Annotated in this window: 50 protein-coding genes (1 of these 50 cut by a window edge); 28 read left to right on the top strand and 22 right to left on the bottom strand. The window is 72.7% G+C overall.

The annotated features are described in order from the left end of the window. From infB to ACSMHG_RS09550, 5 genes are all read left to right on the top strand, one after another. A partial coding sequence (gene infB, locus ACSMHG_RS09570) for a translation initiation factor IF-2 (protein ID WP_435744136.1) occupies window positions 1-2,179 on the top strand: 2,179 nt, incomplete at its 5' end. Window positions 2,180-2,279: 100 nt separating this feature from the next. After that, a complete protein-coding gene (gene rbfA / locus ACSMHG_RS09565; protein ID WP_435744134.1) occupies window positions 2,280-2,792 on the top strand; it encodes a 30S ribosome-binding factor RbfA in 513 nt (170 codons plus the stop codon). Then, the gene (gene truB / locus ACSMHG_RS09560) at window positions 2,789-3,664 is read left to right on the top strand and encodes a tRNA pseudouridine(55) synthase TruB (protein ID WP_435744132.1); all 876 of its coding nucleotides are present in this window, start codon (window positions 2,789-2,791) and stop codon (window positions 3,662-3,664) included. Before rbfA ends, truB begins: the two co-directional genes overlap by 4 nt. A 25-nt stretch (window positions 3,665-3,689) precedes the next feature. Next, window positions 3,690-4,628 carry a bifunctional riboflavin kinase/FAD synthetase gene (locus tag ACSMHG_RS09555; protein WP_435744130.1) on the top strand — a complete coding sequence of 313 codons (939 nt, stop codon included), beginning with the start codon at window positions 3,690-3,692 and terminating at the stop codon, window positions 4,626-4,628. Continuing rightward, window positions 4,625-5,635, top strand: coding sequence for a hypothetical protein (locus ACSMHG_RS09550; protein WP_435744128.1), 1,011 nt, complete (start codon window positions 4,625-4,627; stop codon window positions 5,633-5,635). The genes ACSMHG_RS09555 and ACSMHG_RS09550 overlap by 4 nt, the downstream gene beginning before the upstream one ends. Before the next feature lie 3 nt (window positions 5,636-5,638). Here the strand turns inward: ACSMHG_RS09550 and ACSMHG_RS09545 are convergent, their stop codons facing one another. The 4 genes from ACSMHG_RS09545 to ACSMHG_RS09530 all read right to left on the bottom strand — a co-directional run bounded on the left by ACSMHG_RS09545 (window position 5,639) and on the right by ACSMHG_RS09530 (window position 9,761). Further along, entirely contained in the window at window positions 5,639-5,896 is a 258-nt protein-coding gene (locus ACSMHG_RS09545) for an HPr family phosphocarrier protein (protein WP_435744126.1), read from the bottom strand. 66 nt (window positions 5,897-5,962) lie between these two features. Beyond that, window positions 5,963-8,041 (bottom strand): PTS fructose transporter subunit IIABC, encoded by a 2,079-nt coding sequence (locus ACSMHG_RS09540; RefSeq protein WP_435744124.1) that lies wholly within the window; start codon window positions 8,039-8,041, stop codon window positions 5,963-5,965. Next, window positions 8,038-9,000: a 1-phosphofructokinase family hexose kinase gene (locus ACSMHG_RS09535; protein ID WP_435744122.1), complete on the bottom strand. Its 963-nt coding sequence runs from the start codon at window positions 8,998-9,000 to the stop codon at window positions 8,038-8,040. The genes ACSMHG_RS09540 and ACSMHG_RS09535 overlap by 4 nt, the downstream gene beginning before the upstream one ends. Further along, on the bottom strand, window positions 8,997-9,761 hold the full coding sequence (locus tag ACSMHG_RS09530; RefSeq protein ID WP_435744119.1) for a DeoR/GlpR family DNA-binding transcription regulator: 765 nt from the start codon (window positions 9,759-9,761) through the stop codon (window positions 8,997-8,999). The genes ACSMHG_RS09535 and ACSMHG_RS09530 overlap by 4 nt, the downstream gene beginning before the upstream one ends. Before the next feature lie 88 nt (window positions 9,762-9,849). Here ACSMHG_RS09530 and ptsP point away from each other — a divergent pair, with 88 nt between their 5' ends. From ptsP to ACSMHG_RS09505, 5 genes are all read left to right on the top strand, one after another. Continuing rightward, on the top strand, window positions 9,850-11,520 hold the full coding sequence (gene ptsP / locus ACSMHG_RS09525) for a phosphoenolpyruvate--protein phosphotransferase (RefSeq protein ID WP_435744116.1): 1,671 nt from the start codon (window positions 9,850-9,852) through the stop codon (window positions 11,518-11,520). A 127-nt stretch (window positions 11,521-11,647) separates the two neighbouring features. After that, the gene (locus ACSMHG_RS09520; RefSeq protein WP_435744113.1) at window positions 11,648-11,866 is read left to right on the top strand and encodes a DUF6458 family protein; all 219 of its coding nucleotides are present in this window, start codon (window positions 11,648-11,650) and stop codon (window positions 11,864-11,866) included. A 208-nt stretch (window positions 11,867-12,074) separates the two neighbouring features. Beyond that, the gene (gene rpsO / locus ACSMHG_RS09515; protein ID WP_435744111.1) at window positions 12,075-12,350 is read left to right on the top strand and encodes a 30S ribosomal protein S15; all 276 of its coding nucleotides are present in this window, start codon (window positions 12,075-12,077) and stop codon (window positions 12,348-12,350) included. A gap of 267 nt (window positions 12,351-12,617) precedes the next feature. Further along, entirely contained in the window at window positions 12,618-14,855 is a 2,238-nt protein-coding gene (locus ACSMHG_RS09510; RefSeq protein WP_435744109.1) for a polyribonucleotide nucleotidyltransferase, read from the top strand. A gap of 8 nt (window positions 14,856-14,863) precedes the next feature. Further along, on the top strand, window positions 14,864-16,240 hold the full coding sequence (locus ACSMHG_RS09505; protein WP_435744107.1) for a M16 family metallopeptidase: 1,377 nt from the start codon (window positions 14,864-14,866) through the stop codon (window positions 16,238-16,240). Between the two features lie 40 nt (window positions 16,241-16,280). On the opposite strand, the gene ACSMHG_RS09500 is transcribed toward ACSMHG_RS09505, so the two are convergent. The 3 genes from ACSMHG_RS09500 to ACSMHG_RS09490 all read right to left on the bottom strand — a co-directional run bounded on the left by ACSMHG_RS09500 (window position 16,281) and on the right by ACSMHG_RS09490 (window position 18,057). Further along, entirely contained in the window at window positions 16,281-16,841 is a 561-nt protein-coding gene (locus ACSMHG_RS09500) for a hypothetical protein (protein WP_435744104.1), read from the bottom strand. Continuing rightward, the gene (locus tag ACSMHG_RS09495; RefSeq protein ID WP_435744102.1) at window positions 16,838-17,455 is read right to left on the bottom strand and encodes a transposase; all 618 of its coding nucleotides are present in this window, start codon (window positions 17,453-17,455) and stop codon (window positions 16,838-16,840) included. The genes ACSMHG_RS09500 and ACSMHG_RS09495 overlap by 4 nt, the downstream gene beginning before the upstream one ends. 86 nt (window positions 17,456-17,541) lie before the next feature. After that, complete coding sequence (locus ACSMHG_RS09490) at window positions 17,542-18,057, bottom strand: class I SAM-dependent methyltransferase (protein WP_435744100.1); 516 nt, start codon at window positions 18,055-18,057, stop codon at window positions 17,542-17,544. 92 nt (window positions 18,058-18,149) lie between these two features. On the opposite strand from ACSMHG_RS09490, the gene dapB reads away from it, so the two are divergent. After that, window positions 18,150-18,893 carry a 4-hydroxy-tetrahydrodipicolinate reductase gene (gene dapB / locus ACSMHG_RS09485; protein ID WP_435744144.1) on the top strand — a complete coding sequence of 248 codons (744 nt, stop codon included), beginning with the start codon at window positions 18,150-18,152 and terminating at the stop codon, window positions 18,891-18,893. Between the two features lie 45 nt (window positions 18,894-18,938). Here the strand turns inward: dapB and ACSMHG_RS09480 are convergent, their stop codons facing one another. The 3 genes from ACSMHG_RS09480 to ACSMHG_RS09470 are packed head-to-tail and all read right to left on the bottom strand — an operon-like array spanning window position 18,939 to window position 20,505. Continuing rightward, window positions 18,939-19,241 (bottom strand): AzlD domain-containing protein, encoded by a 303-nt coding sequence (locus ACSMHG_RS09480; protein WP_435744098.1) that lies wholly within the window; start codon window positions 19,239-19,241, stop codon window positions 18,939-18,941. Beyond that, entirely contained in the window at window positions 19,238-19,933 is a 696-nt protein-coding gene (locus ACSMHG_RS09475; RefSeq protein WP_435744095.1) for an AzlC family ABC transporter permease, read from the bottom strand. The genes ACSMHG_RS09480 and ACSMHG_RS09475 overlap by 4 nt, the downstream gene beginning before the upstream one ends. An 8-nt stretch (window positions 19,934-19,941) precedes the next feature. Beyond that, complete coding sequence (locus tag ACSMHG_RS09470) at window positions 19,942-20,505, bottom strand: GNAT family N-acetyltransferase (protein WP_435744093.1); 564 nt, start codon at window positions 20,503-20,505, stop codon at window positions 19,942-19,944. A gap of 87 nt (window positions 20,506-20,592) precedes the next feature. Here ACSMHG_RS09470 and paaA point away from each other — a divergent pair, with 87 nt between their 5' ends. The 6 genes from paaA to ACSMHG_RS09440 are packed head-to-tail and all read left to right on the top strand — an operon-like array spanning window position 20,593 to window position 25,141. Next, on the top strand, window positions 20,593-21,555 hold the full coding sequence (gene paaA / locus ACSMHG_RS09465; protein ID WP_435744090.1) for a 1,2-phenylacetyl-CoA epoxidase subunit PaaA: 963 nt from the start codon (window positions 20,593-20,595) through the stop codon (window positions 21,553-21,555). Next, on the top strand, window positions 21,552-21,845 hold the full coding sequence (paaB, locus tag ACSMHG_RS09460) for a 1,2-phenylacetyl-CoA epoxidase subunit PaaB (RefSeq protein WP_435744087.1): 294 nt from the start codon (window positions 21,552-21,554) through the stop codon (window positions 21,843-21,845). Before paaA ends, paaB begins: the two co-directional genes overlap by 4 nt. Further along, window positions 21,842-22,576 (top strand): 1,2-phenylacetyl-CoA epoxidase subunit PaaC, encoded by a 735-nt coding sequence (gene paaC / locus ACSMHG_RS09455; protein ID WP_435744084.1) that lies wholly within the window; start codon window positions 21,842-21,844, stop codon window positions 22,574-22,576. The genes paaB and paaC overlap by 4 nt, the downstream gene beginning before the upstream one ends. Next, window positions 22,573-23,082 carry a 1,2-phenylacetyl-CoA epoxidase subunit PaaD gene (gene paaD, locus ACSMHG_RS09450; RefSeq protein ID WP_435744082.1) on the top strand — a complete coding sequence of 170 codons (510 nt, stop codon included), beginning with the start codon at window positions 22,573-22,575 and terminating at the stop codon, window positions 23,080-23,082. Before paaC ends, paaD begins: the two co-directional genes overlap by 4 nt. 2 nt (window positions 23,083-23,084) lie before the next feature. Beyond that, a complete protein-coding gene (locus ACSMHG_RS09445; RefSeq protein WP_435744079.1) occupies window positions 23,085-24,113 on the top strand; it encodes a 2Fe-2S iron-sulfur cluster-binding protein in 1,029 nt (342 codons plus the stop codon). Between the two features lie 14 nt (window positions 24,114-24,127). Then, window positions 24,128-25,141 (top strand): aldo/keto reductase family protein, encoded by a 1,014-nt coding sequence (locus tag ACSMHG_RS09440; RefSeq protein WP_435744076.1) that lies wholly within the window; start codon window positions 24,128-24,130, stop codon window positions 25,139-25,141. A gap of 15 nt (window positions 25,142-25,156) precedes the next feature. Here the strand turns inward: ACSMHG_RS09440 and ACSMHG_RS09435 are convergent, their stop codons facing one another. Beyond that, window positions 25,157-25,762 (bottom strand): DUF3043 domain-containing protein, encoded by a 606-nt coding sequence (locus tag ACSMHG_RS09435; protein WP_435744074.1) that lies wholly within the window; start codon window positions 25,760-25,762, stop codon window positions 25,157-25,159. A 115-nt stretch (window positions 25,763-25,877) separates the two neighbouring features. Between ACSMHG_RS09435 and ACSMHG_RS09430 the strand changes: the two genes are divergently transcribed. Genes ACSMHG_RS09430 through pspAB form a run of 3 tightly spaced genes read left to right on the top strand, consistent with a single transcriptional unit; the run spans window position 25,878 to window position 28,185 of the window. Beyond that, window positions 25,878-26,675, top strand: coding sequence for a PspA/IM30 family protein (locus tag ACSMHG_RS09430; RefSeq protein ID WP_435744072.1), 798 nt, complete (start codon window positions 25,878-25,880; stop codon window positions 26,673-26,675). A gap of 5 nt (window positions 26,676-26,680) precedes the next feature. Beyond that, the gene (gene htpX, locus ACSMHG_RS09425) at window positions 26,681-27,607 is read left to right on the top strand and encodes a zinc metalloprotease HtpX (protein WP_435744070.1); all 927 of its coding nucleotides are present in this window, start codon (window positions 26,681-26,683) and stop codon (window positions 27,605-27,607) included. Next, a complete protein-coding gene (gene pspAB, locus ACSMHG_RS09420; RefSeq protein WP_435744068.1) occupies window positions 27,607-28,185 on the top strand; it encodes a PspA-associated protein PspAB in 579 nt (192 codons plus the stop codon). Before htpX ends, pspAB begins: the two co-directional genes overlap by 1 nt. A 13-nt stretch (window positions 28,186-28,198) precedes the next feature. Here pspAB and nadA read toward each other — a convergent pair whose 3' ends face one another. Together nadA and ACSMHG_RS09410 are read right to left on the bottom strand one after the other, a co-directional pair. Further along, window positions 28,199-29,371, bottom strand: coding sequence for a quinolinate synthase NadA (gene nadA, locus ACSMHG_RS09415; RefSeq protein ID WP_435744065.1), 1,173 nt, complete (start codon window positions 29,369-29,371; stop codon window positions 28,199-28,201). Between the two features lie 34 nt (window positions 29,372-29,405). Beyond that, complete coding sequence (locus ACSMHG_RS09410) at window positions 29,406-30,293, bottom strand: GNAT family N-acetyltransferase (RefSeq protein ID WP_435744063.1); 888 nt, start codon at window positions 30,291-30,293, stop codon at window positions 29,406-29,408. A 23-nt stretch (window positions 30,294-30,316) separates the two neighbouring features. Here ACSMHG_RS09410 and ACSMHG_RS09405 point away from each other — a divergent pair, with 23 nt between their 5' ends. Beyond that, window positions 30,317-31,390: a glycerate kinase family protein gene (locus tag ACSMHG_RS09405; RefSeq protein ID WP_435744060.1), complete on the top strand. Its 1,074-nt coding sequence runs from the start codon at window positions 30,317-30,319 to the stop codon at window positions 31,388-31,390. Between the two features lie 59 nt (window positions 31,391-31,449). Continuing rightward, complete coding sequence (erpA, locus tag ACSMHG_RS09400; RefSeq protein WP_435744058.1) at window positions 31,450-31,812, top strand: iron-sulfur cluster insertion protein ErpA; 363 nt, start codon at window positions 31,450-31,452, stop codon at window positions 31,810-31,812. A 172-nt stretch (window positions 31,813-31,984) separates the two neighbouring features. On the opposite strand, the gene ACSMHG_RS09395 is transcribed toward erpA, so the two are convergent. Then, a complete protein-coding gene (locus tag ACSMHG_RS09395) occupies window positions 31,985-32,236 on the bottom strand; it encodes a hypothetical protein (protein ID WP_435744056.1) in 252 nt (83 codons plus the stop codon). Window positions 32,237-32,300: 64 nt separating this feature from the next. Here ACSMHG_RS09395 and ACSMHG_RS09390 point away from each other — a divergent pair, with 64 nt between their 5' ends. Further along, window positions 32,301-33,287 carry a carbohydrate kinase family protein gene (locus tag ACSMHG_RS09390; RefSeq protein ID WP_435744054.1) on the top strand — a complete coding sequence of 329 codons (987 nt, stop codon included), beginning with the start codon at window positions 32,301-32,303 and terminating at the stop codon, window positions 33,285-33,287. 22 nt (window positions 33,288-33,309) lie between these two features. On the opposite strand, the gene ACSMHG_RS09385 is transcribed toward ACSMHG_RS09390, so the two are convergent. Both ACSMHG_RS09385 and ACSMHG_RS09380 read right to left on the bottom strand, forming a co-directional pair. Beyond that, window positions 33,310-33,552 (bottom strand): sulfurtransferase TusA family protein, encoded by a 243-nt coding sequence (locus tag ACSMHG_RS09385; RefSeq protein WP_435744052.1) that lies wholly within the window; start codon window positions 33,550-33,552, stop codon window positions 33,310-33,312. Beyond that, entirely contained in the window at window positions 33,549-34,703 is a 1,155-nt protein-coding gene (locus ACSMHG_RS09380) for a cysteine desulfurase family protein (RefSeq protein ID WP_435744050.1), read from the bottom strand. The genes ACSMHG_RS09385 and ACSMHG_RS09380 overlap by 4 nt, the downstream gene beginning before the upstream one ends. Before the next feature lie 93 nt (window positions 34,704-34,796). Between ACSMHG_RS09380 and ctaC the strand changes: the two genes are divergently transcribed. The 4 genes from ctaC to ACSMHG_RS09360 all read left to right on the top strand — a co-directional run bounded on the left by ctaC (window position 34,797) and on the right by ACSMHG_RS09360 (window position 39,333). After that, entirely contained in the window at window positions 34,797-35,738 is a 942-nt protein-coding gene (gene ctaC / locus ACSMHG_RS09375; RefSeq protein WP_435744048.1) for an aa3-type cytochrome oxidase subunit II, read from the top strand. Further along, complete coding sequence (ctaD, locus tag ACSMHG_RS09370; protein WP_435744046.1) at window positions 35,735-37,507, top strand: aa3-type cytochrome oxidase subunit I; 1,773 nt, start codon at window positions 35,735-35,737, stop codon at window positions 37,505-37,507. Before ctaC ends, ctaD begins: the two co-directional genes overlap by 4 nt. Then, window positions 37,504-37,920, top strand: a complete 417-nt coding sequence (locus ACSMHG_RS09365; protein ID WP_435744044.1) for a cytochrome c oxidase subunit 4 — start codon at window positions 37,504-37,506, stop codon at window positions 37,918-37,920. Before ctaD ends, ACSMHG_RS09365 begins: the two co-directional genes overlap by 4 nt. A gap of 156 nt (window positions 37,921-38,076) precedes the next feature. Further along, complete coding sequence (locus ACSMHG_RS09360) at window positions 38,077-39,333, top strand: L,D-transpeptidase (RefSeq protein WP_435744041.1); 1,257 nt, start codon at window positions 38,077-38,079, stop codon at window positions 39,331-39,333. Between the two features lie 19 nt (window positions 39,334-39,352). On the opposite strand, the gene ACSMHG_RS09355 is transcribed toward ACSMHG_RS09360, so the two are convergent. The 5 genes from ACSMHG_RS09355 to ctaE form a co-directional block, all read right to left on the bottom strand. After that, complete coding sequence (locus ACSMHG_RS09355; protein ID WP_435744038.1) at window positions 39,353-40,393, bottom strand: LLM class flavin-dependent oxidoreductase; 1,041 nt, start codon at window positions 40,391-40,393, stop codon at window positions 39,353-39,355. 105 nt (window positions 40,394-40,498) lie between these two features. Then, on the bottom strand, window positions 40,499-42,232 hold the full coding sequence (gene qcrB, locus ACSMHG_RS09350; RefSeq protein WP_435744035.1) for a cytochrome bc1 complex cytochrome b subunit: 1,734 nt from the start codon (window positions 42,230-42,232) through the stop codon (window positions 40,499-40,501). Then, complete coding sequence (gene qcrA, locus ACSMHG_RS09345; protein ID WP_435744033.1) at window positions 42,229-43,374, bottom strand: cytochrome bc1 complex Rieske iron-sulfur subunit; 1,146 nt, start codon at window positions 43,372-43,374, stop codon at window positions 42,229-42,231. Before qcrA ends, qcrB begins: the two co-directional genes overlap by 4 nt. Continuing rightward, on the bottom strand, window positions 43,371-44,246 hold the full coding sequence (gene qcrC / locus ACSMHG_RS09340) for a cytochrome bc1 complex diheme cytochrome c subunit (protein ID WP_435744031.1): 876 nt from the start codon (window positions 44,244-44,246) through the stop codon (window positions 43,371-43,373). Before qcrC ends, qcrA begins: the two co-directional genes overlap by 4 nt. A gap of 53 nt (window positions 44,247-44,299) precedes the next feature. Next, window positions 44,300-44,938, bottom strand: coding sequence for an aa3-type cytochrome oxidase subunit III (gene ctaE / locus ACSMHG_RS09335; protein ID WP_435744028.1), 639 nt, complete (start codon window positions 44,936-44,938; stop codon window positions 44,300-44,302). A 74-nt stretch (window positions 44,939-45,012) separates the two neighbouring features. Here ctaE and ACSMHG_RS09330 point away from each other — a divergent pair, with 74 nt between their 5' ends. Further along, the gene (locus ACSMHG_RS09330; protein ID WP_435744026.1) at window positions 45,013-45,969 is read left to right on the top strand and encodes a cytochrome c oxidase assembly protein; all 957 of its coding nucleotides are present in this window, start codon (window positions 45,013-45,015) and stop codon (window positions 45,967-45,969) included. On the opposite strand, the gene ACSMHG_RS09325 is transcribed toward ACSMHG_RS09330, so the two are convergent. Further along, window positions 45,947-46,506 carry the final stretch of a hemolysin family protein gene (locus tag ACSMHG_RS09325; protein ID WP_435744023.1) on the bottom strand. The gene runs 763 nt beyond the window's last position, so 560 of the gene's 1,323 nt are visible here — the last part of the coding sequence; the start codon falls outside the window, past its right edge — the gene reads right to left on this strand; the stop codon is at window positions 45,947-45,949. The two genes, ACSMHG_RS09330 and ACSMHG_RS09325, sit on opposite strands and share 23 nt — an antisense overlap.

The following is a 46,506-nucleotide window of genomic DNA, read 5'->3' as shown; positions in this document are numbered from 1 at the left end:
TGGAGCAGTCCGGATTCCAGCAGCCCAGCCCGTACGCCCTGCCGGCGACGACCCATGCCAACCTCGCCCGGTCCGCGGAGTCGCTGAGCGAGGCGATGGCCGCCAGCGACGTCCCCGAGCGGTACGCCCACGCCCACGTGGCGGCGCTCCGGGCCGTGGTGGTCCCGGCGGCGCCCCCGGCGGTGCCCCCGGGCGCCCCGGCGGCTTCGGCGGCGGCCGTCCCGGTGGTGGCCGCCCCGGTCAGCGCGGTCAGACCCAGGGTGCCTTCGGTCGCCCGGGCGGTCCCTCGCGCCGCGGCCGCAAGTCCAAGCGGGCGCGTCGCCAGGAGTTCGAGGCCATGGAGGCCCCGACGATCGGCGGCGTGCGCGTCCGGAAGGGCAACGGCGAGACCGTCCGCCTGGCGCGTGGCGCGTCCCTGACCGACTTCGCCGAGAAGATCGGCGTGGACGCCGCACAGCTGGTGCAGATGCTCTTCAGCCTCGGCGAGATGGTGACCGCGACCGAGTCGGTCAACGACGCCACGCTCGAGCTGCTCGGCGAGGAGCTCAACTACGTCGTCCAGGTCGTCTCGCCCGAGGACGAGGACCGCGAGCTGCTCGAGTCCTTCGACCTGGAGTTCGGCGAGGACGAGGGCGACGAGGCCGACCTGGTCGTGCGTCCGCCGGTCGTCACGGTCATGGGCCACGTCGACCACGGAAAGACCAAGCTCCTCGACGCGCTGCGCAGCGCCAACGTGGTCGACAAGGAGGCCGGTGGCATCACCCAGCACATCGGTGCCTACCAGGTCGCCGCGGACGTCGACGGGGACGAGCGCCGGATCACCTTCATCGACACCCCGGGTCACGAGGCGTTCACCGCGATGCGTGCCCGTGGTGCGCAGGCGACGGACATCGCGATCCTCGTGGTCGCGGCGGACGACGGCGTGATGCCGCAGACGGTGGAGGCGCTCAACCACGCCAAGGCCGCCGGCGTGCCGATCGTCGTGGCGGTCAACAAGATCGACAAGCCCGACTCCGACCCGACGAAGGTCCGCGGCCAGCTGACCGAGTACGGCCTGGTGCCGGAGGAGTACGGCGGCGACTCGATGTTCGTCGACGTCTCGGCGAAGTCCGAGCTCAACCTGGACAAGCTGCTCGAGGCGGTCGTGCTCACCGCCGACGCGTCGCTGGACCTGCGGGCCAACCCGACGCAGGACGCCCAGGGCCTCGTGGTCGAGGCGCACCTGGACCGCGGTCGCGGTCCGGTCGCCACGGTCCTGGTCCAGCGCGGCACGCTGCGCGTCGGGGACTCGATCGTCGCCGGTCCGGCCCACGGCCGGGTCCGGGCGATGCTCGACGAGCACGGCAACGAGCTGACCGAGGCCACGCCGGCGCGTCCGGCGATGGTGCTGGGCCTCTCGGCCGTGCCCGGGGCGGGTCAGAACTTCCTCGTCGTCGAGGACGACCGGATGGCCCGCCAGATCGCCGAGAAGCGCGAGGCCCGCGAGCGGGCGGCCATGCAGGCCAAGCGCCGCGTCCGCCGCACGCTCGAGGACTTCATGGCCTCGATGGAGAAGGGCGAGAGCCAGGAGCTCAACCTGATCCTGAAGGGCGACGTGTCCGGTTCGGTCGAGGCGCTCGAGGACTCGCTGTCGCAGATCGACGTCGGCGACGAGGTCACCCTGCGCGTCATCGACCGCGGTGTCGGTGCGATCACCGAGACCAACGTCGACCTGGCCGCCGCCTCCGACGCCATCATCATCGGCTTCAACGTCCGCCCGCAGGGCAAGGCGACCGAGATGGCGGACAAGGAAGGCGTCGAGATCCGCTACTACTCGGTCATCTACCAGGCGATCGAGGAGATCGAGGCGGCCCTCAAGGGCATGCTCAAGCCGGAGTACGAGGAGTCGACCCTGGGCCAGGCGGAGATCCGTGCGATCTTCCGCTCCTCCCGGATCGGCAACATCGCCGGCTGCATGGTCACCTCGGGCGTCATCCGACGCAACGCCAAGGTGCGCGTCATCCGTGACGGCGCCGTGGTGGCCGACAACCTCGACCTCGCGTCGCTCAAGCGGGAGAAGGACGACGCGTCCGAGGTCCGCGAGGGCTTCGAGTGCGGTCTGGTCCTGCGCAACTTCCAGGACATCAAGGAAGGCGACGTCGTCGAGGCGTTCGAGATGCGCGAGATCCCGCGCGGCTGAGCCAGCACCCGGTCGGCGGGTCCTCCACGGAAGTGGGGGACCCGCCGTTCCGTTCTCCGCCGTGCCAGCCATGTTGTGACGTTCTGAGAGAGTGAGGACCATGAGCAGCCCCCGGGTGCGCAAGATCGCCGACCGGATCCAGGTCATCGTCGCCGAGATGCTCGAGCGCCGGGTCAAGGACCCGCGGCTCGGCTTCGTGACGGTCACCGACGTGCGGGTCTCCGGCGACACCCAGCAGGCGACCGTCTTCTACACGGTGCTGGCCGGCGCCGGGGGAGCGGCCGAGGACGACGAGGCCGCCCTCGCCGGCACGGCCGCCGCGCTGGAGTCGGCCAAGGGCCTGATCCGGTCCGAGGTCGGCAAGCAGCTCGGCATGCGGCACGTGCCGACGCTGACCTTCGTCGCCGACGCGCTGCCCGAGTCGGCCCGGCACCTCGACGAGGTGCTGGCGCGGGCCAAGGCGCTGGACGCCGAGGTGGCAGCCCGCCGACAGGAGACGTACGCCGGCGAGCCCGACCCGTACAAGAAGCCCCGCTCCGCCGAGGACGAGGCCGAGGACCAGGCGGGCGACGAGCCCGACGAGACGGGCGACGTGCCGGACGACCGGGAGTGACCGAGCCGGGTCTCGTCGTCGTCGACAAGCCCGGGGGGATGACCTCCCACGACGTGGTCGCCCGGGTCCGCAGGCTGGCCGGCACGCGGAAGGTCGGCCACGCCGGCACCCTCGACCCGATGGCGACCGGCGTGCTGGTGCTCGGCGTCGACCGGGCGACCCGGCTGCTGGGCCACCTGATGCTCACCGACAAGGCGTACGCCGCGACGATCCGGCTCGGAGCGTCGACCACCACCGACGACGCCGAGGGGGAGGAGCTCACGCGCATCTCGGCGGAAGGTGTGGGCGAGGCCGACCTCCGCGCGGCGCTCGCCGAGCAGGTGGGTGAGCTCCAGCAGGTGCCGACGGCCGTGTCGGCGATCAAGGTCGACGGCAAGCGGGCCTACCAGCGGGTGCGTGCGGGCGAGGAGGTCGACCTTCCCGCCCGGTCGGTCACCGTCCACGAGCTGGTCGTCGGCGGCGTGCGCCGGGGCGAGGAGGTGCTCGACGTCGACGTCCGCCTGCGGTGCAGCAGCGGCACCTACGTCCGCGCGATCGCACGGGACGTCGGCGCCCGGCTCGGGGTCGGCGGCCACCTCACCGCACTGCGGCGCACGGCGGTCGGGCCCTACGGCCTCGACGTCGCGCGGACGCTGGAACAGCTGACGGACGACTTCGCCGCCGGCAGCGGGCTGGTCCCCATCGCGGAGGCCGCCCGCGCGGCGTTCCCGGCGTACGACCTCGACGACGCCGCCGCGGCGGACGTCCGGGTGGGTCGGCCGCTGGACCTGGCGCTGTCCGGGCTGACCGCGGTCTTCGCGCCGTCGGGTGAGTTCCTCGCGCTCTACGAGCCCCGCGGCGGCGCCGCCCGGCCGGTTGCCGTCTTCGTCTGAGCGGCTGCTCGGTAGGGTGCCGCTCGTGCAGGTCTGGCGCTCGCTCGAGGACGTTCCCGACGACCTCGGTCGCACCGTGGTCGTCGTCGGCAACTTCGACGGCGTCCACCTCGGTCACCGGCGGGTGCTCGCCCGGGCCCGGGAGCTCGCCCGCGAGCGCGGGGGCCTGGCCGTCGTCGCGGTCACCTTCGACCCGCACCCGATGGCGGTGCTGCGCCCGGAGCACGCGCCCACGGCGCTGACGACCGTCGACGCCCGCGCGGACCTGCTCGCCGAGGCCGGCGCGGACGGCGTGCTCGCCGTGCCGTTCGACCGCTCCGTCGCGGCCTGGACCCCCGAGGAGTTCGTCACCCGGGTCCTCGTCGACGCGTTGCGGGCCGCAGCGGTGGTGGTCGGGGCGAACTTCCGGTTCGGCAGCCGGGCGGCCGGCGACGTCGCGACGCTCACCGAGCTGGGCGCCGTGCACGACTTCACGGCCGAGGGCATCCCGCTCGACGGCGGCCCGATGGTCTGGTCCTCGACCTACGTGCGCACCTGCCTGGCGGCCGGGGACGTGACCGGGGCCGCCGAGGCCCTCGGCCGGCCCTACGCCGTGCGCGGCGAGGTGGTCCGCGGGGACCAGCGGGGCCGCGAGCTGGGCTACCCGACCGCGAACGTGCCGACCGGCGGGCTGATGGCGGTCCCCGCCGACGGCGTCTACGCCGGCTGGCTGCGGCGCCTCGACACCGGCGAGCGCCACCCCGCCGCCATCTCCGTCGGCACGAACCCCACCTTCCACGGTGCCCGCGAGCGTCGGGTGGAGAGCTACGTCCTGGACCGCACCGACCTCGAGCTGTACGGCGTGGAGGTCGAGGTCTCCTTCGTCGAGCGGCTGCGCGGCATGACCACCTTCGCCTCCGTCGAGGAGCTGGTCGACCAGATGGCCGACGACGTCCGGCGTGCCCGCGAGCTGCTCGACCCGTGACCAGCGGGCCGGACCCGTCGGCGCGGGCGACGCTGGCGGCGACCGAGCGGTGGTTCCTCGACCATGGCCTCTCCTACTTCGTGCCCGAGGAGCGGCACGCCGCGCGGGAGGCGCTCCGGCCGCGGCGGTTCCTGCCGGCCGCGACGCTGACCGTCGCCCTCGCGGTGGGTGGGGGCGTGGTGATCGCGTGGCTGTCGGAGGAGCTGACCGCGGCGCCGGCGTTCCTGCTCACCGCGGGACTGCTCGGCGCGGTGGCGTACGCGCTGACGTCGTTGCGGGCCCGGCCGATCATCCGCTGGGCGCTGCACCGGGCGCTGGGCAGCCTGCGGACGTTGCTCCCGATGATGAGCCGGGCGCTGCCCCTGCTGCTGCTCTTCGTGACCTTCCTCTTCATCAACGCGGAGGCGTGGGAGCTCTCGGCCAGCCTCGACCCCGGGACCCTGTGGCTGGTGGTGCTCCTCTTCGGGCTGCTCGCGGTCGGCTTCCTGCTGGTGCGGCTGCCCGAGGAGGTGGACCGGACCGACGACGACGTGGACGACGCCTTCCTGCTGCGGGCGTGCGCAGGGACGCCCCTGGACGAGGAGTGCCGGACCTTGGTCGCCGACCCGTCGGCCGACCCGGCGTCGTACGCCACCGTGACCGGCTTCGAGCGCTGGAACCTCGTGCTCGTGCTGGTGGTCATGCAGGCGGTCCAGGTGCTCCTGCTGGCCGGGACGGTGCTGCTGTTCTTCCTGCTCTTCGGGGCGCTGGTCATGGAGCCGGAGACGCAGGCCGGCTGGACGGGGATGAAGGTGTCGGAGATCCGTAACCTGCCGTACCTCGACCACGTCAGCGTCGCGCTCTTCCAGGTCTCGCTGTTCCTGGCGGCGTTCTCGAACCTCTACCTCACCGTCTCGACCGTGACCGACGAGGCCTACCGCGAGCAGTTCTTCAGCACCGTGCTGCGTGAGCTCGAGCGGGCGGTCGGCGTCCGCGCCGTCTACCTGGCCTTGCGCGACCGAGCCTGAGACCTAGGCGTCGAGGTCGCGCTCGACCAGTGCGGCGACCGCGGCGACGTCGGCCTCGACGTCGCCGCTGACTTCGATCTCGTCGCCGTTGCCGGCGCCCAGGGTCATGATGAGCAGGGCGGAGGAGGCGTCGACCGGCTCCTCGCCGGGCAGGCCGATGAGCACCTCGGAGCCGAGCTCGGCGGCTGCCTCGGAGATGATCGCGGCGGGGCGGGCGTGGAGGCCGACGGCCGAGCCGACGACGACGGTCCTGGTGGGCATGGTGCGCTCCTTCGGTGCTGGGGATGGTGCTGGTGGGTGGAACCTGCGGGTTGGTGACGGCAGCCGTCAGGCGGTGACCGTGGCGTCCGGGCCGCGTCGGCCGAGGGACTTCAGTGTGACGACTGCCGCAGCCGCGACGAGGACGCCGGCGACGAGGGCGATCACGAACCCGAGGACGCCGTCGACGGCGAAGAGCACGAACACACCGCCGTGGGGGGCGCGGACCGAGACGTCGAAAGCCTGCGCGAGGCCGCCGGTGACCGCGCTGCCCAGCATGATCGACGGGATGACGCGCAGCGGGTCGGCCGCCGCGAAGGGGATGGCTCCCTCGGTGATGAAGGAGGCGCCGAGCAGCCAGGCCGCCTTCCCGTTCTCCCGTTCGGGGACGGTGAAGGAGGTGGGCCGCACGACGGTCGCCAGGGCCAGCGCCAGCGGCGGCACCATGCCGGCCAGCATCACCGCCGCCATGATGCGCAGCTCCGGCGCGTCGGCGGCCAGCGAGGCGCCGCCGACACCGGCCGCGGCGAAGCTGTAGGCGACCTTGTTCAGCGGGCCGCCCATGTCGAAGGCCATCATCAACCCGAGCACCGCGCCGAGCACGATGGCGCTGCTGCCGCTCATCGACGACAGCCCGTCCTCGAGCTGCCCCATGAGCCAGCTGATCGGCCGGCCGAGCACGACGAGCATGAGTGCACCGACCAGGATGCTGGTCAGGAGCGGGATGACCAGGACCGGCATGAGGCCGCGCGCCCAGCTCGGCGTCCGCCAGCCGGCGATCCAGTGGGCGACCAGGCCCGCGAGCACGCCACCGACGATGGCGCCGAGGAAGCCGGTCGCCGGGTAGGCGCCCTCGCCGGCTGTGCCGATGGTGTTGGCCGCGAGGCCGCCCATGACGAATCCCGGGGCGATGCCGGGACGGTCCGCGATGGCGTAGGCGATGTACCCCGCGAGCGCCGGGATGAAGAAGGCGAACGCGGTCTGGCCGATGACGAGGAGCAGTGCGCCCAGGTAGGCCATCAGCCCGGAGCCGAACAGCGCGTGGTCCAGCCCGAGCGCGGCGGGGTCCGGCAGGTCGGTCAGGGAGTTGTCGACCACGATGCTGCGGCCGGGGCCGACGATCTCGTAGCCACCGAGGAGGAAGCCGAGGGCGATGAGCAGTCCACCGGCGGCGACGAAGGGAATCATGTACGACACGCCGGTCATGAGCACCCGACGGACCCGGCCGCCCCAGCTCTCCGCCGCCCGAGCGTGCGGGTCCCCGCCGCTGCCGGCGTCCCCGCCCCCGCCCTCGACGCGGAGGGCGTCAGGGGCCTCGGCCTGCCGGAGGGCCTCCGCGATCATCGCGTCGGCCTCGTCGATGGGGCGCTTGACGCCGGAGGACACCAGTGGCTTCCCGGCGAACCGACCGCGGTCGCGGACCCCGACGTCGACCGCGAAGATGACCGCCTCGGCCGCCGCGACCGTGGCCGGGTCGAGGGGGGTGGACCCGGCCGACCCCTGGGTCTCGACGGCGAGGTCGACCCCCGCCCGCTCGGCGGCGGCCTCCAGCGCCTCGGCCGCCATGTAGGTGTGGGCGATACCCGTGGGGCAGGCGGTGACCGCGACGAGCCGGCGGCGCTCCGCGGAGGGCGCGGGGTCGACCCGCGCGGGCGCGGTCGGCTCGACGGCCCGACCGGCCGCCGTACCGGCGTCGGAGGCTCCGACCTCGCTGCTGATGAGGGCGACCACCTCCTCCGCGCTGTCGGCTCCGCGCAGCGCCTGGGTGAAGTCCGGCTTGACCAGTGCGCGGGCGAGCTTGGTGAGCAGCTGGAGGTGCACGGTGCCGCCGCCTTCGGGAGCAGCGATGAGGAACACCAGGTCGGCCGGGCCGTCCTTGGCGCCGAAGTCGACCGCCGGGTCCAGCCGCGCGAAGGCGAGCGTCGGCTCGGACACCGCGCTCGTGCGGCAGTGGGGGATCGCGATGCCGCCGGGAAGGCCGGTGCTGGACGTGGCCTCCCGGGCCAGCGCGTCCTCGGCCAGCTGGTCGACGTCGTCGGTGCGCCCAGCCCCGGCGACGACGCCCGCCAGCGCTCGGATCGTTGCCTGCTTGTCGTTGCCGAGCCCGGCGCCGAGCCGCACCAGGTCGGGGGTGATGAGGTCGCTCATGCGGTTGCTCCAGGTGTGAGGTCGAGCCGGTGGGCGGTGACGAGGTCCGGGCGGACCTGGTCGGGACGCGGGATGGTGGTGCCGGGAAGGGCGGCCGCGGCGCTGCCGTAGGCGACCGCGAGGGCGAGCCGGTCCGCGGGCGGGAGCCCACGCAGGTCGCCGAGGAGGTAGCCGAAGAGACTCGAGTCGCCGGCGCCGACGGTGCTCACCACGGTGGTCGGCGGTGGGCCGGCGTGCCAGGCGCCTCCGGCGGTGACGAGGACGGCGCCGCGGCCGCCGAGGGTCGCCAGCACGGCGCCGACACCACGGTCGAGCAGCGTCGCCGCCGCGCGAGCGGCGGCGCGGGGATGCGACTCGAGCTCCTCGGGGTCGGTGCCGGTGAACGAGGCGAGCTCCTCGGCGTTGGGCTTCATCAGCGCGGGGGCGGACCCGGGCAGCCCGTCGACCAGGGCCTGCAGCGGGGCGTCGCTGGTGTCGACCGCGACCCGCGCGGAGCCGCGGAGGTCGGCGACGCGCTCGGCGTACCAGTCCACGGGCGCTCCGGGGGGGAGCGAGCCCGCGAGGACGACCCACTCGGCCGTGCCGGCCCGGCTGCGCAGGGCGGCGGACAGGCCGTCGAGCACCTGCGGTGTCACCGTCGGCCCGGGGGAGTTGACCTTGGTCGTGGTGCCGTCGGGCTCGGTGAGGGTGATGTTGACCCGCGGCGCACCGGCGGAGGGAACGGGACGGCAGTCGATCCCGGCAGCGAGCAGCTCGAGGACGAAGGGGTCCTCCGGGGGTGCCGGCACGACGGCGACCGACGCGACGCCGGCGACCACCGAGGCGCGCGAGATGTTGACGCCCTTGCCGCCTGCCTGGGAGACCACCTCGACCGCACGGTGCACCGCGCCCCGGGTCACCGGCCCGTCCAGCGTCACGGTGCGGTCCAGGCTCGGGTTCGGCGTGACGGTGAGGATCACGCGACCACCACCTCGAGGCCCGCGTCCTCCAGCTCGCGTCGCTCCAGCTCGTCGACGCCGTCGTCGGTGACGAGCACGTCGACCTCCGACAGGTCGGCGAACCGGACCGGGGACTCGGCGCCCACCTTGCTGGCGTCGGCCAGCACCACGACCTGTCGTGCGCTGCGCACCATGGCCTGCTTCGTCGCCGCCTCGTCGCCGTCCGGGGTCGAGAGCCCGTGACCGGTCGAGACGCCGTTGGCGCCGAGGAAGGCGACGTCGACCCGGAGGCGTCCGAGGGCCGCCACGGTGGTGGCGCCGACCGCGGCCTGGGTCGTGGCGCGGACCCGGCCGGGGAGCAGGTGCACGTCGACCCGGGGGTGGCTCGCCAGGCGGCTCGCCACCGGCAGGGCGTGGGTGTGCACGGTGAGGCGGTGGTCGCGCAGGAGGGTGGCCAACCGCGAGGTCGTCGTGCCGGCGTCGAGGAGCACCGTCGCGCCGGCGGGAGGCAGCAGCCTCAGCGCGGCCCGGGCGATGCGGTCCTTCTGGGTGGTGTTGGCCTGGTCGCGCTCGAGCAGGCCTGCCTCGATGCTGGGCAGGCGCCCGGCCGGGACCGCTCCGCCGTGGACCCGACGCACCAGGCCCAACCGCTCGAGGGCGGACAGGTCGCGCCGCACGGTCTCGGTCGTGACGTCGTACCGCTCGGCGAGGTCGACCACCGAGACCCGCCCGCGCTCGGCGACGAGCTCGGCCATGGCCTGTTGCCGTTCCTCCGCGTACATGAGCCACCTGTCGTCAGGAATCTGTGTATGTGTTGTTTTATGCCCGTATCGGTTGACTGTCAAGGGGTAGGGGCGTTTACTCGGGCACATGGCCATCTCCTCGCTCTCCGGCACCCCCGTTGTCCCGGGCGTCGCTCACGGTCCGGTCCTGCTCGTCCGGGCCGAGGTCCCTGCCGAGGCGATCGCCCGCTTCGCCGCCCGGCCCAGCGCGGGGGAGGCGGAAGCACTCGCGGCCTACGACGCGGCCGTCGCTGCCGTGACGGACTCCTTCAAGAGGCGGGCCGTGGTGGCCGCCGGTGCGGCCGCCGAGGTGCTCACGGCCAGCGCCGGCCTCGCCGGCGACACGGGACTGCGCTCGGCGGTGCGCAAGCACCTGCGCGCGGGGGAGGACCTCCTGACCGCAGTCGGGGCTGCGGTCGAGCAGTTCGCCGGGATCTTCACCACGATGGGCGGGCTGATGGCGGAGCGGGTCACCGACCTGCGCGACATCGAGCGACGTGTCGTCGCCCACCTGGTCGGGGAGCCCGAACCCGGCGTCCCGGCGCCGGACGTCCCGTCGGTGCTGGTCGCCGAGGACCTGGCGCCCTCGGACACGGCCGGGCTCGACCCCCGGTCGGTCCTCGCCCTCGTGACCGAGCGTGGTGGGCCGACGAGCCACACCGCGATCATCGCCCGCCAGCTGGGGATCCCCTGCGTCGTGGGCGCCGCCGGCGCGACCCGGCTGACGACCGGCACGCGAGTGCTGGTCGACGGTGCCGTCGGCGCCCTCGAGCTCGACCCCGACCCCGCCTCGGCCGAGCGCAGGGTCGCCGCCGACCGCGAGGCCCGGCAGGCCGTGGCCACCTGGGGTGGGCCCGGCCGGACGGCCGACGGCGTGGCGGTGAAGGTCCTCGCGAACGTGGCGGACGGGACCTCGTCGGCATCGGCGGCGGCCGGCCCGGTCGAGGGCGTGGGACTCTTCCGGACCGAGCTGTGCTTCCTCGACCGGGTCGAGGAACCCTCGGTGGAGGAGCAGACCGCCATCTACGCCTCGGTGATGCGCCCGTTCGCGGGTCGGTACGTCGTGGTCCGGACGTTGGACGCCGGGTCGGACAAGCCGGTCGCCTTCGCGACCCACAGCGGCGAGGACAACCCGGCGCTGGGTGTCCGCGGCTTCCGGCTCTCCTTCGACAACCCCGGCCTGCTCGAGCGGCAGCTCGACGCGGTGGCGGCCGCCGCCGCGCAGACCGGCGTGGAGGCCTGGGTGATGGCTCCCATGGTCGCGACCGTCGCCGAGGCAGCGGACTTCGCCAGCGCCGTGCGCGCCCGGGGGCTGAAGGCGGGCGTGATGGTGGAGGTGCCGGCCGCAGCGCTGCTGGCCGATCGCCTGCTCGGGGTCGTCGACTTCCTCTCGCTGGGCACCAACGACCTCACCCAGTACACGATGGCCGCCGACCGGATGGCCTCGGACCTCGCCCACCTGACCGACCCGTGGCAGCCCGCGGTGCTGCAGCTGGTCGCGATCACCGCCGAGGCCGGTCGCCGCGCCGGGAAGCCGGTGGGGGTGTGTGGCGAGGCCGCCGCCGACCCGCTGCTGGCCTGTGTCCTGGTCGGGCTCGGCGTCACCTCCGTGTCAATGGCCGAGACGGCGGTGCGGTCGGTCGGCGCACGGTTGGGAACGGTCACCTTCGAGCGGTGCGAGGAGGCTGCGGAGGCCGCGCTCGGCGCCGACGACCCGGCCGCCGCGCGTGCGGCCGCGGCCGAGGTGCTGGCCGGCTGACCGACCCGACCGGCAGCCGGTCAGGTCCAGACGTTCCGGGGCCGGCGGTTTCCGGAGCGGCGCGCCCGGGCACCGGTGCGTCGCGCGCGCCCACCTCGGTGCGATGACCCCTGGGAAAGGACAATTCATGGGCTACGGACTCGGAGTCTTCCTCCTCGTCGTCGGTCTGATCCTCGCGCTCGCCGTGAGCGACGCCATCGAGGGGGTCGACCTCACGATGGTGGGCTGGATCATGGCGGCCGGAGGGGTGCTCGTGCTCGTGCTGACCGCCGTCACGATGAACAGCCGACGGAGCAAGGAAGGGACGGTCACCACGACCCGGCGCGAGGACCCGCCGGCGTACTGATCGGCGTACTGGTCGGCGTACTGGTCGGCGTGCTGGTCGGCGTGCTGGTCGGCGTTTTGGGCTGCTGCCCGCGCCCGCGCTAGTCTGCTGCGGTTGCCCGGAGGACCCGGGCGACCGCCGTAGAACGGCCGCGGAACCAGAGTGCCCGGGTGAACAGGCCCCGGCGCGCCGCGCAGCGACCAGGCCCCAGCGGCCGGAAGGAGCCCGCATGTCGATCGGAACCGACCGGGAGACCAAGAAGCGGATCATGGCGGAGTACGCCACGACCGAGGGCGACACCGGTTCGCCCGAGGTGCAGATCGCGCTGCTCAGCCACCGCATCTCCCACCTCACCGAGCACCTCAAGCAGCACAAGCACGACCACCACAGCCGTCGTGGCCTGCTCCTGCTGGTCGGTCAGCGCCGTCGGCTGCTGAACTACCTGCAGAAGACGGAGATCGACCGCTACCGCTCGATCGTCGAGCGTCTCGGCCTGCGCCGCTGATGCTCCGTGAAGGGCCCACCGCTGGTGGGCCCTTCACGCTTTTCGGGGCCTGACCGGCCCCGTGGCGCGGCGGCGCTCGCGCCGTCCTGCGCTAGATTCAGAACCGGACAACTTCACCACACCAGGAGCGACCCGCCGTTTCGGCCCGGTCCTCGGTAGTGGCCCTCAGGAGAGGCGCCCACGGCGCGCCTGCGGGCCTCGATCGAAGACCGGCCTCACGCCATGCGGGACGCCGCGGATCGCTCCGCGACAGACAAGGGATCCCCTTTGACCGACCCCGTCATCTCCGCCGTCGAGACCGTTCTGGACAACGGCAAGTTCGGCACCCGCACCGTCAAGTTCGAGACCGGGCTCCTCGCCCGGCAGGCCGCCGGCTCCGTCACGGCCTACCTCGACGACGACACGATGCTGCTCTCGGCGACGACCGCCGGCAAGCAGCCCAAGGACCACTTCGACTTCTTCCCCCTGACGATCGACGTCGAGGAGCGGATGTACGCCGCGGGCAAGATCCCCGGCTCGTTCTTCCGGTCCGAGGGCCGCCCGGGCGAGGACGCCATCCTCACCTGCCGCCTCATCGACCGCCCGCTGCGCCCGACGTTCAAGAAGGGCCTGCGCAACGAGGTCCAGGTCGTCATCACCGTCCTGGCGCTCGACCCCGACACGCCGTACGACGTGCTCGCCATCAACGCCGCCTCGATCTCGACGCAGCTCTCCGGCCTGCCGTTCTCCGGCCCGGTCGGCGGCGTCCGCGTCGCCCTCATCGAGGGCCAGTGGGTGGCGTTCCCGACCCACAGCCAGCTCGAGGACGCCGTCTTCGACATGGTCGTCGCCGGTCGGGTGACCGACACCGGTGACGTCGCGATCATGATGGTCGAGGCCGAGGCCACCGAGCAGGCCTGGACCCTCGTCCAGGGCGGTGTCCAGGCGCCGACCGAGGAGGTCGTCGCCAGCGGCCTCGATGCTGCCAAGCCGTTCATCAAGCAGCTGTGCGAGGCGCAGGCCGAGCTCGCCGGCGCGGCCGCCAAGCCGGTCCAGGACTTCCCGGTCTTCCTCGACTACGAGGACGACGTCTACGAGGCCGTCGAGTCCGCCGTCCGGGCCGACCTGGCCGCGGCGATGAAGATCGCCGACAAGGCCGAGCGCGAGGAGCGCACCAGCGAGCTGAAGGCGGGGCTGCTCGACCAGCTCGCCGGCACGTTCGAGGGCCGCGAGAAGGAGATCGGCGCCGCGTTCCGTGGGCTGAACAAGCAGCTGGTCCGCGAGAGCATCCTGCGCGACAAGGTCCGCATCGACGGTCGTGGCCTCGCCGACATCCGTCCCCTGCATGCCGAGGTCGGCGTGATCCCGCGGGTGCACGGCTCGGCGCTGTTCGAGCGCGGCGAGACCCAGATCCTGGGTGTCACCACGCTGGACATGCTCAAGATGGAGCAGCAGCTCGACACGCTCTCCCCGGAGAAGCACCGCCGGTACATGCACAAGTACGTCTTCCCGCCGTTCTCCACCGGCGAGACCGGCCGCGTGGGCTCGCCCAAGCGTCGCGAGGTCGGCCACGGTGCGCTCGCGCGTCGCGCGCTGCTCCCGGTCCTCCCCACCCGCGAGGAGTTCCCGTACGCCATCCGCCAGCTCTCCGAGGCGATGGGGTCCAACGGCTCCACCTCGATGGGCTCGGTCTGCGCCTCCACGCTCTCGCTGCTGCAGGCCGGCGTGCCGCTGAAGGCCTCGGTCGCCGGCATCGCGATGGGCCTGGTCTCCGGTGAGATCGACGGGGAGACCAAGTACGTCGCCCTGACCGACATCCTCGGCGCCGAGGACGCCTTCGGCGACATGGACTTCAAGGTCGCCGGCACCCGGGAGTTCGTCACCGCCCTGCAGCTCGACACCAAGCTGGACGGCATCCCGGCCGACGTGCTCGCCGCGGCGCTCACCCAGGCCCGCGACGCCCGCCACGCCATCCTCGACGTCATGGCCGAGGCCATCGACGCCCCCGAGGAGATGTCCCCGACCGCGCCGCGGATCATCACCATCAAGATCCCCGTCGACAAGATCGGCGAGGTCATCGGCCCGAAGGGCAAGGTGATCAACCAGATCCAGGACGACACCGGCGCCTCGATCTCCATCGAGGACGACGGCACGATCTACGTCGGTGCGACCAACGGCGAGGCCGCCGACGCCGCCCGCTCGGCGATCAACGCCATCGCGAACCCGACGATGCCCGAGGTCGGCGAGCGCTACCTCGGCACGGTCGTGAAGACGACGAACTTCGGTGCGTTCGTCTCGCTTCTCCCGGGCAAGGACGGCCTGCTGCACATCAGCAAGCTGCGTCCGCTCGCCGGGGGCAAGCGCGTCGACGCCGTCGAGGACGTGCTCTCGGTCGGCCAGAAGATCCAGGTCGAGATCGGCGAGATCGACGACCGCGGCAAGCTGTCGCTGGTCCCGGTCGTCGAGGAGGCCGACGGCGGCGACGCCGAGGCGGCCCCCGAGGCCGAGGCCACCGAGGAGGCCTGACCTCCATCGTGGCTCCACGGACCACGACGACCGGCCGGCAGCCCGCTGCCGGCCGGTCGTCCCGTTCCCACCGCTCCGAGCCGGTCCGGCCGACCGAGGTCCTCCAGACCGTCCGGGACGCCGCCGGCCAGGTGACCTCGACCGTGCGGCGCACCGTCCTGCCCGGCGGGCTGCGGGTGATCTCGGAGGAGATGGCCGGCGTCCGGTCCGCCGCGATCGGCGTCTGGGTCGGAGTCGGCTCCCGCGACGAGTCCGCCACCCTCCACGGCTGCTCGCACTTCCTCGAGCACCTGCTGTTCAAGGGCACCGCGGAGCGCTCGGCGCTCGACATCTCGATCGCGCTGGACGCGGTCGGCGGGGAGTTCAACGCCTTCACCGCCAAGGAGTACACCTGCTTCCACGCGCGGGTCCTCGACGAGGACCTCGCGCTGGCGGTCGACGTCCTGGGCGACATGGTCACCGGTTCGCTGCTGGCCGAGGAGGACGTCGAGGCCGAGCGCGACGTGATCCTCGACGAGATCGCCATGCACGACGACGATCCCGACGACGTGGTGCACAACCTCTTCGCCGCGCAGGCGTGGGGCACCGACTCCGCGCTCGGCCGGGACATCGCCGGGACGGTCGACTCGATCACCGCGCTGACCCGCGCGCAGGTCCACGACTTCTACCGCGAGCACTACCGTCCGGGAAGCATGGTCGTCTCGGTCGCCGGTGCGCTGGACCACGAGGCGTTGGTCGAGCAGGTCGCCGCGGCGTTCTCGCGCAACGGCTTCCTGGAGGGCGGCGGCGACGCCCCCGCGCCGGCGCGGGGCAGCGAGCCCTGGCTGCCGGTGCAGCCGGGCGAGCGGTCGACGACGCGGCCGTTCGAGCAGGTGAACCTGGTGCTCGGCATGGAGGGGCTCGGCCGCAACGACGACCGGCGCTTCGCGCTGGGTGTCCTCAACACCGCCCTGGGGGGCGGCACCTCCAGCCGGCTGTTCCAGGAGGTCCGGGAGCGTCGCGGCCTGGCGTACTCGGTCTACTCCTTCTCGGGCAGCCACGCCGACTCCGGCGTCGTCGGCGTCTCCGTCGGGTGCCTGCCGGCCAAGCGCGCCGAGGTCCTCGCCACGGTCCGCGCGGAGCTGGCCAAGGTCGCGGCGGAGGGCATCACGGCCGAGGAGCTGGCTCGGGGGAAGGGTCAGCTGCGCGGTGGCCTGGTGCTCGGGCTGGAGGACTCCGGGTCACGGATGTCGCGGCTGGGCAAGGCGGAGCTGGTCTACGACGAGCTGCTCTCGATCGACGACGTGATGGCCCGGATCGACGCGGTCACCCTCGAGGAGGTCCGTGCGGTCGCCGCCGAGGTGTTCGCCGGGCCGGAGGTGCTCGCCGAGGTCGGGCCCGAGTGAGCCCCGAGTGAGCCCCGAGTGAGCCCCGGGTGGTCCGGCCCTACCGGGCCAGGACCACGACCGCCGCGCAGCCGGCGGCCCACAGCACGCTCGTGAAGGTCCCGATGATGAACCGCTCCGTGGCGCCGTGCCGGGCGTTGCCCTCGGCGTCTCGGAGCTCGGGGTAGCGGCCGAGGCCCTTGAGCGCGAGGACCACGGCCAGGCCCTCGGGCCACCCCGCGACCAGGGTGGCGTAGATCGCCGTGCGCTCCAGCGCGCCGATCCACGCGCCGCCGCGCAGCAGCTCGCCGGCGCGGTCGATCGACGCGGCCCGGTCGGCGGAGACGTCCTCCCGGTCCACCAGGGCGAAGATGCGGGCGGTGACAGGTCCGCCACCGCCGATCGCCACGACCCCACCGAGCAGCACCAACAGGGCGGTCAGCGGTCGTCCGTCGACCTCGACGGCCGGCGACAGCCCGGCGACGCCGCCGGCGGCCAGCAGCAGGGCGGCCGTCGCGGGCACGAAGACCCGCTCGCCGGCCCGGGTCCACGCCGCCGCGCAGGCCGCGGCGGCGAAGCCGAGGAGGACGAGCAGGAGCTGCCCGACGTTCTCCGGGCTCACGGCGCCTGCCCCAGCAGCCTGGCGGCGAGGGTGGTGGCGAGCTCCGCGGCGCGGCGGGCCTCGACGATGCCGGCCGCCTGGGCCCGTTGGCTGACCGCCGACTGGCTGATGCCGAGCCGGCGTCCGGCCTCCTCGTAGGACAGGCCCTCGGTGACGAGCTCGGCCACCTCCCACCCGCGTGCGGTGCGCCGGGCCAGGACGGCGGCCCACAGCCACAGGGTCGTCTCGAGCGAGCGGGCGTCCGGGTCGTCACCGACCACGCGGAGCTGCCAGGGGCTGTTCTTGGCCGCCGTGACGGCGGTGCGGGCGTGCAGGTACGCCGCGCCGCGGCCGGCGCGGGCGCTGTCGGGCAGTGGCTCCTCGACCTCCCCGATGCCGATGCCGACGTACCACGCCTGGGTGCGCAGCAGGGCGCCGACCACCGCGACGAGGGTGCCGGGGTCGTCGACGACCCCCTGGAGCTCGTCGCCGGCCGTGCGCTCGAAGGGCCGCAGCAGCGGGCGGTCGGCAAGGTCGGGCAGGGCCGCGAGGGCCGCCAGCGCCTCGGGGACCCGGTCCTCGCCGCTCCGGCTGGCCCGTTGGTCGACGGTCACGACGGCGAGGGTGCGCGACATCCATGACCTCCTCGATCGACTGAGACCTGATGGCGACCCTACATTAGGGAATTGCCTAATGTCGAGGTGCTATCAGGTTCTCGCCGTCAGCGGCGGCCGATGATGCCGATGACCGGCGGCTGCTTCTGCTCGACCACCGAGACCCGGAAGCCGCCCTCGGCCAGGGAGGCCGACGCCTTCGAGATGATCTCGGGGACCTGGTGGGGGAAGCGCACCTCGTAGAAGAGGAAGACGGCCCCGCCGGGCAGGACCCGCTCGTGCAGCAGTGCGACCTCGTCGGCGCAGGAGCGCACCCAGAAGAGGTTGACGTTGAAGGCGAAGACCTTGTGCAGCCGCTTGACCGGGACCCGCAGCGTCGCGAGGTCGATCTGTCGCACGGTGAGCCGGCCGACGTCCACGTGCTTCTGGTTGCGGCGCTTGGTGCGGTCGACGCCCGACTCCGAGCGGTCGATCGCGAAGAGCTTGCCGGTGTCGAGCTTGGCGCAGATCGCCTCCGCGCCGGCCCCCGGACCGCAGCCGATCTCGAGCACGTGGTCGGAGGGCTGGACGTCCATGAAGTCCACGGCCCAGCGGATGCGCGCCGGGATCGCCTGCACAGCCATGAGGTCAACCTTGCCAGAACGCCCCGACCACTGGTTGCCGAGGCCGGTCCCACTAGCGTGGGAGGGTGACCAACGAGGCAGCAGCGCAGAGCATCCGGGTGGGCGTCCTCGGGGCGCGCGGCAAGGTCGGCGCCGAGGTGTGCCGCGCCGTCGCCGAGGCGGACGGCACCGAGCTCGTGGCCGAGGTGGACGCCGGCGACGACGTCGAGGCCCTGGTCGCGGCCCGGGCCGACGTGGTCGTGGACTTCACCCACCCGGACGTGGTCATGGACAACCTGCGGTTCTGCATCGAGCGTGGCATCCATGCCGTCGTGGGCACGACGGGCTTCGACGACGAGCGTCTCGCGACCCTGCAAGGGTGGCTGGCCGACGCGCCCGGCACCGGCGTGCTCATCGCCCCCAACTTCTCCATCGGCGCGATCCTGATGATGCGCTTCGCAGCTGCGGCCGCGCCGTTCTACGAGTCCGTCGAGATCGTCGAGCTCCACCACCCCGACAAGGCGGACGCGCCCTCCGGCACCGCACGGCGTACGGCGCAGCTCGTGGCGGCGGCCCGCCGGGAGGCCGGCCTCGGTCCGGTCCCCGATGCCACCAGCACCGGGCTGGAGGGTGCTCGGGGAGCCGACGTCGACGGGGTCCGCGTCCACGGCCTGCGGATCCGCGGGCTGGTCGCGCACCAGGAGGTCGTGCTCGGGGGAGTGGGGGAGACCCTCACCATCCGGCACGACTCCCTCGACCGTGCCTCCTTCACGCCCGGGGTGCTCGCCGGCGTCCGGGGCGTCGCCGACCGTCCGGGCCTCACCGTCGGCCTCGAGCACTACCTCGACCTCGACTGAGGGCCGACCCGGCGGCGCTGCGGCCGGGAGCTGCCGGCCCGCCGCTCAGACCAGGCGGACGAGGGCGGCGACGAGCGCCGACCCGAAGACCACGACGAGGAACGGCGCGCGGAGCGCGAGCAGCAGCACCGCTGCACCGAGCCCGGCGAGCCGGGCGTCGGCGACCAGGGCCTGCCCCTCCGCGAGCACCTGGACCGCCACCAGCGCCGAGAGCAGGGCGACGGGGATCAGGTCGGCCACCCGGGCGACGAGCGGCCGGTCCAGGACCCGCGCGGGCACGGACATCCCGCCGAGCTTCAGCAGGTAGCAGCCCACGCCGGCGATGACCACCGCTGCCCACGTCGTCATCGCGCGGCCTCCCCGGTGCCTCGGCTCTCCCGGGTGAGGACCCCGGCGAGCAGCGCCACGCCGGCGGCCACGAGCACCGGCACGCCCGCCGCGGTCACGGGCACCGCGCCCAGCGCCACCGCGGCGGCGGCGACCGCCACCAGTCGGTGGCGCAGGGTGTCGAGCCGGGGCCAGAGCAGGGCCAGGAACGCCGCGCCGACCGCCGCGTCGAGCCCGTAGGTCCGCGGGTCACCGATGACGGTGCCGGCCAGGGCGCCCGCGAGCGTGGCGAGGTTCCACAGCACGAACACCGACCCGCCGGTGACCACGAAGCCCAGCCGGGCCGCGTCCCCGGTGGGACGGGTCACCGACATCGCCGTCGACTCGTCGATCAGCAGGTGCGCGGCTGCGGCGCGCCGCCAGCCACGCCAGCCGAGCAGGGGTGCGACCCGCAGGCCGTAGAGGGTGTTGCGGGTGCCGAGCAGGAGGGCCGCCAGCGCGCCGGAGAGCGGCGCGCCGCCGGCGGCGACGACCCCGACCAGGGCGAACTGCGAGGCGCCGGTGAACATCAGCAGCGACAGCACGCAGGTCTGCCAGACGTCGAGGCCCGCGGCCACCGACACGGCTCCGAAGGAGACGCCGTACGCCCCGGTGGCGACACCGACCCCGAGGCCGTCCCGGATGATGGCGCTCCGCTCGCGCGTCTCGAGCACGGCCGCGGTCAGCCCGGTTCCTGCAGGCTCGTGTGGAGCCGGACCTGCTTGAGGGTGGTGGTCCCCTCGCCGTCGAGGTCGAGCTCCCGGTGCGCACCGTCCGGCGCCCAGCCCGCCTCGGTGAGGAAGCGGCGCAGGGCGTCGTCGCCGACCGCCGCCCACAGCACCGCGCGGGTGAACCGGTCGGCCCGCATGGTGTCGACGGCGGCCTGGAGCAGGCGGGACCCGTGCCCCTTCCCCCGCTCGGCCGGGTCGACCGTGAGCTCGGCCAGCTCCGCGTCGACGACCGGGTCGCAGTCGGGGTCCGCCGACGGGCCGACCATGGTGAAGCCGACGACGCGGTTGTGCTCGAGCGCGACCAGGGCCCGGTGGCGCGCGTCGCCAGGGCGGGACAGCGACGCGTGCCAGGCCGCCGCGGCCTGCTCGTGCGCCTCGGGGCCGGAGGGGAAGGCGTCGGCGGGGAGTGCTGCGCCGTACGTCTCGGGCCAGGTGCGCAGCTGCAGGGCCGCGATCGCCGGCGCGTCGTCGGCCCACGCGATGCGGACGCTCACGTCGGCGGTCGGACTGCTCATGTCGGCATCCTCCCAGCCGCCAGGGGTTGTGACAGAATCGCCCCCCAGGTGCTGGCGTGTGTCACACGACGGTGCTAGCGTGCCGCCATGGAGGAGCCGCTGGGGGACGAGCCGGCCGACTTCCGCGCCCTCCTCGCCGCGGGGGAGCGGGTCGAGCCCGACGACCCGTCGCCGGAGGGCTACCGCCGCACCCTGGTGCGTCAGATCGCCCAGCACGCCCACTCGGAGATCATCGGCATGCAGCCCGAGGCCGCCTGGATCGCCCGGGCGCCGAGCCTGCGGCGCAAGGCGATCCTGATGGCGAAGGTCCAGGACGAGGCGGGCCACGGGCTCTACCTGTACGCCGCGGCCGAGACGCTGGCCACCGACGGGGAGCCTGTCCAGCGGGCGCAGCTGCTGGACGCCCTGCACGCCGGCCGGCAGAAGTACTCCTCGATCTTCAACTACCCGACCCTCACCTGGGCCGACGTCGGGGCGATCGGCTGGCTGGTCGACGGTGCCGCCATCGTCAACCAGGTGCCGCTGTGCCGCTGCTCCTACGGCCCCTACGCCCGCGCGATGGTGCGGATCTGCAAGGAGGAGTCCTTCCACCAGCGGCAGGGCTTCGAGATCCTCCACACGCTCAGCCACGGGACCGCGGGCCAGAAGGCGATGGCGCAGGACGCGGTCGACCGGTTCTGGTGGCCCTCGCTGATGATGTTCGGCCCGCCCGACGCCGAGTCCGCGCACACGGCGCGCTCGATGGCCTGGGGGATCAAGCGGTTCACCAACGACGAGCTGCGCCAGCGGTTCGTCGACATCGCCGTCCCCCAGGCCGAGGCGCTCGGACTCACGCTGCCGGACCCCGACCTGCGATGGAACGAGGAGCGGGGCCACTGGGACTTCGGGCCGGTCGACTTCGCGGAGCTCGACGAGGTCGTGGCAGGCCGTGGCCCGTGCAACGCCGAGCGGATCGCCCACCGGGTCCGCGCCCACGAGGAGGGCGCGTGGGTGCGTGAAGCGGCTGCGGCGTACGCCGCGAAGCAGGCGACGAGAGAGCCGGCGGCATGAGCGCGACGGCGGCCTCGTGGCCGCTGTGGGAGGTGTTCGTGCGGGCCCGCCGCGGCATGGCGCACGTCCACGCGGGCTCCCTCCACGCCCCGGACGCCGACCTCGCGCTGCGCAACGCCCGGGACGTCTACACCCGACGGCAGGAGGGCGTCTCGATCTGGGTGGTCCCCTCCGCGGCCCTGGTGGTCTCCGACCCGGCCCGCCGCGGGGCACTCTTCGACCCCGCCGCGGACAAGGACTACCGGCACCCGACGCACTACACCGTGCCCGACGGCGTGGAGCACCTGTGACCACGTCCGCGACTTCCGTCGACGCCGTGCTCGGCCTCGGCGACGACGCGCTCGTCACGGCCCAGCGCCTGGGCTGGTGGATCAGCCGCGCGCCGGAGCTGGAGGAGGACGTGGCGCTCGCCAACATCGGGCTCGACCAGCTCGGCCAGGCCCGGGCGCTCCTCGCGCACGCCGGGTCGCTCGAGGGTGCCGGCCGCTCGGCGGACGACCTCGCCTACCTCCGCGGCCCCGAGGACTTCCGCAACGTCCTCCTCGTCGAGCGGCCGCAGCAGGACTTCGGCGTCGCGATGGTGCGGATGCTCCTGCTCGCCGCGTGGCAGCTCGAGGTGTACGCCGCGCTCGCGGCCGGCGCGGACCCCGTGCTGGCCGGCGTCGCCGCCAAGGCGGTCAAGGAGGTCGACTACCACCTCGACCACGCCTCGACCTGGGTCCTGCGCCTGGGCGACGGCACGGAGGAGTCGCACCGGCGGGCGCAGGCGGCGCTGGATGCCGAGTGGCCCTACCTCGCGGAGCTCCTCCGGCCCGACAGCGGTGCCTGCGTCGACCCCGCCACGCTGGCACCGGCCGTGCTGGCGCGGGCGACCGCCGTCCTCGACGCCGCGACGCTCACGGTTCCCGACGTGCCGCCGGCCGGTGGCGGGGGCCGTCGGGGCGACCACACCGAGCACCTGGCCGACCTGCTCGCCGAGATGCAGCAGGTCGCCCGGGCCCACCCAGGAGCGAGCTGGTGACCCGCGACCTCTTCCCCGCCGCACCCGTCGCCCACGGCGCGGCCTGGCGCATCGCATCCGCGGTGCCCGATCCCGAGATGCCGGTCGTCTCCATCGGCGACCTGGGCATCCTCCGGGACGTCACGGAGAACGACACCGGGTGCGTGCACGTCCAGATCACCCCCACCTACTCCGGCTGCCCGGCCGTCGAGACCATCGGTGAGGACCTCGTCGAGGCCCTCACCTGCGCCGGCTACCGGCGCGTCGCCGTGGAGGTGGTGCTGTCGCCGCCCTGGACGACGGACTGGATCACCCCGCGCGGGCGGGCCCTGCTCGCGGCGCACGGCATCGCGCCGCCCGGCCCGGCCACCCCTGCCGGACCGGTCGACGTGGCGCTGGCGGTCCGGTGCCCGCGGTGCGGCAGCCTCCGGACGCGGGAGTCGAGCCGGTTCGGCTCCACGCCGTGCAAGGCGCTGTGGACCTGCCGCAGCTGCCGCGAGCCCTTCGAGCGGGTCAAGCCGATCTGACCATGCCCTTCCACACGCTCGAGGTCGCCGCGGTCGAGGAGACGGCCGACGACGCCGTGGCGATCACCTTCGCCGTGCCGCCGGAGCTGGCCGGGGCCTACGCCTTCACCGCCGGTCAGCACGTCTGCGTGCGTGGCGACGACGACGTCCGCCGGTCCTACTCCCTGTGCGCCCCGCCGTCCTCGGGCACCGTGCGCATCGGCGTGCGCCGCCTCCCGGGCGGCGTCTTCAGCGACGCCGTCGTGCCCCGGCTGCGCCCCGGCGACCGGCTCGAGGTGATGACACCGGCCGGGCGGTTCACCGCGGTGCCGGACCCCGCCCGCCGGCGGTGGTACGGCGCGGTCGCGGCCGGCTCCGGCATCACGCCGGTGCTGTCGATCGTCGCGGCGGTGCTCGAGGGCGAGCCCGGCTCGCGGGTCAGCCTGGTCGTCGCCGACCGGACCCAGCGCTCGGCGATGTTCCTCGAGGAGGTCCACGACCTGAAGGACCGCTTCCCCGAGCGGCTCCAGGTGGCGCGCGTGCTCTCCCGCGAGACCCAGGAGGCCGAGCTGTTCTCCGGTCGGCTCGACGCCGACCGGATGCGCCGCATCGTCGCGGCGCTCGGGCTCGAGGGGGTCGAGGAGTGGTACGTCTGCGGGCCGCAGCCGCTGCTGGCCGAGCTGCGCAGCGTGCTGCCCGGGATCGTGCACACCGAGCTCTTCCACGCCGACCCGCCACCGCGCGCCGCCGCGCCGGTGGCCGCGCTCGACGGCGCCGCGCGCGTCGTCGTACGCCACGAGGGCCGGACGGCCGAGGTGGACCTCGCGCCCGAGGGGGCGCCGGTGCTCGAGGCCGCCCTCGCCGTCCGCGGCGACCTGCCCTTCGCCTGCCGCGGTGGGGTCTGCGGGACCTGCCGGGCGCGGGTGGTCGAGGGGTCGGTGGCGATGGACACCAGCTGGGCGCTGGAGCCGGACGAGGTCGCCGCCGGGTACGTCCTCGCCTGCCAGGCCCACCCGACCTCGCCGCGGGTGGTGCTGGACTTCGACGCCTGAGTACGGTCGGGCCCATGGAGATCCGCAACCTCGGAGCGAGCGGCCTGAAGATCTCGGCCATCTCGTACGGCAACTGGCTCACCCACGGCTCGCAGGTCGAGGAGGACGCCGCCCTCGCCTGCGTCCGGCAGGCGCTGGAGGAGGGGATCACCACCTTCGACACCGCCGACGTCTACGCCAACACCGCCGCCGAGACCGTCCTCGGCAAGGCCCTCGCGGGCCAGCGGCGCGAGGGCCTGGAGATCTTCACCAAGGTCTACTGGCCGACCGGGCCCGGCGCGCACAACGACCACGGCCTCTCGCGCAAGCACATCATGGAGTCGATCGACGGCTCGCTCACCCGACTCGGGACCGACTACGTCGACCTCTACCAGGCGCACCGCTACGACCACGAGACGCCGCTGGAGGAGACGATGGAGGCCTTCGCCGACGTCGTCCGGCAGGGCAAGGCGCTCTACATCGGGGTCTCGGAGTGGCGGGCCGAGGAGATCCGGGCCGCGCACGGACTCGCCCGTGAGCTGCGGATCCCCCTCGTCTCCAACCAGCCGCAGTACTCCATGCTCTGGCGGGTCATCGAGGACGAGGTCGTCCCGACCTGCGAGGAGCTCGGCATGGGCCAGGTCGTCTGGTCCCCGATCGCCCAGGGGGTGCTCACCGGGAAGTACCAGCCCGGCCAGGCGCCCCCGCCCGGCTCGCGCGCCACCGACGAGAAGGGCGGCGCGGACATGATCAAGCGCTGGATGCAGGACGACGTGCTCGAGCGGGTGCAGGGCCTCCGCCCGATCGCCGACGACGCGGGCCTGTCGATGTCGCAGCTGGCCATCGCGTGGGTGCTGCAGAACCGCAACGTCTCCTCGGCCATCATCGGCGCCAGCCGGCCCGAGCAGGTGACCGAGAACGTCAAGGCGGCCGGCGTGACCCTCGACGAGTCGGTGCTGGCGGCGATCGACGACGTCGTCGGACCCGTCGTGGAGCGGGACCCGGCCAAGACCCAGTCGCCGCCGCGTCGGGACTTCCCCGGCCGTTGAGCCGCGGCCCGGGCGCTAGCGGTAGTGCTCGGGCAGGTCCTGGCCGATCTTGACCTGGGCCTTCGGCAGGCGCATGAACTTCATCTGCATCGCGCGGGTGACGGCGTAGTAGGTCGTGCCCTTGGTCTCCGCGTCGGGGAACCGGCGGGCCAGCTGGCGCCGCAGGCGGAAGCGGAGGAACACCATGTCCATGACCACCAGCAGCAGCGTGCCGATGAGCAGGGTGTTGCCGAAGCTCGCCAGGTCCTGGTTGCCCGAGTAGCCGAGGACCATCGTGACGATGAGCAGCGGGATCATCAGCTCGATGATCGAGAACCGCGTGTCGACGAAGTCGCGCACGAAGCGGCGGACCGGACCACGGTCCCGCGGCAGGTAGTACCGCTCGTCACCGGCCTTCATGGCCGCGCGCACCTGCTGGCTGGACTCCGCCCGCGCGGCCCGCTGGGCCTTCGCCTGCTCCTTGCGGGTGCGCGGCGCCTTCGCCCGCGCGCGGGCGGCCGCCTCGGCCTCCTTGCGGGTGGGCGTGGGGCGCCCCTTGCCGCCCGGCTTCGCGGTGGCGGTGCCAGTGCTGGCAGTGGTGGTGGGGGAGACGTCGGTCTCGGACTTGTTGCGACGGAACACCGGGGACCTTCTGGGAGGGCGGACGGGACGCCCAGCCTACCGGCGGTCTCGCCGTGGTTGCCGCCGAGCCGTAGGGTTGACCCACACCGCTGGACGTCTGGAAGGGCACCACCCGATGAGTCTCATGAAGCGCCTCAGCCTGATCTTCCGGTCGAAGGCGAGCACGGCCCTCGACCGGGCCGAGGACCCTCGACAGACGCTGGACTACAGCTACCAGCGCCAGCTCGAGCTGCTCTCCAAGGTACGGCGCGGCGTGGCCGACGTGGCGACGAGCCGCAAGCGGGTCGAGCTGCAGGTCAACCAGCTCGAGCAGCAGGCCCAGAAGCTGCAGGACCAGGCCCAGAAGGCGATCGACATGGGCCGCGAGGACCTCGCCCGGGAGGCGCTGACCCGCAAGTCAGGGCTCACCGGTCAGATCAACGACCTCAAGGCCCAGCACGCGCAACTGCAGGGCGAGGAGGAGAAGCTCACCCTGGCGCAGCAGCGGCTGCAGGCGAAGGTCGAGTCCTTCCGCACGCGCAAGGAGACGATCAAGGCTAACTACACCGCCGCCGAGGCCCAGACCCGGATCGGCGAGGCCATGTCCGGGATCGGCGACGAGATGGGTGACGTCGGGGCGGCCGTCCAGCGCGCCGAGGACAAGACCGCGCAGATGCAGGCCCGCGCCGGTGCCATCGACGAGCTGATCGCGACGGGCGCGCTCGACGACGCCAGCTCGCTCAACAGCGGTGACGACATCGCCCGCGAGCTCGAGGCGCTGAGCTCCCAGTCCGAGGTCGAGGCGGAGCTGGCCCGGATGAAGGGGCTCAACGCCCCGTCGACCCCCGACGCGATCGGGCCGGGCGCCGGCCAGGGTGGCGACGTCATCGTGCCGGAGCAGGACAAGGTGGAGCGCCCCCGCGAGGAGGGCTGACCCCGGTGGCGAAGACGCGGTTCGTCGGCGACGCCGGGCTGACCGCCCGGATGACGCTGGTCATGTTCCTGCTCGGTGCGCTCTTCGTGGCGCTGATCGTCGGCCTGATGGTCGTGGCCGGCCAGTCCGGCTACGGGGGACTCGCGCCGGTGATCGGGGTCGTGGGGCTCGGCGTCGCCTGGTACCAGTGGTACTCCTCCGACAAGGTCGCGATGCGCGCGATGCGGGCCCGCGAGGTCAGCCCGCAGGAGGCGCCGGAGCTGCACGGGATGATCGACCGGCTGTGCACCATGGCGGACATGCCGAAGCCGCGGGTGGGCATCGCCGACATGGCGATCCCCAACGCGTTCGCGACCGGCCGCTCGCCCGAGCGCTCCGTGGTCTGCGTGACCACCGGCATCCTGCGGACCCTCGACGCCGAGGAGCTCGAGGGCGTGCTGGCCCACGAGCTCTCGCACGTGGCACACCGCGACGTCCTGGTGATGACCATCGCCTCGTCCGCGGGCATCGTCGCGGGCATGCTGGCGCAGGGGTCCCGGTACGGCGCCTTCCTCGGTGGCAACCGGCGCAGCAACAACTCCGCCCTGCCGATGTGGCTGGTGGTCCTCCTCATCAGCCTCGTCACCTACGCCATCAGCTTCGTGCTGCTCAAGGTGCTCTCCCGCTACCGCGAGCTCTCCGCGGACCGCGCCGGCGCCTACCTCACCCTCAAGCCGCACGCGCTCGCGTCGGCGCTGCAGAAGATCACCGGCGAGATGAACGCCATCCCGCAGCGCGACCTGCGCGCGTCGCAGTCGATGAACGCCTTCTTCATCGCGCCGGCCATCCGCGGCGTCTCCCTGCGGACCCTCACCTCGACGCACCCCTCGCTCGAGCAGCGGCTCCAGCAGCTGGCCGAGATCCAGACCGAGCTCGGCAGGCCCGGGCGCTGATGGGCTTCCTGGACTCGATCCTCGGTCGCACCCGGCCGAAGCAGGCCAACCTCGACGCGCTCTTCCTGGTCCCGAGCGCGGCCGTGACCCTCCAGACCTCGCTCGGCCTGGCCCCGACCGGCGACGGCTCGGTCTGCTACCGCGCGGCCGCCGGGGCCGGGTTCGGGCAGACGCAGGACGACATCCTCGAGCTGCTCCGCCAGGCTGCCGACGCACCGGAGGTGGAGGTGAGCGCCGACGGGTTCGGGTTCACCTGGCTCCAGGTGCACCGCGACCCCTCGGAGACGAGCGGTCTCTGCACCGACCTGCACGCGGTGAACACCGGCCTCGAGGCCGAGGGCTTCGGCCCGGCGCTGCTGTGCTCCCTGATCCCGTTCGCGGACGCGACCGGACGCCGGGTCGGACTGGTCTACCTCTACAAGCAGGGCACGTTCTACGCCTTCGCGCCCGCGCCCGGTGGGGGTCAGCGGCGCGACAACCTGCTGGAGATCCAGGTCCGCGACGCGCTGGCCGCGGAGCTCCCCGTCGAGCCGGAGCTCTCCCGCTGGCTGGCGATCTGGGGCGCGCCGGGCCTCTGAGGCAGCCGGCGGCTCAGACCTTCGGCGTCCGGCCGGGGAGGGCCAGCATCCGCTCGAGGGCGACGAGCGCCCACTTCTCGGTCTCGGGGTCCACGGTGATCTGGTTGACCACCGTGCCGGCGACGAGCGACTCGAGCGCCCACACGAAGTGCGGCAGGTCGATGCGGTTCATCGTCGAGCAGTAGCAGACCGTCTTGTCGAGGAAGACGATGTTCTTGTCCGGGTGGGCGTCCGCGAGCCGCTTGACCAGGTTGAGCTCGGTGCCGATCGCCCAGCTGGAGCCGGCGGGGGCGGCCTCGATCGTCTTGATGATGAACTCGGTGGAGCCCACCAGGTCGGCCTTGAGGACCACCTCGTGCTGGCACTCGGGGTGGACCAGGATGTTGATCCCCGGCACGGTCGCCCGCAGCTCGTCGACGACGTCGGGGGAGAACCGGCCGTGGACCGAGCAGTGGCCCTTCCACAGGATCATCCGGGCGTCACGGAGCTGCTCGGGGGTGAGCCCGCCGTTCGGGCGCAGCGGGTTCCACACGACGCAGTCCTCGAGCGCGAGCCCCATCTTCAGCACGGCGGTGTTGCGGCCGAGGTGCTGGTCGGGCAGGAAGAGGACCTTGGCGTCCGGCTTCTGCTCGAAGGCCCACTCCAGCGCCACCTCGGCGTTGCTCGACGTGCAGACCACCCCGCCGTTGCGGCCGCAGAAGGCCTTGATGTCGGCGCTGGAGTTCATGTACGTCACCGGGACGACCGAGTCGAGCACCCCGGCGTCCGCCAGGGCGTCCCAGGCGTCCTCGACCTGCGCGAGCCGGGCCATGTCCGCCATCGAGCAGCCGGCGGCGAGGTCGGGCAGGACCACCTTCTGGTCCGGGCCGGTGAGGATGTCCGCCGACTCCGCCATGAAGTGGACGCCGCAGAAGACGATGTACTCGGCCTCCGGGCGCGCGGCGGCGTCCCGGGCCAGCTTGAAGGAGTCCCCGGTGACGTCGGCGAAGGCGATGACCTCGTCGCGCTGGTAGTGGTGGCCGAGCACGAAGACCCGCTCGCCGAGCGCGGCCTTGGCTGCGGTGGCGCGGGCCACCAGGTCCGGGTCCGAGGGCGACGGCAGGTCGCCGGGGCAGTCGACGCCCCGCTCGGAGGAGCGGTCGATCCCGCGGCCGAGCGGGAGGAGCGGCAGGTCGACGGTCGTCATGGGCGCCCATCCTAGGCTCGCGCGGCGGCTGCGTTCAGAGAAGTGCCCCGGAGTGGACGTACGGCGTCGGCGGCTTCATCCCGCGCAGGCCGAGGTAGCCCTCCTGCTCGAGCTGGAGCCGCGCCGCGAACCCGACGTCGAGCACCCACTGGTTGGCACCCGTCACGTGGCCGACGGTGACCTGGTCGTGGGCCTCCGCGAGGGCCGACCAGAGCAGCCGGGCGCCGGTGCGCCGGTCGGAGGCGGCGAGCAGCGCGGGCCGCCCGCGCTCGTCGACGTAGACGTAGCCCGACCCGGTCGTGGTGTCGGTGACGAGCAGGTGCCACTGGCGCAGCATCAGCTCGTGGTCCACGCCGTGCCCGGCGCCGCGGGCCAGGCGGTCCAGGGAGTCCATCAGGTCGACGTCGCCCGCGCTCCCGTCGCGCACCTTGGCCAGGGCGTCGACCGGGATGGCCGACCGGTCCACCCGGCCGGTCAGCCGCATCTGCGGGTGCAGCTCGAAGCCGGCGCGGTGGTAGGCGCGGACGGCCCGCTGGTCCCCGGTCGCCGACAGCATCCCGCGCACGCAGCCGCGGCCGTGGTGCAGCGCCGCGGCGAGCAGCGGGGCGCCGATGCCCCGGCCCTGGTGGCCGGGCAGGACGGCGTACGTCGCCAGGCACCACAGCGTCTCGCGGCGGAAGGACACGGCGGTGCCGACGACGCCCGAGGTGTCCTCGGCGACCCAGCACCCGCCGGGGTCGGTGCGCACCAGGTGGTGCGTCCGCTCGAGCCAGGCCGCACGGTGCGCGGTCGAGCGGCGCTCCGGCGCCGGTCCCGCCGTGCGGCGCATCCGGGTGTCGAGCTCGAAGAAGCCCTCGTCGCTGACCCGCTCGGCGTCCTCGACGTCGCCCGCGGTCATCGGCCGGATGATCAGGTCCTCCACGGGCCGACCCTAGGGTGTGCGGCATGCGCATCCTCGTGGCCCCGGACAAGTTCGCGGGGACGCTCACCGCGGTGGAGGCGGCGGACGCGATCGCCGAGGGGTGGCGCCGACAGGCACCCGGCGACGAGCTCGACCTCTGCCCGATGGCCGACGGCGGCCCCGGCTTCGTCGACGTGCTGCACGCCGCCCGTGGGGGCGAGCTGCTGGCCGTGACGGTCCGCGGTCCGTTCGGCGACCCGGTGCCCGCCACGCTGCTGCTGGCCGGCGCCACGGCGTACGTCGAGAGTGCCCAGGCCTGCGGCGTCCACCTGACCGCTGGGGACCGGGTCGAGGAGGCCTCGACGTACGGCGTCGGCGAGCTCGTCGCCGCTGCGGTCGACGCCGGCGCCGAGGAGGTCGTGGTCGGGCTCGGGGGCAGCGGCACCAACGACGGGGGCGCGGGGCTCCTCGCCGCGCTCGGCGCCACCGCCGACCGGCCGCTGGACGCCGGTGTCGCGGCGCTCGCGGGCATCACGACCGTGACGCTGCCGTCGGTTCCCGTCCGGCTGGTGGCCGCCAGCGACGTGGACAACCCGCTGACGGGCCTGTTCGGTGCCACCAAGACCTTCGGTCCGCAGAAGGGCGTGCCCGAGGAGCGGCTGCCCGCGCTCGACGGGGTGCTCGAGGAGCTCGCGTCGGCCGTGGACCGCCGCACGTCGTTGGAGAAGGGCGCCGGTGCGGCCGGCGGCCTCGGCTTCGCGCTGCTGGCGCTGGGTGCGTCCCGGGCGCCCGGCGTGGACCTGGTCGCCGAGGCGGTCGGGCTCGCGGGCCGCGCGCGCCGGGCAGACCTGGTCGTGACCGGGGAGGGCGCCTTCGACTTCTCCAGCAGGTCCGGCAAGGTGCCGTACGGCGTGGCCGCCACCGCAGCCGAGGCGCTGCGTCCCTGCGTGGCCGTCGCCGGCCAGGTGCTCGTCGGGGCCCGCGAGATGCGCGCGCTCGGCGTGGAGTCGGCGTACGCGCTGGTGGACCTGGTGGGGGAGGAGCGGGCCTTCGCCGACCCGGCCGGGTCGCTGGCGGACCTGGCCGCCCGGGTCGCCCGCACGTGGTCCAGGGAATAACCCCCCGTGTGCGACCATTGATCCCGGAGACCACCCCCGCACTCACCTGGAGCAACGACATGACTGAGCAGGTGGAGACCACCACCGAGCGCCGCACCGACCAGATCAACCTGAGCGCGGTGGCGGCAGCCAAGGTGAAGAGCCTTCTCGAGCAGGAGGGCCGCGACGACCTCGCCCTGCGGATCTCGGTGCAGCCCGGTGGCTGCTCGGGCCTGCGCTACCAGCTCTTCTTCGACGAGCGCACCCTCGACGGTGACGTCACGACCGACTTCGACGGTGTCACGGTCGTCGTCGACCGGATGAGCGTCCCCTACCTCAACGGCGCGATGATCGACTTCGTCGACAGCATCGAGAAGCAGGGCTTCACGATCGACAACCCCAACGCGACCGGTTCGTGCGCGTGCGGGGACTCGTTCCACTGATCGAGGACGCGTCAGCGGACTCGATACCGGTGGTCGAGCAAGCCGCGCGGCTGAGGAACGAAGTCGCGACCGGCGTGTCGAGACCCGGTGAGTCGGCCGCCTGGCGTGACCACGCATGAGCACGACACGAAGAAGCCCCCGCCGTCAGGCGGGGGCTTCTTCGCTGTTCGGCTCAGTCCAGGTGCAGGTGGAGGGCGTTCGCCAGCCGCTGCGCGGCCTCGTCGACGCGGATGTCCCGCTTGGCGACCTCTCGGGGGAAGTCGGAGTAGAGGATGCTCGGCACGGGTCCGGTGGCGGCTCGCGCAGCCCGGTCCAGGCGGCGGTCGCCGACCGGCAGGCGGAGGTTGCGGCCGGCGGCCAGGCAGTCGGCGTGCATCTCGTGGACGGGGGCGGCGTCGTCGTACGCGCGGCGGTCGGTGCTCATGCCATCGACGCTAGGCGCTACCGCGGGGTATCCCCAGCGGTACCGATCGGTAGTGTTCCGTGCCATGTCTGCCCCGCGGCCGCTGCTCATCGCCGGCTCGATCGCCACCGACCACCTGATGACCTTCCAGGGCAAGTTCGAGGACTCGCTGGTCGTCGAGCAGCTGCACAAGCTCTCGGTCTCCTTCCTCGTCGACGACCTCGAGATCCGCCGGGGCGGTGTGGCGCCCAACATGTGCTTCGGCCTCGGCAGGCTGGGCCTGCGGCCGGTGCTGGTCGGCGCGGCCGGCGAGGACTTCTCCGACTACCGCTCCTGGCTCGAGCGGCACGGCGTCGACTGCTCCCACGTGCGGATCTCCGACTCCAAGCACACCGCCCGGTTCGTGTGCACGACCGACACCACGATGGCCCAGTTCGCCTCGTTCTACCCCGGCGCGATGGCCGAGGCCCGGCTGATCGAGCTCGGGCCGATCGTCGAGGCGGTGGGGGAGCCGGAGTACGTCCTGATCGGCGCCGACGACCCCGAGGGGATGCTCCGGCACACCGACGAGTGCCGCCAGCGTGGCTACGCCTTCATCGCCGACCCCAGCCAGCAGCTGGCCTTCGGCGAGGGAGACCTGATCCGCCGGCTCGTCGACGGCGCGGCGCTGCTCTTCTCCAACGAGTACGAGTCACACCTGATCGAGCAGAAGACCGGGTGGTCGGCCGAGGAGGTCCTCGACCGGGTGGGCACCCAGGTGACCACGCTGGGCGCCGAGGGCGTGCGGGTGCGTCGCCGCGGCGAGCCGGACATCGAGCTGCCGGCCGCCAAGGACGTGCACGCCGTCGAGCCGACCGGCGTGGGCGACGCCTTCCGGGCCGGGTTCCTCGCCGCGCTGGCGTGGGGAGTGGGGCTGGAGCGCGCCGCACAGGTGGGCTGCGTGCTCGCGGCGTACGTCGTGGAGACCGTCGGCACGCAGGAGTACTCCTTCACGTCCGAGCAGTTCCTCGGGCGGGTGGAGCACTCCTACGGCGCCGACGCGGCGGCGGACGTCCGGCCGCACCTCGCCTGACCCGGCCTCGCCTGACCCGGCCTCAGCTGAGGCGCCCGACCAGGTAGCGCGGGACGCCGTCGGGCGCGGTGTCCTCGCCGAGGTACTCCTGCCCGCGCATCCGGCACCAGGCGGGTACGTCGGTGCGCGCGGCCACGTCGGTCGCCACCACGGCCACCACCTCTCCCACGCCCACGTCGCCGATGCGGCGACCGAGCTGGATGACCGGCAGCGGGCAGAGCATGCCGCGGCAGTCCAGCTCGAGGGCCACCTCCGGGACGGTCACAGCCCCACCTCGGCCCGGATCCCGGCGACCACGCCGGGCAGGTCGGCCAGGAACGCCTCGACCTCGGCCTCGGTCGCCCCGCGGGTGAGCGAGACCCGGACGTTGCCGTGGGTGAGCGCGCCCATCGCCGCCAGCACGTGGCTCGGCTCGAGCGTCGTGGCCGTGCAGGCCGACCCGCTGGCGACCGCGTGCCCCCGCCGGTCGAGCGCGTGCACCAGCGCCTCGCCGTCGACGTAGAGGCAGGAGAACGTGACCAGGTGCGGCAGCCGGTCCACCGGGTCGCCGACCACCTCGGTGTCCGGGACGGCCGCGGCGCCGGCGCGGATGCGGTCGACGAGGGCGGCCTGGCGACCTGCGACCTCCTCCCGCTCCGCCACGACGGCCTGGAGCGCCGCGGCGGCAGCCAGGGCCGCGGGGACGTTCTCGAAGCCGGAGGCTCGCTCGTCGACGCGGTCGTCGCCGGGGAAGGGGTTGCGCCACCGCGCGCCCTTGCGCACGAGAAGCACGCCGACGCCCGCGGGGCCGCCCCACTTGTGCGCCGACGCGGCCGCGGCGTCCCAGCCCGGGGTGAGGGGCAGGCGGCCGGCGGAGGCGCAGGCGTCGACGAAGAGCGGCACGCCGCTGCCGGCCAGCGCCTCGGCCACGCCCGCGACCGGCTGCACCGTGCCGACCTCGTGGTTGGCCGCCTGGACCGCAGCCACGGCGACGCCCGGGCCGGCCGCGGCGTCGGCGACCGCCGCGGGGGAGACCCGGCCCAGCGCGTCGACGGGCACCGCCCGGTGCTCGCCGGGCACCCAGGCGGCGGCGTGGAGGACGGCGGAGTGCTCGACCGCGGTGTGGACCACCGCGTCCCCGTGCCGGGCCCGGCCGGCACGCAGGCCGAGCAGCCCCAGGTGGACCGCGGACGTGCCCGAGGAGGTGAAGGTGACCTCGTCGGGGCGGGTGCCCAGGCACTCGGCCACGACCTCGCGCGCGTTGTCGAGCAGCAGCCGCGCCGTCCGGGCCGGACGGTGCAGGCGCCGGGGATCGGCGTACCCCTGGTCGAGCGCGGCCAGCAGCGTCTGGCGGGCCGCCGGGTGCAGCGGTTCCGCGGACGCGGCGTCGAGGTACCCGCCGACGGTCGGGCCGGCGGCCCCGGAGGCTTGGGTCACACCGCGAAACATAGACGACCCCCAGGCGTCGACCGGGGCCCGATGCGAGTAGTGTTCGACCTACTCGTGACCACCCAAGAGGAAGGCTCGTTCGTGGGTCTGCAACTCCCCCAGCGGGCGGCCGGGAAGGTCCGGCGTGGGCGCCGGCCTTCTCTGCTCGCCGCCGTCGTCGGTCTCGCCGTCGTCCTGCTCGCCGGTTGCTCGGAGGAGAGCCAGGGGGAGTGGACGAGGCTGGCGATGCCCGAGCCGGCGACCGCCCAGGGTGAGCACACGCTCGCGCTCTGGCAGGGCGCCTGGATCGCGGCCTGGATCACCGGCCTGATCGTCTGGATGCTCATCTTCTGGGTGGTGGTGCGCTACCGCCGCCGCAGCGCGGACGAGATCCCGATCCAGACGCGCTACAACCTCCCCCTCGAGATCTTCTACACGGTCGCGCCGATCGTGATGGTCATCGTGTTCTTCTCCCAGACCGTCCGCGTGCAGAACATCGTGCTCGACGACGAGGTCGCCAGCGAGAACACCATCGAGGTCGTCGGCCAGCAGTGGTCCTGGACCTTCAACTACGGGCTCGGCGACCTCGACCCCGAGGGTGACGAGGACAGCTCCGACGACGAGTACCCGTACGACCGTTACGTCTACAGCAGCGGCACCGCCTCGGACATCCCGACGCTGTACCTGCCGGTGGGCGTGACCACGCAGTTCAACCTCCACTCGCCCGACGTCATCCACGACTTCGGCGTGCCGTCGTTCCTCATGAAGATGGACGTCATCCCGGGCCGGGTGAACCACTACCAGGTGACCCCGACCGAGATCGGCACCTTCCCCGGCAAGTGCTACGAGCTGTGCGGGGTCTACCACTCGCGCATGCTCTTCGACGTCGAGGTGGTGAGCCAGGAGGACTACGCCGCCCACCTGGAGGAGCTCGAGGAGATCGGCAACACCGCAGACGCGCCGCTGATCGGCGGCGAGAACCCGAACACCCAGGTCGGTCTGGCCGAAGAGGCCGACGATCTCACCGAGGGAGCAACAGAGTGACCGCAACCGCCGCCCGCTCGGTGGACGTGCCCGTGCGCAAGCCGCTGGGGCAGCAGCTGGTCCGCATGATGACGACGACCGATCACAAGCTGATCGGCAAGATGTACCTGGCGACGTCGTTCGCGTGGTTCATCATCGGCGGCCTGATGGCCATGGTGATCCGGTCCGAGCTCGCCTTCCCCGGACAGCAGGTCGTCAACGACGAGCTGTACAACCAGATGTTCACGATGCACGGCACGATCATGCTGCTGCTGTTCGCGACGCCGCTGTTCTTCGGCTTCGCGAACATCATCATGCCGCTGCAGATCGGCGCGCCCGACGTGGCGTTCCCACGGCTGAACATGTTCAGCTACTGGCTGTTCCTCTTCGGCGGCCTCATCGCGGCCTCCGGCTTCCTCACCCCGCAGGGTGCGGCCGACTTCGGCTGGTACGCCTACACGCCGCTCAGCGACGCGGTGCGCTCGCCGAGCGTCGGCGGTGACCTGTGGATCATGGGCCTCTACCTCGCCGGTCTGGGCACGATCCTCGGTGCGGTCAACTTCATCACCACGATCATCTCGATGCGCGCGCCCGGCATGACCATGTTCCGGATGCCGATCTTCACGTGGAACACGCTGGTCACCAGCCTGCTGGTGCTCATCGCGTTCCCGGTGCTCGCCGGCGCGCTGCTGATGCTGGAGGCCGACCGCCAGCTCGGGACGCACGTCTTCGACCCGTCCCACGGCGGTCCGATCCTCTGGCAGCACCTGTTCTGGTTCTTCGGCCACCCCGAGGTCTACATCATCGCGCTGCCGTTCTTCGGCATCATCACGGAGATCCTCCCGGTCTTCAGCCGCAAGCCGGTCTTCGGCTACGTCGGCCTGGTGGGCGCGACGCTGGCGATCGCGGTGCTCTCCGTGGCGGTGTGGGCGCACCACATGTTCGTCACCGGTGCGATCGACCTGCCGTTCTTCTCGGGGATGACCTTCCTGATCGCCGTGCCGACAGGCGTGAAGTTCTTCAACTGGATCGGCACCATGTGGGGCGGTTCGGTCGCGATGGACACCCCGATGCTGTGGGCCGTCGGCTTCCTCATCACGTTCCTCTTCGGTGGGCTGACCGGCGTCATCCTGGCGAGCCCGCCGCTGGACTTCCACGTCACCGACTCCTACTTCGTCGTGGCGCACTTCCACTACGTCGTCTTCGGCACCGTGGTCTTCGCGATGTTCGCGGGGTTCTACTTCTGGTGGCCCAAGATGACCGGTCGGATGCTCGACGAGCGGCTCGGCAAGGCGCACTTCTGGCTGCTGTTCTTCGGCTTCCACGGCACCTTCCTCATCCAGCACTGGCTGGGCGTGGAAGGCATGCCGCGGCGCTACGCCGACTACCTCGCCTCCGACGGCTTCACCGGGATGCACCAGATCTCGTCGGTGTTCTCCTTCCTGCTGGCCGCCTCGACGCTCCCCTTCCTCTACAACGTCTACGTCTCCGCCCGCGGCCCGCGGGTCGAGGTGGACGACCCGTGGGGCTGGGGCCGCTCGCTGGAGTGGGCCACCAGCTGCCCGCCGCCGCGGCACAACTTCGTGGCGATCCCGCGGATCCGCTCCGAGTCGCCGGCCTTCGACCTGCACCACCCGGAGGTCTCCGCGCTCGAGATGGAGCAGAACGAGGCAGCGCGCGACGGCGGGTTCGCCGACGCGCCCGACATGGAGGGCCGCGAGACGCTCGTCGACGAGAACCGCGCCGCCGGCACCGCCACCGACCCTGACGAGAAGGGGACCGACCGATGAGGGCCGAGGCCTGGATCTTCGCGATCTGCACCGTCTTCCTGGTGCTGGTGACGCCGGCGTACTGGCTGATCAGCTCGGCCGGCGAGAGCGGCAGCGACTGGACCGGCACGTCCGCGCTGACGATGACGACCCTGCTGACCGCGATGGTGACCCTGTACCTCGGGTTCCACGCCCGGAAGATGGCCCCCCGGCCGGAGGACCTCAAGGACGCCGACATCGCCGACGGCGCCGGGGAGCTGGGCTTCTTCCCGCCGTACTCCTGGTGGCCGCTGTGGTGCGCGCTGACCCTCGCGGTCGGCGTGTACGGCATCGCGATGGGTGCCTGGTGGATGCTCATCATCGGCACGGTCCTCGGCGCGATCGCCCTGAGCGGGTGGATCTTCGAGTACTACCGTGGGGAGCACGCCCACTGAGGGCGACGACACGCACGTCGGGCTGAGCCCGCACCGACCCCGCGATCCGGAGGCAACCGGATCGCGGGGTTTCGCGTCCCACCAGTGTCAGCCGTTAGCCTCGAGCAGCCCGGCCCGTCGCCGGCGCCTCGACCCCCGACCTGCAGTGGAGACCGCATGTCCGAGCGTCGCCCCCGCTCCCACCGACCTCACCGTGCCGCCCTCGCGGCCGCCGTGCTGGCGATCACCGTGCCCCTGGTCGCCGGCTGCGACGCGGTCTCCGAGGCAGTGCCGGAGTCGCTCGGCGGCGGGTCCACGGACGGGCGGACCACCGCTGCTGCCGGCGCGGACGCCGCTGAGCCGCAGGTGCGGGTGAACGTCCGGCGAGGGAGCACCGGTGTCGCCGTCGACAAGGTCGTCGAGGTCACCGCTGCTGCTGCCTCTCTCGACCGCGTGACCCTCGCCCCGGCCGGTGGCCCCACCGAGGACGCCCCGCGGGTGGCGGGCCGGATCAGCGACGACGGCACCCGCTGGCGAGCCGCCGACCGGCTGGAGCCGGGCGTGGCCTACATCGTGCGGGTGCGGGCCACCGACGTCGAGGGGGACCGGCTCCGTCGTGGCGTGCGGTTCCACACCGCCGAGCTGTCCCTGGACCAGCAGACCTACCCCTCGGTCGCGCCGCTGGACGGCGAGACCGTGGGCGTCGGCATGCCGGTGATCGTCACGTTCGACGTACCGGTGACCGACCGCGCCGCCATCGAAGAGCACCTGACCGTGACCGCGCGGCCGCAGCAGGTCGGCTCCTGGCACTGGCTCAGCGCCACCGAGGTCCACTACCGGCCGCGGGAGTACTGGAAGCCGGGCACGAAGGTCGCCGTGGAGGTCGACGTCAACAGCGTGCCGGCCGGAGGTGGCGTCTACGGCCAGCTCAGCCGCTCCGTGGACTTCACCGTGGGCGACGCGCACGTGTACCGGGTGGACGCCCGCGCACACCAGATGAAGGTCTTCTCCAACGGAAAGCTGCTGCGGACCCTCCCGGTGACGACGGGCAAGCCCGGCTTCACGACCCGGTCGGGCACGAAGGTGATCATCGAGAAGCACGACGTCAAGCGGATGAACTCCGAGACGGTGGGCATCCCGGCCGGCAGCGCGGAGGCCTACGACATCGACGACGTCCAGTGGGCGATGCGGCTCACGTACTCGGGTGAGTTCATCCATGCCGCCCCGTGGTCGGTGGGCTCCCAGGGCTACGCCAACGTCAGCCACGGCTGCACGGGACTGAGCACGGCCGACGCGGGCTGGCTCTACGCCATGAGCCGGCGGGGCGACGTCGTGGAGTACGTCGGCACCGACCGGCCGATGACGCTCGAGAACGGCTTCGGCGACTGGAACGTGCCGTTCGCGGAGTACCGCAAGGGTTCGGCGCTGAGCTGACGCCCTCGGGTCGGCCGGTTCAGTCGGCCAGCAGCTCGCGGACGCGGGGCGCGACGGCCGTGCCGTACAGCTCGATGCACTCCATCAGCTGCTCGTGGGGGAGCGGACCGTGGGAGTACTTGAGGTCGAAGCGGCTGAGCCCCAGGGTGCGGACGGTCGAGGCGATCTTCTGCGCCACGGTCTCGGGTGCACCGACGACGAGTGCGCCGTGGTCGGCCTCGGCGTCGAGCTCCGCACGGGTGGCGGGCGGCCAACCGCGCTCGCGGCCGATCCGGTCGCGGTTGGCCTTGAAGTGCGGGAAGAGCCGGTCGCGTGCCTCCTCGTCGGTGGCGGCGACGAACCCGGGCGAGTGGACGCCGATGGGGAGCTCGGGGCGACCCAGCTCGGCGAGCGCGCGGCGGTAGAGGTCGGCGTACGGCGCGAACCGGGCCGGCTCGCCGCCGATGATCGCCAGCATCAGCGGCATCCCGTACCGGGCGGCCCGCACCACCGACTCCGGTGAGCCACCCACGCCGATCCAGGTCCGCAGCGGCCCGTGCTCCGGCCGGGGCCAGAGCTCGGCGTCGACGAGCGGCCGGCGCGTGGAGCCGTGCCAGCTCACCGGACGGGCGGCGGCGATGCCCTCCTGGAGGGCGGCGTAGAGGTCCAGCTTCTCGCTGAACAGCACCTCGTAGTCCGACAGGTCGAATCCGAAGAGCGGGAAGGACTCGGTGAACGAGCCGCGTCCCAGGGTGACCTCGGCGCGGCCCTCCGAGATCGCGTCGATGGTGGCGAACCGCTCGTGCACGCGCACGGGGTCGTCGGAGCTCAGCACGGTGACCGCGGTGCCCAGGAGGATCTGCTCGGTCGTGGCGGCCAGCGCGGCGAGCAGCACGTCGGGCGCGGAGACGGCGTAGTCGTCGCGGTGGTGCTCACCGATGCCGAAGGCGTCCACGCCCACCTGGTCGGCGAGCCGGCCCTGGGCGAGCACGTCGCGGACGACCTGGGCGTGGGGCAGGAGGTCGCCGTCCGCGCCGATCGTGACGTCACCGAAGGTGTCGAGGCCTAGCTGGACCTGCATGGCTGCTCCTGAGGACGTCGGGTCGGGCCGGGACGCCGAGGGCCCCGGCCGCTGGTGCGGAACGGGGCCCTCGTCGTGGTGCTGGGTGGCTCGCTGAGCAGTGGCTCAGTGAGCCGGTCGGTCGTCGATCTCGGCGTGGCCGCCGCCGTCGGCGGTGATCCCCTCGAGCTCGGCGTGGTCGGCGTGCTCGGGGTGGTGGTGTGCCTCCTCGAGCTCCTCGCGCGTCGGCTTCTGGACGTTGTCTGCGATCCAGAGCCGTCCGAGCCGGGCCCGCAGCGCCTGGCTCCGGCTGTCCGGTGCCGGGACGCCGTTGGCGTCCGTCGCCCGGGCCGGCTCGAGGCCCGCGATCTCGTCGCGGTCCCGTGCGGTGAGCGTGTACGCCGCCTCCGGGGCGAGCGGCGCGTGCCGCTCGCTGTAGGCGCCGTCGGGGGAGCGCATGATCACACCGGTCTCGTAGCCGTGCAGCAGCTTCTCGTTGTCCTGGCGCTGCAGCGAGATGCACCAGCGACGGGTGATGAGGAAGGCCAGCACCGGGCCGATGAAGACCGCGGCACGCATGAAGTAGGTGATGTTGTTGATGTCGCTGTTGAGCCGGATGGCGATGATGTCGTTGCCGCCGGCAGCCCACATCAGGCCGTAGAAGGTCATCAGCGCGACCATCACCGCGGTGCGCGTCGGAGCGTTGCGCGGGCGCTGGAGCAGGTGGTGCTCGCGCTTGTCACCGGTGATCCAGGCCTCCAGGAACGGCAGGAGGAGCAGGATCGTGAACATCAGCCCGGGGAGCACGATGATCGGGAGGAAGACGTTCCACGACCAGGTCGTGCCCCAGATCTCCGACTCCCAGCCCGGCATGATCCGCAGCGCGCCGTCCGGCCACCCCATGTACCAGTCCGGCTGGGAGCCGGCGGTCACCTTGGTCGGGTCGTACGGGCCGTACTTCCACACCGGGTTGATGGTCAGCAGGCCACCCATGAGGGCGGTGACGCCGAAGACCACGAAGAAGAACCCGCCGGCCTTGGCGGCGTACACCGGCAGCATCGGGAAGCCCACGACGTTCTGCTCGGTGCGGCCGGGACCAGGCCACTGGGTGTGCTTGTGGTAGACGAGCAGCAGCATGTGCGCGGCGATCAGCGCCAGCAGCAGGCCCGGGATCAGCAGCACGTGCACGGTGTAGAGGCGCGGGATGATGGAGTCACCCGGGAACTCGCCGCCGAAGAGGAAGAACGACATGTAGGTGCCCACGACCGGGATGGACTTCATGAAGCCGTCCGCGGCCCGGATGCCGGTGCCCGAGAGCAGGTCGTCGGGGAGCGAGTAGCCGGTGAAGCCCTCGAGCGTGCCGAGCAGCAGCAGCAGGCAGCCGATCACCCAGTTCAGCTCGCGGGGCTTGCGGTGCGCACCGGTGAAGTAGACCCGCAGCAGGTGGATCATCATCGAGGCGATGAAGAGCATCGCGGCCCAGTGGTGCATCTGCCGCATGAGCAGACCACCGCGGACGTCGAAGGAGATGTCCAGCGTCGAGGCCATCGACTCCGACATGTGGACGCCGCGCAGCTGGTCGTAGGAGCCCTCGTAGGTGATCTCGCCCATGCTGGGGTTGAACCACAGCGTGAGGAAGACGCCCGAGAGGAGGAGCACCACGAAGCTCCACAGCGCGATCTCACCGAGCATGAACGACCAGTGGTCGGGGAAGACCTTGCGAAGGTTCTTCTTCATGGCGGTGCCCAGGCCCAGGCGCTCGTCGGCCCAGTTGGCGACCACGCCGGCGCGGCCCGGCTTCTTCGCGGTGGCAGCGGTCGTCGCGTTGGTCGTGGCGACCTTGCTGGTGTCGAGGCTCATTCGCCGTCACGCTCCCAGTAGCTAGGACCGACCGGCTCGAGGAAGTCGCTCTGGGCGACCAGGAACCCCTCCTCGTCCACTTCCAGCGGGAGCTGGGGGAGGGGCCGGGCGGCAGGTCCGAAGACGACGCGGGCGGAGTCCGCGAGGTCGAAGGTGGACTGGTGGCACGGGCACAGCACGTGGTGGGTGGTGCGCTCGTACAGGGAGATCGGGCAACCCACGTGGGTGCAGATCTTGGAGTAGCAGACGACGCCGTCGACGGCCCAGTTGTCGCGTCCGGGCCCCGCGGTGTAGTCCGCGGGGTCCATGCGGACGACGATGACGGCCGCCTTCGACTTCGCGACGTTGAGCTCGACGCCCTCCAGGACGTGCTCGCCCTCCTCGTCGGTGGCGAACATGATCTCGGGGACGGCGTTGACCAGGTCGCCGATCTCCAGGTCGGCGGCGCGGATCGGGGTGCCGATGACGTCGCGCACCACGCGCATGCCCCGGGTCCAGACCGTGCGCTCGAGACCGGCGCCGGGGTACTCCTCGTCGTCGTAGACGTCGCCCGGCAGCGGGCCGAGGTCGCGCAGCATCACGACAGCGGGGACACCGAGGAGGCCGATGGCGCCGAGCAGGGAGTTGCGGACCAGAGGGCGCCGCGAGATGCCGGACTCCTCGAGGCCCGCGTTGAGCGCGGCGAGGGTGGCCTCCCGGTCGTCGTCGGAGGACTTCGCCGGGTGGCGCATCTCGACCAGCTCGTGGTCGGCCATGAGCTTGCGCGCCCAGTGGATGATGCCGACGCCGATGAGGAGCAGGGCCAGGCCGAGGGTGGTGCCGAGGGCGACGGTCGAGGCGCCGAAGCCGAGCACCGTGTCGTGGTTGTCGCCGATGTCCAGCGTGAAGTACGCGATGACGAAGAGCACCACGCAGAGCGCGGAGAGGCCGAACATCGAGGCCACCTGCCGCTCGGCGCGCTTCTCCATCGCCGGGTCGACGTCCGTGGGGCGCCACTGGTGCTCCGGGAGGCCCGGGTTCGCGATGGGGTCGGCCGGTTGGTCGACCGTGCCGGACGCGCCGGCAGTGGTCTCGGGGACCTGGGCCCCCGCTGCCCCGTGCGGGTCGTTGTCGTGCGACTCGTGGTCGCGGGCGTCGGTCACGCCGCGGTTCCCTTCTTCTTCGTCGAGCGCGTGGTGTGGGCCGCGATCCAGACCGCGAAGCCCACGAGGCTGCCGATGCCGACCAGCCAGGCGAACAGGCCCTCGCTCACGGGGCCGAGGCCACCGAGCGCGAAGCCGCCGTACTCGGGCTGCTCGCGCAAGGAGAGCAGGTAGTTGATAACGTCGCGCTTCTCGTCGGGCGCGAGGTTGCCGTTGGAGAAGTTCGGCATCTGCTGGGGGCCGGTGAGCATGGCCTCGTAGATGTACTTCGGGTCCGTCTCGTGCAGCGCGGGCGCGTAGCCGCCGTTCGGCATGGCGCCGCCGGAGCCGTTGAAGTTGTGGCAGGCGGTGCAGTTGGTGAGGAAGATCTGGCCACCGCGGACGATCGCGTCCTCCTGCTCCTCCTCGGTGAGGTCGGCGATGGAGTAGTCGTCGGGCTCCGGAATGGCCGGACCGGGGCCGAGCGAGGCGACGTAAGCCGAGAGCGCCTCGATCTCCTCGTCGTCGTAGACCCGCGGCTTGTCCTCGGCCTGCTGGCCGGGCTGGACCATCGGCATCCGGCCGGTGCCGACCTGGAAGTCGACCGCGGCGGCGCCGACGCCGACCAGCGGCGGGCCGAACTGGGTGTCCTCACGGACGGTCTGGATGCCCTCACCGTTCTGCCCGTGGCAGTAGGCGCAGCCGACCAGGAAGAGCTCACGGCCCTTCGCGATCTGCTCGGCGTCGCTCTCGGCAGAGCCGGCCTGGGCGGGCGCGAACGCGGCGTACATGGTTCCGGTGAGCACCAGGCCGAGCAGCAGCAGGACGACACCCGCGAGCGGGCCCCGGCGATGCCGGGAGAGTCGACCTGCGGAACGGTTCAGGAGACGCACGTTGTGATCCTCGGGGTCCTTGCGGGTGGGCGCGGGCGGGCGGTGCTGGAGGGCTACTTGATGAGGTAGATGGTGGCGAACAGGCCGATCCACACCACGTCGACGAAGTGCCAGTAGTAGGAGACGACGATGGCGCTGACGGCCTGCTCGTGGGTGAACTTCCGCGCCAGGTAGGTGCGTCCGAGCACGAACAGGAAGGCGATCAGCCCGCCCGTGACGTGGATCCCGTGGAACCCGGTCGTCAGGTAGAACATCGAGCCGTAGGCGGAGGACTGCATCGTGATGCCCTCCTGCACGAGGTTGGCGTACTCCACGGCCTGGCCGGCGATGAAGATCGCGCCCATCACGTAGGTGAGGAAGAACCACTCCCGCAGACCCCAGCCCCGCACGTCGAGGATGCCGCCGCGGCGGCCGACCTGGCCCCGCTCGGCGGCGAAGACGCCGAGCTGGCAGGTCAGCGAGCTGAGCACCAGGATCGTGGTGTTGACCGAGGCGAACGGCACGTCGAGGACGGTGGTGTCCTGCGCCCACAGATCCGGGCTCACGGCCCGGATCGTGAAGTAGGCCCCGAAGAGGGCCGCGAAGAACATCAGCTCGCTGGCCAGCCAGATGATGGTCCCCACGCTGACCATGCTGGGACGGTCGTGGTGCCCGTGCAGGCGGGAGGCAGGGATGGTTGCTGTGGTCGCCACGGCGCCATTATGTCCCGGCCCGCCCGCGAGGGCACCTTCGCCCCCTCGTGGGCACGGGTCATAAACTTCACACCGTGCCCGGCGCCGCGTTCCTCCCCGTCCTGACCGCCGCGGCGCCGCTGCCGGAACCCTCCGTCACGGCGTTCTTCTCGCAGTGGTCGCTGGCGCCCGTCCCGACGGTGCTGACCGTCTGGGCTGCGGGGCTCTACCTGCTGGGGGTGCGCCGGCTGCGGGCCCGGGGCGACCGCTGGCCGCTCGGTCGCACGGTCGCCTTCGTCGGCGTCGGCATGGGCTCCTTCTACCTCGCCACCGCGTCCGGGCTCGCGGCGTACGACACCACCCTGATCAGCGTGCACATGGTCCAGCACATGGTGCTGTCGATGCTGGTCCCGCTCGCGCTCGCCCTCGGCGCGCCGGTGACGCTCGCCCTGCGGACGCTGCCCGCCACACCGCGGCGTTGGCTGCTCGCGGTGCTCCACTCACGGGTGGCCCGGGTGCTGTCCTTCCCACCCCTGGCCTTCGCCCTCTACGTCGTCTCGCCGTGGGCGCTCTACTTCTCGTCCTGGTACGACGCCTCGCTGGCCTCGGCGTACGTGCACGAGATGATGCACCTCCACCTGGTGCTGGTCGGCGCGCTCTTCTTCTGGCCGCTGATGGGCATCGACCCCGTCCCGGGCCGGGTCGGCTACCCGTTCCGGGTGCTGGCGACGGTGCTGACCCTGCCGTTCCACGCGTTCCTGGGCGTCACGATCATGGGGCAGGACGAGCTGATCGGCGGCGAGCACTACCGGGAGCTGCGGGAGGGGCCGATGGCCTCCTGGCTGCCGTCCGCCGCGGACGACCAGCACCTCGCCGGCGGGATCCTCTGGGCCTCGGGCGACCTGATCGGGCTCGCGTTCTTCGCCGTGCTCTTCGCCCAGTGGGTGCGCTCGTCGATGCAGGAGGCCCGCCGCGAGGACCGGCGGCTGGACCGGGAGGAGCGCCGGGAAGCCCGAGCCGAGACCGACCTCACCGGTCCGGTCGGTCGCTGACCCCGGCTCCGTCCGGCTTCCCCGCCTCGCCGTGGGGCGCCACGAGCAGCCGGGCGATCCGGCGCCCGTCGACCTCGATGACCTGCAACCGGACGGCCTCGACGTCCACGTGGTCCCCGACCTCGGCGATCCGGCCGAGGCGCGCGACGACGAAGCCGGCGACGGTCTCGTAGTCGCCGTCGGTCAAGGAGACGCCGGTGCGGCCGGCGAACTCCTCGATCGTCAGCCCGCCGTCGACCTCGACGGGGCCCTCGCGGTCCTCGTCGTCGGTCGCCGGGGCGTCGTACTCGTCGCGGATGTCGCCGACGATCTCCTCGACCAGGTCCTCCAGCGTCACGATCCCGTCGGTGCCGCCGTACTCGTCGACGACGACGGCGAGGTGGACGCCCGAGCGGCGCATCGTCGACACGGTCGGGAGGACCATGTTGGTCGACGGCACCACCAGCACCTCGCGCTGCACGTCGCGCACGCGGGTGTCGTGGTCGTGGACGGAGCCGAGCAGGTCGCGGACGTGGAGGAAGCCGGTGACGTCGTCGA

The sequence above is a fragment of the Nocardioides ureilyticus genome (genome assembly GCF_051280745.1).
Classification (GTDB): domain Bacteria; phylum Actinomycetota; class Actinomycetes; order Propionibacteriales; family Nocardioidaceae; genus Nocardioides.
Note: the sequence above shows the minus strand (reverse complement) of the source record. Positions and strands in the feature narration are given on the sequence as shown.

What these genes read in the sequence shown, in the direction of transcription:
- ACSMHG_RS09360 (WP_435744041.1), top strand. Translation starts at nt 38,077, where the DNA reads ATGTCCGAGCGTCGCCCCCGCTCCCACCGACCTCACCGTGCCGCCCTC.
- rbfA (WP_435744134.1), top strand. Translation starts at nt 2,280, where the DNA reads ATGAGCAGCCCCCGGGTGCGCAAGATCGCCGACCGGATCCAGGTCATC.
- ACSMHG_RS09395 (WP_435744056.1), bottom strand. Translation starts at nt 32,236, where the DNA reads ATGAGCACCGACCGCCGCGCGTACGACGACGCCGCCCCCGTCCACGAG.
- ACSMHG_RS09405 (WP_435744060.1), top strand. Translation starts at nt 30,317, where the DNA reads ATGCGCATCCTCGTGGCCCCGGACAAGTTCGCGGGGACGCTCACCGCG.
- ACSMHG_RS09545 (WP_435744126.1), bottom strand. Translation starts at nt 5,896, where the DNA reads ATGCCCACCAGGACCGTCGTCGTCGGCTCGGCCGTCGGCCTCCACGCC.
- pspAB (WP_435744068.1), top strand. Translation starts at nt 27,607, where the DNA reads ATGGGCTTCCTGGACTCGATCCTCGGTCGCACCCGGCCGAAGCAGGCC.
- ACSMHG_RS09445 (WP_435744079.1), top strand. Translation starts at nt 23,085, where the DNA reads ATGCCCTTCCACACGCTCGAGGTCGCCGCGGTCGAGGAGACGGCCGAC.
- ACSMHG_RS09355 (WP_435744038.1), bottom strand. Translation starts at nt 40,393, where the DNA reads ATGCAGGTCCAGCTAGGCCTCGACACCTTCGGTGACGTCACGATCGGC.
- nadA (WP_435744065.1), bottom strand. Translation starts at nt 29,371, where the DNA reads ATGACGACCGTCGACCTGCCGCTCCTCCCGCTCGGCCGCGGGATCGAC.
- ptsP (WP_435744116.1), top strand. Translation starts at nt 9,850, where the DNA reads ATGGCCATCTCCTCGCTCTCCGGCACCCCCGTTGTCCCGGGCGTCGCT.
- ACSMHG_RS09530 (WP_435744119.1), bottom strand. Translation starts at nt 9,761, where the DNA reads ATGTACGCGGAGGAACGGCAACAGGCCATGGCCGAGCTCGTCGCCGAG.
- ACSMHG_RS09470 (WP_435744093.1), bottom strand. Translation starts at nt 20,505, where the DNA reads ATGAGCAGTCCGACCGCCGACGTGAGCGTCCGCATCGCGTGGGCCGAC.
- rpsO (WP_435744111.1), top strand. Translation starts at nt 12,075, where the DNA reads ATGTCGATCGGAACCGACCGGGAGACCAAGAAGCGGATCATGGCGGAG.
- ACSMHG_RS09390 (WP_435744054.1), top strand. Translation starts at nt 32,301, where the DNA reads ATGTCTGCCCCGCGGCCGCTGCTCATCGCCGGCTCGATCGCCACCGAC.
- ACSMHG_RS09365 (WP_435744044.1), top strand. Translation starts at nt 37,504, where the DNA reads ATGAGGGCCGAGGCCTGGATCTTCGCGATCTGCACCGTCTTCCTGGTG.
- ACSMHG_RS09490 (WP_435744100.1), bottom strand. Translation starts at nt 18,057, where the DNA reads ATGGCTGTGCAGGCGATCCCGGCGCGCATCCGCTGGGCCGTGGACTTC.
- ACSMHG_RS09495 (WP_435744102.1), bottom strand. Translation starts at nt 17,455, where the DNA reads ATGTCGCGCACCCTCGCCGTCGTGACCGTCGACCAACGGGCCAGCCGG.
- paaB (WP_435744087.1), top strand. Translation starts at nt 21,552, where the DNA reads ATGAGCGCGACGGCGGCCTCGTGGCCGCTGTGGGAGGTGTTCGTGCGG.
- ACSMHG_RS09520 (WP_435744113.1), top strand. Translation starts at nt 11,648, where the DNA reads ATGGGCTACGGACTCGGAGTCTTCCTCCTCGTCGTCGGTCTGATCCTC.
- ACSMHG_RS09480 (WP_435744098.1), bottom strand. Translation starts at nt 19,241, where the DNA reads ATGACGACGTGGGCAGCGGTGGTCATCGCCGGCGTGGGCTGCTACCTG.
- ACSMHG_RS09440 (WP_435744076.1), top strand. Translation starts at nt 24,128, where the DNA reads ATGGAGATCCGCAACCTCGGAGCGAGCGGCCTGAAGATCTCGGCCATC.
- ACSMHG_RS09430 (WP_435744072.1), top strand. Translation starts at nt 25,878, where the DNA reads ATGAGTCTCATGAAGCGCCTCAGCCTGATCTTCCGGTCGAAGGCGAGC.
- qcrB (WP_435744035.1), bottom strand. Translation starts at nt 42,232, where the DNA reads ATGAGCCTCGACACCAGCAAGGTCGCCACGACCAACGCGACGACCGCT.
- erpA (WP_435744058.1), top strand. Translation starts at nt 31,450, where the DNA reads ATGACTGAGCAGGTGGAGACCACCACCGAGCGCCGCACCGACCAGATC.
- paaA (WP_435744090.1), top strand. Translation starts at nt 20,593, where the DNA reads ATGGAGGAGCCGCTGGGGGACGAGCCGGCCGACTTCCGCGCCCTCCTC.
- ACSMHG_RS09540 (WP_435744124.1), bottom strand. Translation starts at nt 8,041, where the DNA reads ATGAGCGACCTCATCACCCCCGACCTGGTGCGGCTCGGCGCCGGGCTC.